General features: G+C 49.9%; 40 protein-coding genes and 1 pseudogene. 13 read left to right on the top strand and 28 right to left on the bottom strand.

Annotated features, from left to right (window positions below):
- On the top strand, positions 1 to 288 hold a 288-nt coding region (locus tag AB1756_00205; protein ID MEW5805773.1), incomplete at its 5' end, for a hypothetical protein.
- Between the two features lie 67 nt (positions 289 to 355).
- Here the strand turns inward: AB1756_00205 and AB1756_00200 are convergent.
- Positions 356 to 958, bottom strand: a complete 603-nt coding sequence (locus AB1756_00200; GenBank protein ID MEW5805772.1) for a hypothetical protein — start codon at positions 956 to 958, stop codon at positions 356 to 358.
- 498 nt (positions 959 to 1,456) lie between these two features.
- Between AB1756_00200 and AB1756_00195 the strand changes: the two genes are divergently transcribed.
- Both AB1756_00195 and nikR read left to right on the top strand, forming a co-directional pair.
- Entirely contained in the window at positions 1,457 to 2,869 is a 1,413-nt protein-coding gene (locus AB1756_00195) for a hypothetical protein (GenBank protein ID MEW5805771.1), read from the top strand.
- A 77-nt stretch (positions 2,870 to 2,946) separates the two neighbouring features.
- Entirely contained in the window at positions 2,947 to 3,366 is a 420-nt protein-coding gene (gene nikR, locus AB1756_00190; GenBank protein MEW5805770.1) for a nickel-responsive transcriptional regulator NikR, read from the top strand.
- 157 nt (positions 3,367 to 3,523) lie between these two features.
- On the opposite strand, the gene AB1756_00185 is transcribed toward nikR, so the two are convergent.
- On the bottom strand, positions 3,524 to 3,769 hold the full coding sequence (locus AB1756_00185) for a hypothetical protein (protein MEW5805769.1): 246 nt from the start codon (positions 3,767 to 3,769) through the stop codon (positions 3,524 to 3,526).
- A 246-nt stretch (positions 3,770 to 4,015) separates the two neighbouring features.
- The gene (locus AB1756_00180; protein ID MEW5805768.1) at positions 4,016 to 4,621 is read right to left on the bottom strand and encodes a DUF134 domain-containing protein; all 606 of its coding nucleotides are present in this window, start codon (positions 4,619 to 4,621) and stop codon (positions 4,016 to 4,018) included.
- A 101-nt stretch (positions 4,622 to 4,722) separates the two neighbouring features.
- On the opposite strand from AB1756_00180, the gene AB1756_00175 reads away from it, so the two are divergent.
- Positions 4,723 to 4,974, top strand: a complete 252-nt coding sequence (locus AB1756_00175; protein ID MEW5805767.1) for a ferritin — start codon at positions 4,723 to 4,725, stop codon at positions 4,972 to 4,974.
- Positions 4,975 to 4,986: 12 nt separating this feature from the next.
- Here the strand turns inward: AB1756_00175 and tsaA are convergent, their stop codons facing one another.
- On the bottom strand, positions 4,987 to 5,466 hold the full coding sequence (gene tsaA / locus AB1756_00170) for a tRNA (N6-threonylcarbamoyladenosine(37)-N6)-methyltransferase TrmO (protein MEW5805766.1): 480 nt from the start codon (positions 5,464 to 5,466) through the stop codon (positions 4,987 to 4,989).
- 793 nt (positions 5,467 to 6,259) lie between these two features.
- On the opposite strand from tsaA, the gene AB1756_00165 reads away from it, so the two are divergent.
- A complete protein-coding gene (locus AB1756_00165; GenBank protein ID MEW5805765.1) occupies positions 6,260 to 8,440 on the top strand; it encodes a hypothetical protein in 2,181 nt (726 codons plus the stop codon).
- Positions 8,441 to 8,503: 63 nt separating this feature from the next.
- On the opposite strand, the gene AB1756_00160 is transcribed toward AB1756_00165, so the two are convergent.
- On the bottom strand, positions 8,504 to 8,908 hold the full coding sequence (locus AB1756_00160; protein MEW5805764.1) for a hypothetical protein: 405 nt from the start codon (positions 8,906 to 8,908) through the stop codon (positions 8,504 to 8,506).
- Positions 8,909 to 9,591: 683 nt separating this feature from the next.
- Between AB1756_00160 and AB1756_00155 the strand changes: the two are divergent.
- Positions 9,592 to 9,696 (top strand): annotated as a pseudogene (locus AB1756_00155) (hypothetical protein).
- A 152-nt stretch (positions 9,697 to 9,848) separates the two neighbouring features.
- Here the strand turns inward: AB1756_00155 and AB1756_00150 are convergent.
- Genes AB1756_00150 through AB1756_00140 form a run of 3 tightly spaced genes read right to left on the bottom strand, consistent with a single transcriptional unit; the run spans position 9,849 to position 12,986 of the window.
- Positions 9,849 to 10,274, bottom strand: coding sequence for a septum formation initiator family protein (locus AB1756_00150; protein ID MEW5805763.1), 426 nt, complete (start codon positions 10,272 to 10,274; stop codon positions 9,849 to 9,851).
- Positions 10,271 to 11,554 (bottom strand): phosphopyruvate hydratase, encoded by a 1,284-nt coding sequence (gene eno / locus AB1756_00145; protein MEW5805762.1) that lies wholly within the window; start codon positions 11,552 to 11,554, stop codon positions 10,271 to 10,273. The genes AB1756_00150 and eno overlap by 4 nt, the downstream gene beginning before the upstream one ends.
- Positions 11,555 to 11,582: 28 nt before the next feature.
- Positions 11,583 to 12,986: a phosphoglucomutase/phosphomannomutase family protein gene (locus AB1756_00140; GenBank protein MEW5805761.1), complete on the bottom strand. Its 1,404-nt coding sequence runs from the start codon at positions 12,984 to 12,986 to the stop codon at positions 11,583 to 11,585.
- A gap of 263 nt (positions 12,987 to 13,249) precedes the next feature.
- On the opposite strand from AB1756_00140, the gene cutA reads away from it, so the two are divergent.
- Positions 13,250 to 13,621, top strand: a complete 372-nt coding sequence (gene cutA / locus AB1756_00135) for a divalent-cation tolerance protein CutA (protein ID MEW5805760.1) — start codon at positions 13,250 to 13,252, stop codon at positions 13,619 to 13,621.
- Positions 13,622 to 13,688: 67 nt separating this feature from the next.
- Here the strand turns inward: cutA and AB1756_00130 are convergent, their stop codons facing one another.
- The 8 genes from AB1756_00130 to polX form a co-directional block, all read right to left on the bottom strand.
- A complete protein-coding gene (locus AB1756_00130) occupies positions 13,689 to 14,828 on the bottom strand; it encodes a PLP-dependent aspartate aminotransferase family protein (protein ID MEW5805759.1) in 1,140 nt (379 codons plus the stop codon).
- Positions 14,829 to 14,921: 93 nt separating this feature from the next.
- Complete coding sequence (cysK, locus tag AB1756_00125) at positions 14,922 to 15,875, bottom strand: cysteine synthase A (GenBank protein MEW5805758.1); 954 nt, start codon at positions 15,873 to 15,875, stop codon at positions 14,922 to 14,924.
- A gap of 130 nt (positions 15,876 to 16,005) precedes the next feature.
- Positions 16,006 to 16,647: a hypothetical protein gene (locus tag AB1756_00120; GenBank protein ID MEW5805757.1), complete on the bottom strand. Its 642-nt coding sequence runs from the start codon at positions 16,645 to 16,647 to the stop codon at positions 16,006 to 16,008.
- A 290-nt stretch (positions 16,648 to 16,937) separates the two neighbouring features.
- A complete protein-coding gene (gene cobO / locus AB1756_00115) occupies positions 16,938 to 17,498 on the bottom strand; it encodes a cob(I)yrinic acid a,c-diamide adenosyltransferase (GenBank protein ID MEW5805756.1) in 561 nt (186 codons plus the stop codon).
- A 104-nt stretch (positions 17,499 to 17,602) separates the two neighbouring features.
- Positions 17,603 to 19,018 (bottom strand): dihydrolipoyl dehydrogenase, encoded by a 1,416-nt coding sequence (lpdA, locus tag AB1756_00110; GenBank protein MEW5805755.1) that lies wholly within the window; start codon positions 19,016 to 19,018, stop codon positions 17,603 to 17,605.
- 76 nt (positions 19,019 to 19,094) lie between these two features.
- Positions 19,095 to 19,553: a cyclic pyranopterin monophosphate synthase MoaC gene (gene moaC / locus AB1756_00105; GenBank protein ID MEW5805754.1), complete on the bottom strand. Its 459-nt coding sequence runs from the start codon at positions 19,551 to 19,553 to the stop codon at positions 19,095 to 19,097.
- 85 nt (positions 19,554 to 19,638) lie between these two features.
- On the bottom strand, positions 19,639 to 20,235 hold the full coding sequence (locus AB1756_00100) for a molybdenum cofactor guanylyltransferase (protein MEW5805753.1): 597 nt from the start codon (positions 20,233 to 20,235) through the stop codon (positions 19,639 to 19,641).
- Positions 20,236 to 20,244: 9 nt separating this feature from the next.
- Complete coding sequence (gene polX / locus AB1756_00095; protein MEW5805752.1) at positions 20,245 to 21,975, bottom strand: DNA polymerase/3'-5' exonuclease PolX; 1,731 nt, start codon at positions 21,973 to 21,975, stop codon at positions 20,245 to 20,247.
- A 249-nt stretch (positions 21,976 to 22,224) separates the two neighbouring features.
- Here polX and rho point away from each other — a divergent pair, with 249 nt between their 5' ends.
- The gene (rho, locus tag AB1756_00090; protein ID MEW5805751.1) at positions 22,225 to 23,634 is read left to right on the top strand and encodes a transcription termination factor Rho; all 1,410 of its coding nucleotides are present in this window, start codon (positions 22,225 to 22,227) and stop codon (positions 23,632 to 23,634) included.
- A 113-nt stretch (positions 23,635 to 23,747) separates the two neighbouring features.
- Here rho and AB1756_00085 read toward each other — a convergent pair whose 3' ends face one another.
- The 4 genes from AB1756_00085 to tdh all read right to left on the bottom strand — a co-directional run bounded on the left by AB1756_00085 (position 23,748) and on the right by tdh (position 30,047).
- On the bottom strand, positions 23,748 to 25,517 hold the full coding sequence (locus AB1756_00085) for an adenosylcobalamin-dependent ribonucleoside-diphosphate reductase (protein MEW5805750.1): 1,770 nt from the start codon (positions 25,515 to 25,517) through the stop codon (positions 23,748 to 23,750).
- Between the two features lie 14 nt (positions 25,518 to 25,531).
- Entirely contained in the window at positions 25,532 to 27,667 is a 2,136-nt protein-coding gene (recG, locus tag AB1756_00080; protein MEW5805749.1) for an ATP-dependent DNA helicase RecG, read from the bottom strand.
- Positions 27,668 to 27,729: 62 nt separating this feature from the next.
- Positions 27,730 to 28,920, bottom strand: a complete 1,191-nt coding sequence (kbl, locus tag AB1756_00075; protein ID MEW5805748.1) for a glycine C-acetyltransferase — start codon at positions 28,918 to 28,920, stop codon at positions 27,730 to 27,732.
- Between the two features lie 74 nt (positions 28,921 to 28,994).
- Positions 28,995 to 30,047 (bottom strand): L-threonine 3-dehydrogenase, encoded by a 1,053-nt coding sequence (tdh, locus tag AB1756_00070; protein ID MEW5805747.1) that lies wholly within the window; start codon positions 30,045 to 30,047, stop codon positions 28,995 to 28,997.
- 378 nt (positions 30,048 to 30,425) lie between these two features.
- Between tdh and AB1756_00065 the strand changes: the two genes are divergently transcribed.
- Positions 30,426 to 31,169 (top strand): hypothetical protein, encoded by a 744-nt coding sequence (locus AB1756_00065; GenBank protein MEW5805746.1) that lies wholly within the window; start codon positions 30,426 to 30,428, stop codon positions 31,167 to 31,169.
- Positions 31,170 to 31,215: 46 nt separating this feature from the next.
- On the opposite strand, the gene AB1756_00060 is transcribed toward AB1756_00065, so the two are convergent.
- Entirely contained in the window at positions 31,216 to 31,872 is a 657-nt protein-coding gene (locus AB1756_00060) for an alpha/beta fold hydrolase (protein ID MEW5805745.1), read from the bottom strand.
- 27 nt (positions 31,873 to 31,899) lie between these two features.
- Here AB1756_00060 and AB1756_00055 point away from each other — a divergent pair, with 27 nt between their 5' ends.
- A complete protein-coding gene (locus AB1756_00055; protein ID MEW5805744.1) occupies positions 31,900 to 32,163 on the top strand; it encodes an MMPL family transporter in 264 nt (87 codons plus the stop codon).
- The gene (locus tag AB1756_00050) at positions 32,160 to 33,305 is read left to right on the top strand and encodes a glycosyltransferase family 2 protein (protein MEW5805743.1); all 1,146 of its coding nucleotides are present in this window, start codon (positions 32,160 to 32,162) and stop codon (positions 33,303 to 33,305) included. The genes AB1756_00055 and AB1756_00050 overlap by 4 nt, the downstream gene beginning before the upstream one ends.
- 68 nt (positions 33,306 to 33,373) lie before the next feature.
- Here the strand turns inward: AB1756_00050 and AB1756_00045 are convergent, their stop codons facing one another.
- Positions 33,374 to 35,548, bottom strand: a complete 2,175-nt coding sequence (locus tag AB1756_00045; GenBank protein MEW5805742.1) for a S46 family peptidase — start codon at positions 35,546 to 35,548, stop codon at positions 33,374 to 33,376.
- A gap of 68 nt (positions 35,549 to 35,616) precedes the next feature.
- Entirely contained in the window at positions 35,617 to 36,531 is a 915-nt protein-coding gene (gene trxB, locus AB1756_00040; GenBank protein MEW5805741.1) for a thioredoxin-disulfide reductase, read from the bottom strand.
- A 204-nt stretch (positions 36,532 to 36,735) separates the two neighbouring features.
- Here trxB and AB1756_00035 point away from each other — a divergent pair, with 204 nt between their 5' ends.
- Entirely contained in the window at positions 36,736 to 37,470 is a 735-nt protein-coding gene (locus AB1756_00035; protein ID MEW5805740.1) for an NAD-dependent deacylase, read from the top strand.
- A gap of 87 nt (positions 37,471 to 37,557) precedes the next feature.
- Here the strand turns inward: AB1756_00035 and AB1756_00030 are convergent, their stop codons facing one another.
- The 5 genes from AB1756_00030 to greA all read right to left on the bottom strand — a co-directional run bounded on the left by AB1756_00030 (position 37,558) and on the right by greA (position 43,292).
- Complete coding sequence (locus AB1756_00030; protein MEW5805739.1) at positions 37,558 to 40,113, bottom strand: AMP-binding protein; 2,556 nt, start codon at positions 40,111 to 40,113, stop codon at positions 37,558 to 37,560.
- Positions 40,114 to 40,193: 80 nt separating this feature from the next.
- The gene (locus AB1756_00025) at positions 40,194 to 41,270 is read right to left on the bottom strand and encodes a DUF362 domain-containing protein (GenBank protein MEW5805738.1); all 1,077 of its coding nucleotides are present in this window, start codon (positions 41,268 to 41,270) and stop codon (positions 40,194 to 40,196) included.
- A 67-nt stretch (positions 41,271 to 41,337) separates the two neighbouring features.
- A complete protein-coding gene (locus AB1756_00020) occupies positions 41,338 to 42,276 on the bottom strand; it encodes a decaprenyl-phosphate phosphoribosyltransferase (protein ID MEW5805737.1) in 939 nt (312 codons plus the stop codon).
- Positions 42,225 to 42,821, bottom strand: coding sequence for a hypothetical protein (locus AB1756_00015; protein ID MEW5805736.1), 597 nt, complete (start codon positions 42,819 to 42,821; stop codon positions 42,225 to 42,227). The genes AB1756_00020 and AB1756_00015 overlap by 52 nt, the downstream gene beginning before the upstream one ends.
- Positions 42,822 to 43,292 (bottom strand): transcription elongation factor GreA, encoded by a 471-nt coding sequence (greA, locus tag AB1756_00010; protein MEW5805735.1) that lies wholly within the window; start codon positions 43,290 to 43,292, stop codon positions 42,822 to 42,824.
- Between the two features lie 193 nt (positions 43,293 to 43,485).
- Between greA and AB1756_00005 the strand changes: the two genes are divergently transcribed.
- Positions 43,486 to 43,623: a hypothetical protein gene (locus AB1756_00005; GenBank protein MEW5805734.1), complete on the top strand. Its 138-nt coding sequence runs from the start codon at positions 43,486 to 43,488 to the stop codon at positions 43,621 to 43,623.
- The last annotated feature ends 138 nt before the right edge of the window (positions 43,624 to 43,761 follow it).

Genomic DNA, 43,761 nt, shown 5'->3' with positions numbered 1-43,761 from the left:
CCCGCTTACTCCTCCTTTCATCCGTTCGGGCCTTCCCCGTGCCCCGTCGCACTGCTACTACGCCCTCTGCTGACTCCTGCGCAACGGTCAGGACGATTCATTCCGCATATCCGGTTCCTGTTCGTCGTCCCGCGTCTTCGGATTGGGCTTCCTCCAGACCCCGCCTCACGGCGACGCCCTTGCCCTTCTCCTTGCCTTCGGCTCCGCGAAAACCTGGCGCTGGGACTTGCACCCCGCAAATGGCATATCATGCCCGGCACACACGTTGCCACTAAGCTGCAGTGCTAAGCACTGTCAGCTTGAGCGGTGGGTTACGCTGATTAAGCCATTAATTAAACAAAGTTAAAATCAATCGCTAATTATTATTAGCCTTATTATCTACTTCTACATGCCAAACTGGATCAGCCAAATATCCTCTTTTATATCCTTCAAAAATGCCTTCGTCAGATACGAAATACATTGCAGGATAGAATCTTGCGTAAGCAAGATAATCAATGAGGGGCCACCCCACGAGAAAATGATTAGGAGCGTTCATAACAAGTCGATTAAATTCTTTAGTTCCTCCTGAACTGAAAAGCACCATAAGAAGATCGTAACCTTCAGGAGGCTTCCATCTTGTATTATGAAGATCTCGAAGCCACAAAACACAATAATGACAATCAGTTGTAGAAACCAGAATTGCAAGACGCTTGCCGCGAAATTCTTCTAAGGTAACGACATCATTCTGAGCATTAACTAAAGTTAGATTTGGAAATGTCTCACCCAAATTCTCATGTAGTTTCAGCTCTGCTACAGCTATTAGATCTTCTCCCTTTTCAATAGAGGCAATCTCAGGAGGAAAAGGTCCACGTACGAGTCTAGAATCATCAGGTCTAAATGCTATCATAACGCATGAGAAAATTGATATGCTGAGCCCTAGCGTAAGAATCAATATTGAAATGCTTCTAAATCTATGCACTAATCTGCTCCTGAATAAAAATTTATTCATAATGTTTTTGGATAGATCATTTACTACTCTATTCAGCCTAACGATAGCGCTCAGTGGCCGGCGCCTGGCGGGCTGCTTGCCCCGCAAGCAGCATGACAGGCAGTACGGTCTGCTGGAGCGCATGGTTAGTGCGCCGCTTTAGAAATGCGATGCAACACATAATTTGGCTTTTCAGAATCAAGATTAATGGCTCTATCTTTGAATAGATAAAGCTTAACCACATCCCCTGTGAACCTAAAAGCATATCGATCATCTCCTAAGGCGGCCTTCTGCCGCAACCAAAAAATCTTTTAAGCTATTTCCTCTTTAAAAAGTAAGCGTTCCTCCTGCATACTATCTCCTGTGTTCAACAGAAAAGGAGGAACACTCACATGAACGAATTTATCAAGAAACATTCTACCAAAATCTTTGTCTTCGTTTGACAGAATTCTTTTTAAAGGACACCTGCCGATCAGTTACGCCAAAGGCATGGAGAATTTCCTCGCCAGGCAAGGACTCCTCCTCCGAGACTTCAAAGGCTTCATCGCAAAACATTCAACCTGCTTGAAACACTACACCCAGGACATTGCTGCGAAAGCCAAACGTCCCTACCGGTATCTCACCAGAACAATCAGGAAAGAAGAACTCGCCAGGAAAATCGCCTGCGAGGACGGGATCACATCCGGCTTGATCTGCGTCTTCGCCATCCTCGAAGGCTGCCAGAGTTTCAAGCTCGTCTATGGGGAAGGTCGCCCAACAATAGTCAATGCTCCGCGAAAATGTCTCCGCCTCTACTTCTACTTCATCGATCCCGTTTTCGGATTCACGCACATCCGCCTTCAGACCTGGTTTCCCTTCACTCTTCAGGTATGTCTCAACGGTCACGACTGGCTGGCCAGACAAATGGATACGCGCGGCATCGCCTACCAGAATGTTGCGAACGCTTTCATCCAGATCGATGATCCCGGCCGCGCACAACGGCTGGCCGACCGTTTTCCCAACCTCCCATGGCCCCGCATCCTCTCCAGCTTTGCCCGCAAGGCTAATCCCCTGATGAAAACTCTGTTGAGCGGCATGGAGTACTACTGGGTTGTTGACCAGTCCGAGTACGCCACCGACGTCATGTTCACCAGCCGGAAGATGCTGCAACCTCTGTATGAAAATCTGCTGAAGCATGCCACCCTCTGCTTCAGTGCCGAGGATATCATGACCTTCCTCGGAAGAAAACTGCACAGCGGTTTCGCCGGCGAAATCATCAACACCTTCGCAAAGCGGTGGCCGGGCGCTCGTATCAAACACCGGATGAAGGAAAATTGGATCAAGATGTACGACAAGATCGGATGCGTCCTGCGAGTGGAAACAGTCATCAACCACCCGTATGAATTCATGGTCCGTCGCAGGGGCATATGGAAAGGAGAGTGTGTGGTCGGATGGTTCCCCATGCGAAAAGGCGTGGCTAATTTCTATCGCTACGCCGAGGTCTCCAGGGCTGCCAATGCCCGCTATCTCGATGCCCTCGCCGTGGTCGATGATCCAGCTATCGCTTACAGACAGTTGAACCTTCTCGTGGAACCCGTTCGGTGCAATGATCGCCCTTACCTGGGCTTCAATCCCGCATCTGATGCTGATATCCGCCTGTTCTCCGCCGTCATGCGTGGTGAGCACATGATCAGAGGCTGCCGGAACAAGAATATCCGGTTTCATCTGTTCTCTCCTGCCAGAGGCGTCTGTGAAAACAGACGACAGAGCGCCGCTGTCTCTCGTCTCTTCAAACGTCTTCATCTTCGAGGTCTCATTGCAAAATTCCCAGATCCCGCCGTTGGCGTGTCACCGCCAGCGGCCAGACAATCATGTCTATGGTGCTCAAGCTTCACCATGAATTCTACCCGCAAGCCTGCTTGAGGGCTGCTGCTTGAGCGCACTATCTTCTACGCGTTTTGCGAAGAAGATTCAACGGAAGAAACTATCGGGAGCGAATAATGAAAGATACGATTCGATTTGGCATTTCCATGAGCACTTATCTTCTCCATGATTTCGATCGCCTCATATCAAAAAGAGGATATAAATCAAGATCGGAAGCCATAAGAGATATAATCCGCGAACGCCTTGTCGATCAGGAATGGTTTGATCCGCATAAAGAAACGATAGGGACAATAACCTTAGTATACAGTCATGAAGTTCGGGAACTAGCAGCCGTTCTCACATCTCTGGAACACGACTATTATAAAAACATCCTCTCTTCGATGCATATCCATCTTGACCCTCACAATTGCCTGGAAGTTCTCATTGTCAGAGGGAAAAGCGGTATCATTAAAAAGATAGCCGATAGACTCACCAGCACTAAGGGAGTTAGACACGGTAAGTTAACCATGAGCACTATAGGAAAAAAATTGACTTGAATCCTTAATGTCCTTTATCATGGCAAATGTGACCCTCAATCAAATCTGTCCTATCAACCAATTTGCCTTCCAAGAATTTACTTCTTATTTTCAGCCTTTCCTTCTAATCGTTCCTCCAGCTCCCTGATGCGATTTTCTAATTCCATTTTTTCTTCCTTCAGCCATTGCACCTCTGCTTCGATATCCTCTTTCGCATAAGATTCTGGTGCTTGCCATCCCCATCGATGAACTTGTGATGCGTGAACGATTCTCCCACTCGGGTCTGCATAAAAAGCATCTGGTCCCCAACCACACCGACAAGGTCCAATGTAAGTATATCCGGAGGGAGCACCTGAAGTGGGCCAACCTGCCCACCAACCTCTTCCTCTTCCCCGTCCCCCTCCATACCATCCATAACGTCCATACATTGTTATTCACCCCCTTTCTTTTTCTTAATCAGATCATGGTGAAATGACCTTTCTCTGATGAGATTAACCTGGCATTTGGGACATACCTCCTCTCGGCATGGAATTCCTTGTGCATGCGGTTTCTTATAACCGCATTGTGGACAAACACAATGTCCAACAGGTCCCATACCTCTGATCCATTTTTCTTCTTTCATTTCTTTACCTCTCTTTCTTCCATGGCCAGTTTTAGCCTGGATGTTCAATTATCTTGAGCCTCCTGATCTTCGCCTGAAGCCCCCTCTTTGACCGCCGCCTCTGCGACCAGGCCTTCCTCCCCCACCTAAACCCCTTCTTCCGCCTGAGCCTCCTCTTCCTTCAGGAGCTCTTCCTGCCCCCTGGGCTCCTCTGCCTCCTAAACCCCCTCTGCCCCCAGCAAATCCACCTCGCCCTGTAAAACCTCTATCTTCTTCTGCCCGAAGAATGTTGATGCTGCTACAATGCGAACATTCCGTGGGTCTTGGCATTCCATGAGCCACTTCCCAGGTATGCCCGCAATCCGTACAGCGAAACCTCCTGGTAATCATGATGTAGTCACCTCCCTCTATGCTTAAAGCTTTTCCTTGAACCAAACATTCCGCAATCTTTCTATGAGCTTCTGTAAGAATCCTGCCGAATGTCTGGCGCGAGATTTTCATTTTCTTGGCTGCTTCCTCTTGATATAATCCTTCAAAATCAGCAAGCCTTATAGCCTCAAACTCATCCATGCTGAGGCTGACCTCATGCAAAAAGCGAAGAGGTATCCCTTGCGGCTTGAAAAAACTGGACCCCGGGTGGAAGCGAATCCAGCGACATAATTTTGGTCTTGGCATGGTTCTAATTCGATGTTAATATATTATGAGCATATGCTCATTATAATTTTAATTCTTAAAACCATTCTTGTCAAGATTTTCTCAATGTGAGGAGGTATAAAATGCCTTTCTTTGAACCTTTGGAAAAGATGAATCCCAAGCATGTTGATCTGGAGAGAGCCAGGAAATCGCTCCGCGAGGAGCTGGAAGCCATTGATTATTATCAGGAAAGGATCGATGCAACTGATGATGCCACTTTAAAAAAGATCCTGGCTCATAATATGAATGAGGAGAAAGAGCATGTCGCCATGCTCATGGAGTGGATCCGAAAAAATGATCTGGGGCAGGACAAAATGTTTAAAGAGCATGATTGAAGATTAAGAAGATTAAGAGGATTGATGGGAAGCTTTGCGGCCTTTTTTGCTTTTCATTTTTTGAATCTTCCCCGTTAGCCACCCCACCTTGATTTTCCCTTGGGGATTGAGTTGAGGCAAATATGGTTTGATATCCAGAAGTGGAGTATTGTCGAGAACATCTATGCCTCTGACATAGAGGATATTACCTTTTCTTTTGAGCAATTCCACTATACTTATGCCTATTTGATTGGGTCTTCCCGGATACCTGGTGGAGAACAATCCTCGCCTCACCGTATCCAGGAAAGGCGTGACTTTCAGAGAATATCCTTTCGATCGATGAAACCAATAGATCAAGATGATATGAGAAAAACCGTCCAGATCATCCAATCCTTTCTGGTATTTTTTAAAAACCTCCGCTCTTCCCGTTTCCCTGGATTGAGTCGTTTGTATCGGTGTTACTTTTTTAGATCTAAAAGAGGTTCTTATCTTTCCAATGGGAACGAGTTTCATAATATTGTTTTTCTCCTTTATTTAAAACATTCAACTTCTATCTTATTTTAAACTTCTGATAACTCAATTTCTATCGAAAGAGCAATATAGTCCTCTCACCTGCCTTACTAAACTGATCAGATTCTCTGCTGATGTCTCTCTCGATATGCAACTGCATATTTTCCCTTGCTTGTTTAGTATGGCCATGGTAAAGCTTGTACTATGAGCATCTAATCCTATAATGTTCATGTCGGGTCTCCTTAAGCTTATAGATTTTTGTAAACTGCAATTTCTATTTTAGCTTCTGGATGCCCGATTTTTACATTATCATCTTCACCTGAGCTTTGTGCCTCAGCGTCCCCCTCCTTCAAAAATCCAGCAGAGCATGGCGTTGGAGGTCATACCAGCAGATATCTTTTGACGGGTTGATTCTCCCTTGAGGAAAAGTCTGCCTTATTCTGGCCTCTTCTTCCCCGATTCCTTCTCTATCCATTACCGATTGAGCTTTTTCTTCCCTTTCATTCCCTATTGACAATCATTTTTCTACTAAAGTAATATCATGGGAGAAAATATTGAGAATCAAGCGTGCTTCATAGTAAGGATGGAAGAGAAAACGACGCCGGCTGGAAACGAATTTCCTAACCCTTGATACCACGTACGAGCCAGGAGGCTTGTGCTGCAAGTTCCACGGAGTCTGCCAGGGCGACACCCTGCAACTGAATTAAGGTTAGAGAGGGGCTCCGACAAGCAGAGAGCCTCTTTCCTCTTATTTTTTACACTCCTTCTTGCATAATATTGGATTGGCGTTAGTGGGATGGAAGCTGAAAAAAAGGTTAAGAGGAGAATTGCTGAAAAAGCCGCTGTTTTAGCCATGGCTACCGCAACAACGGTAATGCCGGCAGTAGCTCCCTTCATATCCGCCAAACCGTTAGCGGAAGAGCATGCGAAAGACGAGAAAAAAACTGCCAGCGCGCCACAAACGAAAGCCGCGAGAGGCGGCGGGGAGCTGACGCGCCTCCTATCTCAAACGCTGAACACCTCGACCGTCAACGACTCGAATGTCGACGCGGTTTCCAAGAAGGCAAGCGACGAGTTCAAGCAAGTGGAGATGGGGTTGCGCGCTGCCTCTGTGCCGCTCTTGACAACGTGGCTCGACTTGGCGGACTATCACAAGGGCAAGTGGGAGCAATTGCCTGAAGAAAAGAAGGGGGAGGCAAGGCAGAAGGCGGACGAAGTTTTCTACCATTACTCGGTGAGGTGGAATGGATTTGAAGAGGCGAAAAAAGAAGTGGCCGACGAGGGACAACGCGCTTTCCTCCTCCACCGCCTCTCAATACACAACGCTTACTTGGTCATGCGAGGGCTTGGGATGTCTTCAGGGCTTGCGGCGAACCAAGACTTTTGGAGCGCTTACAACAGGCTCGTGGGGCCGGCTAAAGAGTTCGGGCTTTTGAGCTGGCGTGACGCGCACGTGATTCCCGAGATGATGGCAGAGCAAGCGGAATCTGACAGGTTCGAGCGGGGAATAAGAAAGGGGGAGCAGGACGCGAGCGCTGCTGGAGCAAACCTTCAAGCGGTGAGGTGGGAGCTCGAGAGGGCGAAACAAAAAATGGGGGAAGGAGAAAGCGATGCTGCCATGCAGCTCGTGCGGGATGCCGTAAAGTCGCTGCAGATCGCGAGAAGCTTTGGGGCGCCCAGGCACAGTATTAGGGAAGTGCTTTCTGCGGCAGTTAGCGAGAAAACGGTGGCTGGCTTGCTTCACGCGGCAATTGAGGAGAGGATGGAAGCGGTTACTGGCTTGCTTGCAAAAGACGTTAGCGTGCCAGTAGTTAGATTTCAGGAGGAAGCGAGGCAGCCTATCCCCGGGGCCGTGAAAGAAGAAAAAGTGGTGGTGGAGGCGCCCAAGCCGAGAAAACTCAACCGCGATCTGTTCGTGCTGGAAGAGCTTGACGCGCTCGCAAAGCAAGCGAGCGGAGCCGACTCGCTTAAAGACCATGTGGGGGTGACAACCACTGCCGCAGCTGTTTTCCACGGATTGCTTCAAGAGATTCTCGGCGAGAAAGATTACGAGTGGATTCGCGAGCTCTACGTTTCGAAGCTGCCTACGAAACAGAAAAAGGATGCGCTAGGCAAGTTTGTCTTGCTCGGGAGCTCTGTTTTAACGAGCCCTGAAGTCCGCGAGGAGCTCGTGCGCTCGGGAAAGATAAGGGAGGTGGCAGGCCAGCTCGCCATCGTCGACTCCGCAGAGCTTTGGGCGGACATCGGAGACCTTTGGATGGAGAGGGCGGAAAAAGCTTGGAGGAAGGCATCCAATTCCCGTGGCATAAAAGAAAAGCTGATTGCCTTGAATGAGTCGATGCAGAGCCTCAGAAACGCTCAAGCGAGCTACGTGCAAGCCTCCTGGCGCTTCCTCGAGGAAGAAGTGCCTTCAGTAATCCACTTGAACATCGGCGCGTGCGCCCAGCAAATGCTTGCCATAAGGGAAGCGGTTTTGGGGGGCAACAATGTGTCAGACCCGAAAATGGTTGAGGTCGCGGAGGCAATGCTTTCGGACAAGGAAGCGCTCGCGATGGCTTCGGTTGTCGAAGAAGCCTACGGTAAAGTAGTGGAGCGCGGCCCGCACGGGACAGCGAAGCAAGGAGCCCCGCAAGAAGAATTCGATAAAAACTACGTTTACTATGCGACTGCGTTGGCGCGGCTCGCGAAGTTCAAGCAATCCATGGGAATGGAAGCGGAAGCTGGAAAGCTCTTGAAAGATCTAGACAAGATTCCGCCTGCGAACGGCCACCAGTATTATGCAAGAGGGGTGGTGAGGCAAATGGTTTTAAGCGATTTGGAGGGCGCGAGAAAAGACTTCGATGGGGTGCTCAATTTTACTGCGGCTTCAGATGACTTGAGGGCGCAGGAGACCAAGAGGCTGGCTTTAGAAAATTTGCGCGAGATAGACAAGCTACTTGCGCAAGAAACGGAGAGAGCGCTTAAAGAAGCACAATAATTGCCGGAAAGGCCGCGAGCCCTGCAAGCCCGAGCCTCATCGACTCGTTTTCAGGGTGCATTTTTACCTGAAAGGCCTTGAGTCCCTCCTCAGCTTCATTATCGAGCTCCGGAATCCCACTTGGCCGAGAAGCTGCCTGTAAGCGCGCTCCAACTCGATTCTGTCGAGCGCAGCCCGCAAGTCCGCTTCAATAAATACCGCTGGGTAGGCATAGGACTTGCTGAGCCTCGAGAGAGAGCAAACGGTGCTCGCGATGGAATCGCGCTTGTCTGGCGCGCCCATGAACTCGATTCGCAAGGGCCTGTCCTCAGAGACGGGCTTTGCATAAAAAGCAACTGCTTTCTTGCCCCACTCGCCCAAGTCCCGCAACACCGGGTGCTCCTTGCTGGAGTGCGCGTAAGAGAAAGTGCGCTCCATGGGTTCGAGGAGAAAATACAGGAAGGAGGTGTCGTGGGAGTGGGAGAGCACGCCTGCGCTCTCTGGAAACGCTTTCCCCTACTGTCCTTTATCACGCCGGCCAGAGAACATCGGTGCGATTCGGCTGCTTCGTATAGGCTCGTGTACTCGCCTATCACCCTCCCGTACAACTCATTCACTTCCGAATCCTTGGGGGGCTTGTCCGTTATTTGGGGCACGACAGAGCCATCCAAAAACAAGTATTCCGGCTCGAACTTCTCGATCGCCTCCCTCGCCACCCGCAGCTCTTGCCCCAGCCTGAAAAGCGACTTGTGACAGTTGAACTCGTATGACTCGAGCGAGCTCAACGCATCGAATTCGGGTCGCGGCGAGCTCTCAGGGTGGTATTTGTGGGATGAGATGCGCGAGCCCTTGTCAGTGTGTGATTTTCAATTTGGGAGGATCACCACTGCCATATTCTGGTTCTTTGCGGATCCTGGTATGTTCTGTGAAAGCCCAACTTTTTCATGTCCAGGATATACCGCCAGAGGCACCCAGAAAAGACTGTTCTCTATCGTGTGCTCTTTCATCACTTCGAGGAATTCCTTTCAGAATATCAAAGTCGGTTCGAACGAACCTAAAAGTTTCAAGCTTCGACGATGGCTTGATGGCTCGATTCTTCGCCAGGGAGGTCTTTTCTCTGCTCCTGAAAGAAGAACTCATCAGTATCCGGCCCCCTCCTCTCTTTAGAGAGATTGTCTCTGGATGAGAAAGAGGGTCAGGTCATCTACCAATATGGGAAGGGAAGCTTACAGGAAGAGCGGATGGATTACCTGGAGTTCATCGCCAGAGTGACCTCCCATATCCCGGAGAAACATCAGGTCATGATCCGCTACTTTGGAGCTTATGCCAATGCCCATCGAGGCAGGATGCGCAAGTTATCTGAAGAACGTCATCCTCTCAGGATCATAGAAAACGAATTTCCTAACCCTAAAATTGCAGGATACCAGTCTCAGGGAGAAGGCTCATTTCTCCTCTCCGAACCCGGGAAAGAGTTTTTCTCCTTCTCGAATTCTGGGAATAGAAAGACGACCTCTCCATCTTTCAGGAATCCAAGCCTTTCGCGCGCAAGCTTCTCCTTGCAATAATCGTCGTTCCTCAGCCTGTCTATCTCTTTAACTAGCCTGGCATTCTGCTCTTCCAATTGCCCGACCTCCTCGCAGAGCGAGGCGAATTCCGATTGGATCCTGAGAACGCTCAGGAACCCCCTGTCCCCGAAGACAGCCTTGACGAGCAGCGTCAGGACGAAGAGGACGCTAAGCACGGCCAGGATCCTCGTGGTGAGTTTCTTCCTCTTCTTCCGAGCCTTTTCTCTCCCCGAGACGGGCAAAGTCTCATTGCTGGTTGGAAAAGCAATTTTCAGTTTTATAGGTTTCATCCTTTCTTAAAGATCCTTAAGCCAGGATATATGGCATCTTTGCCGAGATCCTCCTCTATCCTGAGAAGCTGATTGTACTTCGCCGTACGATCCGTTCGTGACGGTGCTCCCGTCTTGATCTGGCCGGCATCCATCGCGACAGCCAGGTCCGCAATTGTCGTGTCCTCCGTCTCGCCAGATCGGTGAGAGACTATCGTAGTGAATCCCGCTTCCCGGGCCAGTCTCATTGTATCAAGAGTCTCGGTCAGTGTTCCCACCTGGTTCAGCTTGATGAGAATGGAGTTTGCGATACCTTCCTCTATCCCCTTCCTGAGGATCTTCTGATTGGTCACAAAGATGTCGTCGCCAACGAGCTGGATTATTTTCCCGAGCCTTTGCGTAAGAATCTTCCACCCGTTCCAGTCGTTTTCTGCCATTCCATCTTCCAGCGATACAACGGGATATCTCTTCACAAGATACTCATAGTAATCCACCAATTCCTCTGCCGACTTGGCCGACTTCACTTCGGCCTTCAGATTGTAATAGCCGTTTCTATAAAAACTCGAGGCCGCTGCATCCATGGCGAGAAAGAGCTGCTCTCCGGGTCTGTAGCCAGATTTCTCGATAGCCATTACGATCATCTGAAGGGCTTCTTCATTATTCTTGAGATTTGGCGCGAACCCTCCCTCATCGCCAACGGATGTGATGAGCCCTCTCTCCTTCAGGACCTTCTTCAACATTTGAAATACTTCGGCACCCATCCGAAGCGCCTGGCGGAAACTATTGGCTCCTGCCGGAACTATCATGAACTCCTGGATATCAATGTTGTTGTCAGCATGAACACCCCCGTTCAGGATATTCATCAGTGGGATGGGAAGCTCCTTCGCATCGGTTCCACCGATCTGCCTGTACAGAGGAACACCAAACGTCGCGGCAGCGGCCTTTGCAACGGCCAAGGAGACTCCAAGAATAGCATTGGCTCCCAGCCTGGATTTGTTCTCCGTACCATCCATCCCTAAGAGAGTTCTGTCAATGAAGGACTGATCGAATACATCCATACCCGAGAGAGCAGGTGAAATTACATCATTCACGTTAGCCACTGCCTTCAGGACACCTTTCCCTAGGAATCTTTTTTCATCGTCATCGCGCAGTTCCAGCGCTTCCATTTTACCCGTGGAGGCGCCAGAGGGAACAGCAGCCCTCCCGATAAAGCCATTCTCAGTGATGACATCCACCTCGATCGTCGGATAGCCGCGCGAGTCGAGGATCTCACGTGCAATGATCTTTTTGATGACGCTCATCTGATTCCTCACTACTTTCCGAAAAGTTCTAATCCTCCAGGATTAATCTCTTAGCTTCCGCCACAAGGTTTGAGAGTTGGCGTTCGGAATGCGCCTCCACATACAGCCGGACGATGGGCTCAGTTCCCGATTTCCGGAAGAGTATCCAGGAATCATCTTCCAGGAGAATCTTTACGCCATCCATTTCATCCAGTTCCCTAACTTTCTTTCCCGCGACACTTTCAGGAATGATCTTCAATCTATCATAGAGCCTCTCGATGATATCCCGCGTTACCGGGATATTCACTCTCTCATTGAAGTAGGAACCAACTTTTCTGAAGAGATCGTCCCGCTGAGCGATCAGACTCTTGTCTCTCTTTGCCACCATCTCCAGCACGAGGAGCACCGCCAGTATTCCATCTTTCTCCGGGACATGCCCCTGTATGCTCATCCCAGCGCTCTCCTCGCCGACGATGAACACTTTCTTTGCAGAGATTAGATCTCCCAGATATTTGAAACCGACAGGAGTAACATAGATCGGGATACCATTCTTCCTCGCCGCCTCCTTCATCAGATGTCCTGTGGCTACCGTCTGTCCAACGCCGCTGTTCCATCCCCTGCTCTCAATAAGGTAATCTGTGAGCAGCCCGAGAATTAGGTTGGGATTCACAAATCGGCCATCAGCATCGATGATGCCGAATCTATCCGCATCGCCATCGAGAGCAAGGCCTAGCGTCATTTTCTTATCCACGACGAGCTTTTTCAATTCCCACAGATTCTTGTCGGAAGGATCGGGAGCAGATCCGCCAAAGTTCACATCTCTGCGATCGTGAATCATCTCGTACCGGATATCACTCCTTTTCAGGATCTCATGGATGTACCTGATCCCCGTTCCATAGAAAGGATCGATGGCAACGCACATTCCGGATCGCGATATGGCTTTAAAATCGATCAGGGTTTCTAAGTGCGGGATGTAAGCATCCATCGGATCCAGGGTTTCAACATCCAGAACCGCCATTGGCATCTCCGGAATCTCTTCAGAGGAAAGAATATCTTCTACAATCTTCTCTATATGGCTCGTGATTTCTGTTGTAGCCGGCATCCCTCTTTCCGTTGTAAATTTGATCCCGTTCCACTCGGGAGGATTATGGCTCGCCGTGACGTTGAGCCCTCCTGCAAGCTGATTTTGAACGATGCTAAAGGAGATGACTGGGGTAGGTGTGAATCCTGAAAGAATGAGGGGATGGACTCCCTCCTCATTCAGGGCTGACGCTGCTGTTTCTGCAAATTTTTCTGAGAGGAATCTGGTATCGCAAGCAACGGCAACTCGTATGGTTTCCTTCTTGCTGTCTTTCAGGTATCTTGCGATGGCTCTTGAGACAGCGTTAACATTTCTGAATGTAAAATCATCGGCTATGATTCCTCGCCAGCCTGATGTGCCAAACTTTACCATGATCCCACTTAAAGTTTTACTTTAATATATCAAATTAACTTTCGAAAAATCAAGAAAAAATATCACAATCTCATCCCTGAAATTTTTAAACAAATTGTTAAAATTAAGGAATTTCATATTGGAATTTTCTTGACTGTATATTGTCGTAAAAATACAATTAAATGCTTTCATAGAAACCAATATGATATTTTCCAGCAAAATCTACAATATTCAGGTTCTTTCAATACTGAGAGAATCAACATTTAGAAACGGGAGAAGCCACAATGAGAAAAAGAAATAGAGCAATGGTCATACTCACAACTGTCGCCCGCGACAAACAGGCAGAAAGGATTGCATCTGCGTTAGTCACTAACAGGTTTGCCGCCTGCGTGAACATAATCCCGGCCGTCTTTTCCGTATATCGATGGAAAGGAAATATCTGCAAAGACAGAGAGAGATTGCTCATCGTTAAAACCTCACCGACTCTCTTCGAGAAGACGAGAAAGAAGATCAGAGAGATACACCCTTACGAGCTTCCGGAGATCATCGCTCTGCCTGTTGAAAAAGCTGACATAGATTATCTCCGGTGGATCGGAAATTCGCTGTTTCCGGATTCTGCTACAGATAAGAAGTCAAAGAAAAATTCCAGCAAATGAAAATGTCTTCACGAAAGATCGGCGCGGAAGTCAATCATTTCCTGATACGAGAGATATCGCGGAAGGATTAGATAGCTTTAAGGCTTCTCTTTAGATCGTCAATGATATCTTCGATATCTTCGATCCCCACTGAAATCCTGACAAGCCCCTCCGTTATCCCGAGTTTCTTCTGCTCTTCCTGAGGAATGGAAGCATGCGTCATGCTGGATGGATGCGAGATCAGAGTCTCAACTCCACCTAGGCTTTCGGCAAGGGAGCAAAGCCTGACCGAGTTCAGCAACCTCCTGGCATTCCTGTATGTTCCCACATCGAACGTGATCATCCCGCCGAATCCCATCATCTGTTTCTTCGCGAGAGCATGTTGCGGATGATCCTTGAGCCCAGGATAGAAGACTCTTCTCACCTTTCTATGGCGCGCCAGGAATTCAGCCACCTTCCTCCCGTTAAAATCATGTCTTTCCATCCTCACAGAGAGTGTCTTGATCCCCCTCAGGACCAGCCAGGATTCAAAGGGAGATAGAATCGCTCCTGCAGATTTCTGAACAAACTTGATCCTTTCTGCAAATTTCGGGTTGGAGGTAATGACGGATCCTCCGACGCTATCGGAGTGGCCATTCAGGTATTTTGTAGTTGAATGAACGACGATGTCTATTCCCATTTCGAGAGGCTTCTGGAAATAGGGCGTCATAAATGTATTATCCACTACGGAGATCAGCCCATGTTTCCTGCATACTCTGGCAACTGCCCTGATGTCGGTCGGGGTCATCATCGGATTGGTAGGAGTCTCGATAAAGATCATCCGTGTATTCTTCCTGATGGCCGACCTGATCGCGGCGAAACGGGAAGTATCAACCCAGGAGAACCCCAGGTTGTAATCCCTGAGAACGCGCTCGAAGAGGCGGAAGGTCCCTCCGTAAACGTTATGGGTAACGATCGCATGGTCTCCAGCTTTAAGCAGGCACATGATGGCATGGATGGCAGACATCCCCGAGGCAAAGGCAAATCCATGCTTCCCCCTTTCAAGTACAGCTAAGTTCTTCTCCAGGGCAAGGCGAGTCGGGTTAATCGTCCTCGCATAATCGTAGGGCCATTCTTTTCCCAGTCCCGGTTGAACGTAGGTGGACGTCAGATATACTGGCGTCATTATGGCGCCGGTGGACGGATCAGGCTCCTGGCCGGCATGAATACAATCAGTGTTGATTCCCATGATTCGCTCCATGCTTGCTTCGTCACTGCCTCCAGATGATCAGGCATCCTTGCATGATTGTCCCCCTCCGTTCGCAATGACACGAAAGTTACACTATTTCTCTAAATCGAAGATATCCTTGCTCATGTAACGCTCGCTCCCATCGGGGAGAACGGTGACTACAATCTTCCCCTTTCGGAGTTCTCCTGCTACCTTCAGTGCTGCCCAGACATTGGCGCCAGATGAGCTTCCCACAAGCAGACCTTCTTTCTGGGCAAGCTGGCGTACCATATCGAAAGCGTCTATATCAGTGACGGTAATGACATGATCGACGAGGTTCATGTCGAGAGTGCCCGGAATGAATTCGCTTCCGATTCCTTCTACACGATGGGGACCCGGTTTCCCGCCGCCAAATATGGAGCCTTCTGGTTCTACAAGATAGACTATGACATCTCTTACCCGTTCCTTCATGTATCGGCCAACGCCGGTCAATGTACCACCTGTTCCAGCACCGATTACGACAGCATCCACATTGCCCCCCATCTGCTCGAAGATCTCCCTTCCGGTCGTATGGTAGTGTATGCTTGGATTGGCCGGATTCTCGAACTGCTGCGGGACGTAAGAGTTCGGGATCTGCACAGCAAGTTCCTTCGCCTTACTGATGGCCCCTTCCATAGCCTCTTCTGTGGGTGTCAGGACAAGCTCGGCGCCTAGAGCCTGACAGAGGATTCTCTTCTCTTTGCTAAATTTTTCTGGCATGACGATTATGACCCTGTATCCTCTCAACACTCCGATGAGTGCAAGTCCTATCCCCGTATTTCCCGCCGTTGGCTCGATGATCGTCGAACCTTTGCTGAGCAGGCCTTTCTTCTCGGCATCCAGGATCAAGCCTAGAGCAGCCCTGTCCTTCACGCTCCCACCTGGATTCATGAATTCGATCTTGGCATAGACATCTCCTTCTCCCGGCCTCTTCAGGTTGTTCAGATGCAGTATCGGAGTGTTTCCGATCAGATCCAGTATCGACTCGTAAGGCTTTCCATGAACCACTGCATACTCCGCTAATCTCATTATTATGAAAAATGAGACGGAGATATTATTTCATGCCCCTGCTTTTGTCAACGAGTACTCCTGCTATAATGAAAAAGCCGGCATGGATGCCGGCTTCATGTTAACCACTGATACTATCCGCCTGTGGTTCCTATTTCTTTTTACCGTGCTTTTCTTTTTCCTTCTCGCGATGCTCCTTCGCCTTCTCCTTCTGATAGATGTGTCTGTGCTTGTATTCTTCTGCCAGGATGATCTTGAAATCCTTCCCAGCCTGTCTCAACTGTATAACATCACGCGGAGGCAGCCCGTAGTATTTGCATGCAACCTGCAGCGTGACCAGATCGTACAGCTCTCGATCTGAGAGAAGGATCCTGTATTTTGGATTCCTTCTATGTTTCTTCCAGTATCCATAGGCTTTGCCATAAGGGGGGCCGGGATCAAAGGGAAAGTCCATGAAATAGATCCTGACCGGGATGCCCAGCCTGAGAGATACGTCCCACCAGGAAAGCCCTTTCTTATGCATGTCGATGATGAGGTCGAGATTCCTACCTGAGTGGTGGGCAAGGAAGAGGACAATGGGCAGATCAATGTCCGGCACGGGCAACCTCTTTGCCAGCCTGACGACAAAATCAGGGTCCCGGTCGAAAAAGTTCGCGTTGATCCTGAGGAACAGGTCATCATTGCTGGCCGTTACACCAAGATTAAAATCGACATCCACTCCCGCTCCTGCCACCGGAGATAAGGAAAAGAGTATCATGGAAAAGAGAAAAGAAACGATCATTCTTCTTAACATGTTTACCTCCAAAGATGAACCATTTTCAAATATATATCCCTGAGGATTTTAGTCAAGATTCTTAGATGTCATGCAGGATCAATCAAGAATATTGATGGTTCCGAGGATGGAATCTGGCAAAACATGCTGCTAAACTCATTGGCCTCATGAAAATTGTGTCGGTTTCAGGATTCTCAAAAGGGGGTGGCAAGACATCCCCAATATGTCTGTTTCTGGGATATTTCGAGGGATGGGGAGTTTTAAAGGTCACGCCCATTCACAAGGGAGAATGCCGCGAAGGAAAGAACTGCTCAAAAATCTATCCCCCTCGCTGCTGAAATTTTCTTCTTGAATGGATGCTTGATCTCCTTCATCTCTGTGACCATGTCGGCAAGATTGATCAGAGCTTTTCTGGCATTCCTTCCGGTGAGAATCAGATGGAGAGATGACGGCTTTAACTCGATCAATCTTTTCACTTCAGAAAAAGGGATGAGACCTAGGTGAACGGCAACGTTGATTTCATCCAGGATCACGATGTCGTATCTAAGCGATTTGATGGCCTTTGAAGCGAGTTTTAAACCTTCCCGTGCTGCCTGTTTATGAATGTCTACAGAGAATCTATCCCCCAGGATCCTGTAAAACCCCTTTCCCGCATTGAGCATTTTGATCTCAGGGATCCGCTTGACAGCATCGTCTTCTCCAGAGGGAACCGTTCCTTTGATGAATTTGATCATGCAGGTCTTCATACGGTGGCCGCTTCCCCTCAGCGCGATTCCAAGCGCCGCACTCGTCTTCCCCTTTCCATCTCCTGTGAAAACAACGACCAGCCCTCTCTGCTTCCTGATTTTATTCTGCGTGATTGTTCTTACCATATCTCGATCGATTTCTTAATACTTGCACTATCCTTCATCATCCATTCATGTCAGGCCGGATTCCTGACCCGTTCACATCAATGACAGATAACCGGAGCATTCCGCTATCCGGGAGGGTTGTGGATGGCTATGCCATGGACGTCGTGCGCGGCTTCCATGACGGCTTCACTAAGCGTTGGATGAGTGTGAATGAGCGAGGCGACCTGCGATGCTGTCATCTTCCACCGGACAGCAAGAGCCGCTTCGTGGATGAGATCAGTAGCATGCGGACCGATGATATGAACGCCAATGACCCTGTCATCTTTTCCATCAGCGATGATCTTCACGAAACCTTCGATCTCTCCCATGGCATGCGCCTTCCCGAGCACCCTGAAGTTGAACCGTCCCGTCTTTGTTTCAATACCCCGCTTAAGCGCTTCTTCTTCAGTCAATCCCACTCTACCGATCTCGGGCGATGTGAAGATCCCCCAGGGGATGCTTTCATACTCAAGCGTGGAATTTTTACCGAGTGAGTTCTCAACTGCAGCAATCGCCTCTGCCGAGGCAACGTGCGCAAGCATCAGCTTTCCGATGATGTCGCCCGCCGCATAGATGCCGGGAACGCTTGTCTCAAATCCCTCGCCGACGACGACCGACCCATTATCCCTAATCTTAATATTGAGATTTTCAAGTCCGATCCCCTTCGAGTTGAACTCCCGCCCTATGGAGACGAGGATCTTCTCGGATACCATCCTGCTCCCGTCGGAAAATATTGCTGCAATTCTGCCATCTTTTTCTTTCTCTATCCCTTCAACTTTCGCCGCCGTTTTGAGAGCTATCTTTCTCTTCTTCATCTCCCGTTCCAGTACCTTTGAAATCTCAGAATCTTCATGAGGTAGGGCTCTCTCCATCATCTCGACGATTGTGATCCTGCAACCGAATTCGGAGAGAATGAAGGCGAATTCACATCCGATTGCTCCTGCGCCTATGATGAGGATGGAATCCGGAACCTGGCTCATACTGAAGAAATCGTCGCTCGAAAGAACCGCTTTGCCATCAAAGGGGAAAGCGGCAAAATCCATCGGCTTAGATCCAGTGGCGATCAGGATTCTCTCACTTTCGAAGATCTCCTCTGCAGGACCCACCGTCAATGAATCTTTTCTTCTAACTCTGATCTTTCGCTTTCCCACTATTGTTGCTTCCCCTTCGACAAGATTTATCCTGTTCTTCTCGAGAAGAGACCTGATTCCTCCTCTATTGATCTCAACGACCCTTCGTACGCGTTTCACCATGGCTTCGAAATTCAGTTTGACTTCGCCGCCGACATCGATCCCGAATTCCGAAGATCGCTTGATCTTTGAGAGGATCTCCGCTGATGCCACGAGTGTCTTTGTCGGGATGCACCCCACATTCATGCAGACCCCACCCAGCTCCCCTTTTTCGAATATTACGACCTTTGCTCCGAGTTGTGCAGCCCTTATGGCACCGACATACCCTGCCGGCCCGGCTCCGATGATCACTATGTCATACCTCTCGGCCATCCAACACCTGATTTATCTTGCTAATAGGTTGGGTATCCTGCCTGACATTTCCATGAGCCTCGGCAGAATGCCGCGACTAGTCGAGATGATAATCGCCACTCTTTCCACCCCTTTTCGAGACGAGCCTGATGTCTGAAATGACGATCGATTTATCAATCCCCTTACACATGTCGTAGATTGTCAGTGATGCAGATGCTACTACCATTAGAGCTTCCATCTCGACACCAGTTCTCTCCATTGCCTTGACTTCTGCCTCCACGGCAATTTCATTTTTCTCAGGGTCTGGATGGAATCTAACATCGATTCTATCGATGGAGAGAGGATGACATAGCGGAATTATCTCTGATGTTTTCTTGGCTCCCTGAATTCCTGCGATCTTTGCGACGGCCAGGACGTCTCCTTTTGGAAGTTGCCCCTGCATCAATAGCCTGAATACTTTTCGACCAAGCTGAACCCTCCCTCTTGCCATTGCAATCCTTTCTGTTAATCCTTTCCCACCAACGTCTACCATCCTTACCTCAGAACAAGTCTTCATAACTTTCCCACTGAATTGTCTGGTTGTCTCTTTATTTTTCAGCATCATTCATTTCACTGCAGTGACCTCTCAAGGAAAATTAAGATTACAGCAGTTCCATGAGCTTTGCAAGTTCTTCTGGCCTGTTCAGATTGAAGAGATTCCTCTCGATGTCTAATCCGGCAAGCTCTGATCCTTTTATGAAATGGGTCTTTGCCTTTCTACAAAGAGACTGTACTCTAAGATCGCCTCTTTGCAGATTGTCCTTGATCGAAGCCAGGCAGCGTCTTCTGTAAATGCTGCAGAGTGGATGGATCTTTCCGTCAACTTCAGGAATCAATATCTCGAAACCCTCGGATGATAAGGAATGCTCGAAGATCTCAATGACCCTTCTGACAAAGTCCGGTTCCAGCAGAGGGTAGTCGCACCCGGCTATGAAATTTCCATCAGTCCTGCTGTTGAGAAGCCCTGTGTATATCCCTGCGAGCGGTCCCTTGCCCTTATGGAGGTCTTCAAGAATGGGATGATTCAGGAAGCTGTAATCATCCGTTCTGTCTGTGATGATGAGTATCTCTGAAACAGAAGGAATAAGGGCATCTATAATGCGCTCCACGATCTTCCTGCCGCCAAGCTCCATGAGCCCCTTGTCGCGTCCCATTCTTCTGCTCTTGCCGCCGGCAAGAATGATTCCGGTGATCATCATTCCTCCCTGTTAGTGCTTAAGCCATTTCAAGAGGTCTTTAAGGTGCATGGTGTTGATGACATCAGATCTCGTAAGCCAGCCTCTTCGCGCCATCGCAATCCCATACTTCATCCAGATGAAGTGGTCTTCACTATGCGCGTCGGTTCCGATGGCAACCTTGACCCCCATATCTCTCGCCATCCTGCAGTGAATATGGTTAAGGTCCAGCCGCAGATAATAACCGTTGATCTCGAGTGCCTTTCCATGCTCTGCTGCCGCCTTCATGACCTTTTCCATGTTGACCCTGTACGCTTCCCTTTCTCCTATGAGCCTTCCAGTGGGATGAGCTATGATGTCAACATGAGGATTTGCCATGGCTGAAATGATCCTCCCCGTTATTTCATCCTCAGACTGTGTAAAGCCAGTGTGGATCGCCGCAATAACTATATCCAGTCTTTTCAGAAGGTCATCCGGATAATCCAGCTTTCCAGGACTTTTTCGAGTCGATCCTCTCGAGAGTATGTCAACTTCAGCCCCCTTAAGGATCCTCAATGCTTTCAATTTTTTATTGATCCTGTCGATCTCCTCCATCTGTCTGTAGAGATCATCAACGCTCAAACCTCCGGCCACCCTCAGGGATCTGGAATGATCGGCAATGACGACGTATTCATACTTCATTTTTCCAGCAATGGAGGCGATCACTTCCAGAGAGAGTGTGCCATCGCTCCATTCCGTATGTACATGTAGATCTCCCCTGATATCTTCACGTTTTACTAGCTCAGGCAGTCTGTCCTTGATCGCCGCTTCTATCTCGCCTGCATCCTCGCGTAACTCAGGGGGTATCCACTTCATTCCCAGCTTTTCATAGACTTCTCTCTCCGTCTTTCCAGCAACTTTATCATCATTTCTGAATATCCCGTACTCGCTGAGTTTGTACCCTTTCTCTTTGGCGATTTCCCTGAGTTTGATGTTGTGGTTCTTGGAACCGGTAAAATACTGGAGCGCGGAGCCGAACGACTCTTCGTCGACGACTCTCAGGTCAACTTGTTTTCCCTCCTCCACTCTGATGCTACCCTTTGTCTCGCCTGCTGCCAGGACTTCCCTCACCTGCGGAAGGTGAACAAATGCATTGATGATCTCCTTCCCGTTCTTCCCTGCCGCCAGAATGTCGATATCGCCGACCGTCTCGCAGCTGCGCCTGAGAGAACCTGCAGGTTCGATGGCACTGATATTCCTGTTTTTCCTGAGGGTGGTGATGATTGCCTCGGCGATAGGTGATGCGATGCCGAGCGGCATCCTCTCCATCCCGCCAATGTGAAGAGCGATCCCTTTCAGGATATTGGATGCTTTCTTCTCGCCGAATCCTTTCAATCCTGCGACTCTTCCGTCCTCGATCGCCTTCTTCAATTCACCTATGTTTCTAACTTTGAGCTCACTGTGGATCAGCGCGAGCGATTTCGGTCCCAGCGATGGAATGGCCAGCATCGCGATGAGCTCATCAGGAATCCCGGCTTTCACCTCTTCATACTTTTTCATCCTCCCCGTGTCGATGTATTCCTTGATCTTCTTCGCGATTCCCTCACCAACTCCAGGAATCTCTTTGAGCTTTCCCTCTTCATTGATCTTCTCGATATCCTGACTCAGATCGGCGATGATCCTTGCCACCTTCCTGTAAGCGCGGATCTTGAAAGGGTTCTCGCTCTTGAACTCAAGGATGTCGGCGATCCTGTCGAAGATGGCCGCGACGTCCTTGTTCTTCATAAGTTACCTCCGGCATTGCCATCCTTCCAACGGCAGTTCTGCTTCTCCTATAATGTTAAGCCCATTCCACCCGGAAGGGAACTATTTTTATTGGCAGCTTCCCTTTTTATGGAGAAGTGCTATAATGTAAAAGGTTTTAAGCGTTTGATCTCCAGATGAAAACTCCTTGAATTCATGCTTTGTTGCAATATATTATTCAAGCAAACCAGCGATTATTATTCACTGTAAACTTCGCAATCAGGAGGACCAATGTCTAACACTGAAACTAAATCGAAGCGTGGCAGGCCAAAGGAAAAGGAAGTAGAGGCAGGAGAAGAAGAGCAGGTTGAAAAAGCAACTGACGAAGAACGACAGCCTGAGGAAAAAAAGCCTATCGTGATAGTATCCGAACAACAGCCTGCTTACGATCTGCATTCTCTTTCTCAGATGAGCTCCAGCGCTCTGGCTGCAATGGCACGAAAGCTCAAAGTTCCTGGCGTTGCCGGGATGAAGAAACAGGACCTGATCTTTCAGATTTTAAAAGCGGAAGCGGAACAGAAAGGGTATGTCTTCGCCGAAGGAGTCCTGGAGACACTCCAGGACGGATTCGGGTTCCTCAGGGCCCCGGAGTATAACTATCTTCCTGGCCCCGACGACATCTACGTCTCCCACTCGCAGATCAAGAAGTTTGGTCTTCTGACGGGGGATACAATATCGGGCCAGGTCAGACCTCCAAAAAACGGGGAAAACTACTTCGCCCTCATCAAGATCGTTGCCGTCAATTTTGAAGATCCGGAGAAGGTTAAGGACAGGATATTGTTCGATAATCTGACTCCTCTCTATCCACAGGAAAAGATCAGGCTGGAAACGTTCCCGGAGAACCTCTCCGGAAGGGTAATGGATCTTCTCACGCCGATTGGTAAAGGACAGAGAGGACTGATCGTATCTCCTCCGAGGACCGGGAAGACTATGCTGCTGCAGTCTATCGCAAATTCCATCACGGCGAATCATCCTGAGATTTATCTCATCGTCCTGCTCATCGATGAACGGCCCGAGGAGGTCACGGACATGCAGCGTTCCGTTGACGGAGAGGTCATCAGCTCAACCTTCGACGAGCCTGCGTCGCGCCATGTCCAGGTCGCCGAGATGGTCATCGACAAAGCAAAGAGACTGGTCGAATACAAGAAGGACGTCGTCATCCTGCTCGATTCCATCACCAGACTTGCAAGGGCTTACAACGCCGTCGTTCCATCGAGCGGGAAGGTTCTTTCTGGCGGCGTCGATGCCAATGCCCTGCAGAGGCCCAAGAGGTTCTTCGGCGCTGCGCGCTACGTTGAAGAGGGGGGGAGCCTTACGATCATCGCCACGGCTCTCATCGACACGGGAAGCCGGATGGACGAGGTCATATTCGAAGAGTTCAAGGGGACGGGAAACATGGAGCTCCATCTTGACAGGAAGCTCGTCGATCGAAGAATCTTCCCTGCCATCGACATCGATCGATCTGGAACCAGGAAGGAAGAGCTCCTCCTCGAATCGGACGCACTGAACAAAGTCTGGGTGTTGAGGAAGATTCTTTCACAGATGTCCTCAACCGAATCGATGGAACTGATCCTCGACAAACTCTCCAAGACGAAGGGCAATGCCGAATTCCTCCAGATGATGCAAAAGCCCTCCTTTTAATTCTCTCCAATGCATTGGATAGCCGCAGCATCCTGCCTGGATCGTCGGGTGGTCGAGGCCATGTGCTACCATCTGCTCGCAGCCGAAGAGCTTCGCTGAGTTGATGAATATAGTTAATCGATGAGGCAGGTATCGGGATCACAGCGGAGAAGATGCTCGATGCTGAACTTCTCAGGAATCCCCAGGTTCAGGACCTGACTCTGCTTGCTCCCATACCGGTAAATTGTGACTCCCTTAAGATCCAGCTTGTTGGCAATGAGGTAGACTTGCTTGACGTGGTCGATGAGGGCCGAGTGCTTCATGTTGACCGTCTTCGCAACGCCGCTGTCCACGTGCTTCTGGAAGACAGCCTGCATCTTAAGGTGTCTCATGGGTGGGATATCGAGAGCTGTAACGAAGAGCTTCTTCAGATCATCGGGAACACCCTTTATCCCTCTCACGCTTCCCTTCCGTGCTATCTCCTCCATCAGGAATTCGGAATAGATCTTCCTCGACTTCAGCGCCTCCACGAACAGCGGGTTCACTTCAAGGAACTCCTTTCCGCCGAGCACATGTTTCCGGATATGCGCAACTGCAAAGAGCGGCTCAATCCCTGAAGAAGTTGCGGCGATCAGACTGATCGTTCCAGTCGGGGCTATGGAGAGCCTGCAAGCATTCCTAACCTTGACTTTTTTTGCCTTGAATATGCTGTGCGGATAGTTTGGGAATGGTTTCCGTTTTTCCGCCAGACTCACCGAAGCTTCCAGTGCCCTCTTCCTCATGAAACTTATGATCTTCTCAGCGATCTTGAGAGCCTCCGTGGAATCATAGGGGATGCCAAGCTGGATGAGAAGGTCAGCAAATCCCATGATGCCAAGACCGATCTTCCTGTTGCCTAGTGTTGCTTGCGATATCTCCTCGAGAGGGAATCTGTTGACATCGATTACGTCGTCAAGGAAACGGACTCCTTTTTCAACTATCTTCCCGAACCTTTCGAAATCGAATATGCGTTCCTTCTTCTTAACCTTCAGCATCCTGGAAAGATTAATGGAGGCAAGATTACACGATTCATAGGAAAGAAGCGGGACCTCGCCACAGGGATTGGTCGCTTCGATCATTCCGAGAGCCGGGGTTGGGTTGTCCCTATTCACTCGATCCAGGAAGATTATCCCGGGGTCTCCCGTCTCCCAGGCTGCCCTGCAGAGCAGATCGAAAAGATAGCGGGCATCGATCCTTCTATCTTCTTTGCCAGTCCTGGGATTTACGAGAGGGATCTCCACGCCTTTCCTGTAAGCTTCGATGAAAGAATCGGAAACGGCAACGGAAATATTGAAGTTCGAGAAGGTACCCGGTTCCATCTTGCAGAGGATGAAATCCACGATGTCGGGATGGTTTATCCTCAACACCCCCATATTGGCACCACGTCTCCTGCCCCCCTGCTTGATGCTCTCTGTGGCGCTGTCGAAGACGCGCATGAACGAGACTGGTCCAGATGCAAAACCTCCTGTCGTGGAGACTATGTCATCAGAGGGTCTGAGCTCCGAGAAAGAAAATCCTGTTCCTCCGCCCGTTTGCTGGACGAGTGCCATGTTCCGAATGGCTTGAAAGATCCCTTCGAGGGAATCGGGCACTGGAAGGACGAAACAGGCGGAGAGCTGTCCAATGGGATTTCCAGCATTCATCAATGTAGGAGAATTGGGAAGGAACTCGAGTGACTCCATCATCCTGAAAAATTCCTCCTCCCATTTCGCGGGCTCGGCGTCGGTATAGTTCTTTTCAGCCTGAGCTACGACGTGGGCCACGCGCCTGATCATCGCTTCCGGCGTTTCCTTGATCGTGCCATCGAAACTTTTCAGGAGATACCGCTCTCGAAGGATCTTCATCGCATTCGCCGTCAACTCCATGCCCTTGCCCTCCCTCAGCCAACGGTGATGAGGCCGAGCTTCGCACCCCATCTCTTGTTAAGATGATACATAATCTTTCTGTAATTCTCATCCTCTTTTTCACTGGCTCTCTCAATATAAGAAAAGGCCTCTTCCCTCGCCGCCTTCATGTATAACTGGTCCCGAACGATGTTTCCAACCCTCAGGTCAGGAATTCCCGATTGCTTAGTTCCCATGAATTCTCCGGGGCCCCTGATCTCGAGATCTTTCTCCGCGATGTAGAATCCATCCACTGAGCTTTCCATCACCTCGAGCCTCTTCATCGCCTCTTCGGATACCGTTCCCCCGACAAGAAGTATGCAGTATGAATTTCCTCCTCCTCTTCCAACTCTCCCTCTCAACTGGTGGAGCTGCGAAAGCCCGTATCTTTCAGCATGCTCGATGATCATGATTGTCGCGTTCTTGATGTCGATCCCCACCTCGATGACGGTTGTCGAAACGAGGATGTTTGTCGCTCCTCCGGCAAAATCAGACATTACTTTTTCCTTCTCCTCCGGCTTGAGCCTTCCGTGCATCAACCCCACCGTGAATTCCCTGAAGGTCGTCCTGCTCAGTTGCTCCCACATCTTTTTGGCCGCTCTTAGATCCAGCTTTTCAGATTCATCGATGATTGGATAGACGATGTAGGCCTGCCGTCCTTTTCTGACCTCGCTCCTCACGAAATCGTAGATCTTCTCTCTCGCTCTCTCGTCTCTCACAAACGTTTTGATGGGTGTTCGGCCCGGCGGAAGCTGGTCAATTATCGATATGTCCAGGTCGCCATAGACCGTCAGTGCGAGTGACCTAGGGATGGGAGTCGCGGTCATTATTAACGTGTCTGGTCTCAGCCCTTTCTCAATCAGGTTGCTTCTCTGAAGGACTCCGAAACGATGCTGTTCATCGATGATGGCAAGCCCCAGTTTCTTGAATTGAACGCCTTCCTGGATCAGGGCGTGAGTCCCGATGATGATCTGGCTTCTCCCCGATGCAACGTCGGATAAAATCTTGCTTCTTTCCCTGCCCTTGATAGAACTCGTCAGGAGCTCCACTCTGAGGCCTGTTTTCTCCGTCAACCTCTTGACATTGAAATAATGCTGTTCTGACAGGATCTCAGTTGGAGCCATCAGCGCAGCCTGATAACCGTTCTCAACGGCTACTATCATGCCGAGAAGTGCCACGATTGTCTTCCCGCAGCCGACGTCCCCCTGAAGGAGTCGATTCATCGGATGGCTCGATTTTAGATCCTCGCCGATCTCCTTGAGCGCACGCCTCTGGGCTTCGGTCAGCCTGAACGGGATGATGGATGCAAGCTTTCTCCTCAGCTCGTCTGTGACGGAGTACTTGATTCCCCTTACCTCCTGATGGACTGCTTTCCGCCTCATGGCAAGTCCCAGCTGCAAGAAGAAGAATTCCTCGAAGATCAACCTCCTGTGAAATGACGTCTTCGACATGTTCAGATCATCGAGCGGCACGTCCCCGGGCGGGAAATGGACTCCCCTGAGAGAATCGTACCGGGGGAGGAGAGAATATCTATCGATGATAGAGAGGGGGAGGATTTCAGGGATCTGCCACCTGATTTTTCCAAGGATCTCATAGATAACGTTGCGGATCTTCTTCGTGGACATTTTCCCTATTCGCTGGTAGATTGGGACGATCCGTCCGGAATGGATTGTCTCCTTATCCGATTCCGTTATGAACTCGAACTCGGGGTTCTCTATCTGGAGAGTCCGGGCGCCATACCTGCTGATATTCGTCTTCCCATAGAAAATGGCCGTTCTCCCCTCTTTTATGATATTTCTAAGGTAGGGTTGATTGAACCAGATGACTTTGATCGATGCGGTCCCATCATCGATGAGAGCCTCAAAGATGGTAAGTCTCCCCCTATATATCCTCTTGAATGTTGTGCTGAGTATCCTGCCAAGGATGGGGACCTTCATTCCCGGCTTGAGGTCGATGAGCCTCACAAAACTCCTTCGGTCCTCATAGCGAAACGGGAGGTAATAGAGGAGCTCTTCAACGGTCGAGTATCCGGCTTTCTTAAATTCCTCCGCTGTCTTTGATCCCACTCCCTTGACGTGCTGGAGGGACGTCGCGGGGCTGAGCTCCACTTTCAGCTTCTGGGATGGAATCATATCACCGCTGATTATAAAGCATCGGCCGTCGCACATTCACTATTTTTGTGATCTGATTTAAGCTAGGTGATGACTTTGTACTTGCGGCCAATTTTGGTGAAAGCGGCAATTGCCTTGTCGAGATGCTCCTGCGTGTGGACTGCCGAGATCTGCACCCTGATTCTTGCCTGCCCTTTCGGAACGACCGGATAAGAGAAGCCAATCACATAGATCCCCTCGTCGAGCATGTCTCTAGCAAAATCAACAGCCAGCTTTGCATCGCCGAGCATAATCGGAACGATAGGATGATCACCTGGCAGAATGTTGAACCCGGCTTCCATCATCTTCTGCCGGAAGTATTTCGTACTTCTCTCCAGCCTGTCCCTTAGCTCCGTAGTTTCCTTCAGCATCTTGAAAGCTTCGATGGCAGTGAAGACGATGGGCGGCGCAAGGGTATTGGAGAAGAGGTATGGCCTGGAACGGTTCCTCAGCAGGTCGATGATCTCAGCCTTGCCAGCAGTGAATCCGCCCGAAGCCCCTCCCATGGCTTTCCCGAGCGTGCTCGTGATGATATCTACCCGTTCCATCACGTTGCGATATTCGTGCGTGCCTCTTCCCGTCTTCCCGATGAAACCGGTGCAGTGGCTATCATCGATCATAACGAGGGCATCGTAGTTCTCGGCGATGTTGCAGATGATATCGATCTTTGCGATATCACCATCCATGCTGAATGCTCCATCGGTGCATATGATCTTGAATCGGGCATCCTTCGCCTCTTTCAGCTTTGCCTCCAGATCATTCATATCGTTGTGCGCAAAGATGTACCTCTTCGCCTTGGAGAGCCTGATCCCATCGATGATGCTTGCATGGTTCAGGGCATCGGTGATGATGGCATCTTCCTCCTTCATCAGCGTCTCGAAAAGCCCGCCATTCGCATCAAAGCAGGAAGAGTACAGGATGGCATCATCCATCTTCAGGAAGGAGGCTACCTGTTGCTCAAGCTCTTTATGGATGTCCTGTGTTCCACAGATGAACCTCACAGAGGACATCCCGTAGCCGTATTTCTCGAGGCCTCGCCTCGCTGCTTCCATGATCCTGGGATGAGCGGCAAGACCAAGGTAGTTGTTGGCGCAGAAGTTGATGACCTCTTTGCCCCCTCTGACCTTGATGTCAGCCCCCTGGGGAGTTATGATGATCCTCTCTTCCTTGTAGAGTCCGGCGTTCCTGATATCCACCAGTTCCCTCTGAAGAAAATCTCTTATCTTTCCATACATATATCTCCTCCCAATGTTTCTTGTCTTAATGCCTTCTTATCGGAACCAATGATCTCATATACCAGCAATGCCGATTAAGCTTCTGGCAGCAGGACTACTTTGCTTGCAAGTCTGTCGGCCGCTTTCATCGTTTCCATCGCCTTGATGAAATCCTTCAACGGGAACTTATGCGTGATGACCGGTGTCGGATCGACCATCTTGTTGTTCAGAAGGTTCGCCACCTGATACCAGGTCTCCCACATCTTCCTGCCGTTTATTCCAATGATCTTCGATCCTTTGAAGACAACACCGGCAGCCAGGTCGAGCTTCGGGATGCTCGGCGGGATGCCGAAGGCAGTATAGGTCCCGGCTTTCTTGACCAACTTGAAGCCCCAATCGATCGCCTGCTGGTTCCCAACCATGTCGAGGATGACATCAACGCCGACGCCGTTCGTGTCGTCCATAATGAACTTGACCGGGTCGGTATCCGTGACCTTGATGAGAACATCTGCGCCCATTTTCTTTATGATGTTCAGGCGGACATCGTACTTCCCTATCGCGTAGATCTTGCAGGCTCCCACCGCCTTGGCAACACCGTTTGTAAAGGCAGCGATGGGGCCATCGCCGATGATGGCGATGATCTTTCCACCTACCTGGCTCTCCATGACGGTGTATGTGGCATTACCGAATGGTTCCTGAATGGTCGCTATCTCCCAGGGAAGGCTTTTGTCATTGATCCAGAGGACAGAAGAAGGAATCGCGATGTATTCCGCAAAGGCACCGTTCGTATCAACCCCAAGGATCTTCAAGTCCTTGCAGATGTGCTGGTTCCCTGTGCGGCACTGGAAGCAGATACCGCATGGGATGTGGGTTTCAGCGGAAACATGATCACCCACTTTGACCCCCTTCACCAGGCTTCCAACCTCGACGACCTCTCCACCACACTCATGACCGAAGATCATCGGCGGCTTTATTCTTCCCTGCGACCACTCATCCCAGGCATAGATGTGAGCATCAGTGCCACAGATCGAAGTCGCTTTAACCTTGACCAGAACTTCATCCGGTTTGATCTTTGGAACATCAGCATCGGCGACGCTCGCTCCCGGAGCCCGTTCCTTTTTCCAAACAGCCATCATCTTCTCAGCCATACAAAACCTCCCGATTGATCGTGATTTGCGAAATTTTTCTCAAATCTTCCATAAAAAATCGATGACATTGAAAAATTGATGTCATTGCGAGCGTTGCGAAGCAATCTCACGCATCTAATATGGAAAAAAATTAGTTGGGGAATCGCTTCCCGACCTAAAATGAAAAAAAACGATACATTATTTCATATTCATTGTCAATACATTAAAACACTATGTCTATCTGAAAATACAGCCGGGGTACGATCATTGAACGCCTTTTCGAAAGCCTATAGAATTTTGATAAATAAAATTGCGGTCTTCGGGAAGCCAATGACTATTTTTAGTTGTGGCATATGCTTTGCTTCTTTCCAAGCAATTAAAACGCTTCAGGAGGCGCACATGAATAAAACAACTATATCGATCTTCATCCTTCCTCTTTTATTTCTATTTTCACTACCATTTTCCTCCATTGTTTTCGCCCGTGAAGACGTTCCCCAGGAACGAGGCTCCATTAGCTTCAAATTAGGCCTCTTCAGACCAGATGGAGACAGCCATTTCTGGAAAGAGACCGAAGAGATCTTTACCTTCAACTCGCAGGATCTTAAAGATCTCAATGTTGGAGTCGACTTCACCACATCCATTAACAGAATCCTCGAATTCTCCATCGGCGTTGATTACTTCCACTCCTCTGCCACTTCAGAGTACAGGGATTACATTGGAGACGATGGATTCCCGATTGTGCACGACACCGTACTTGAGATCATACCCGTTCAAGCCACCTTCAAGGTACTTCCCGGAGGAAGATACACGGAGGGAAGGAGACGCCTCTTTCTGAACAAGATCATTCCGTACATCGGTGGAGGACTCGGCCTGTATCTGTGGGAATATCGGGAGACGGGAGAATTCATCGATTTCGGTGATGAGACGCTGCCCATCTACTATGACTCCTTCTTTTCGGATGGCGTGGCTGTTGGAGCCCATGCGCTGGCTGGATTGGAGATCGCCTTCGACTCCAACTGGTCCATCCTGATGGAAGCAAAATACAACAGCGTGGACGACGATCTCAACAACGACTTTGTCGATTATGGGACGATTGATCTCAGCGGCTGGAACTTTACATTCGGTACATCAGTCCGCTTCTGACACCCTTTCAGAAACTTCTTTAAGAACAGAGGCTCTTGATGTAGTATCATTGACGCGTATGATGATAGAGCCAGCGGAGGGTGGCATCCCAGGCAGTCGTAGCCTGCTGCGGATCCTTGAAATTGAAGACATGCCCGGCTCCCGGAATGACAGTAAGCTCAGTATCAATTCCCGCTTCACGCAGCCTCTCATACAGCCGCCTGGATTCATCTACGGGCGCGGACCTGTCGAGCTCACCGTGGATGAGAAGGACGGAAGCCTTGATCTTGTTGAGATGATGCAGCGGGGAAGCATTTTTCAACTTCACCCTGAACTCCTCTTCCGTCCTTGCCCCCGATTCCTTCCTGAAATACCAGCGAATGATCCGGAAGACCGCTCTTTGCATCGGATTGGTTCTTCTATAATCGTACAACCAGTGTTCGAAATCAGTCACGGGGTAGTAGGCAACGACCGTTTTAACCTTCTCGGGCACGGCAGCTGCGATCAACAAACTGAAGACACCCCCCTGTGAGAAGCCAAGTGTCGCGATCCGCTCCCTGTCCACCAGCGGCTCCCTCTCGACGATCTCCAGCGCCGCAGTAACGTCTTTCTCACAGTGCCAGGCAAAAAGGCTTCGCTTGTAATCCCCCTTGATCTTTCTCATATAATCCGCAGCAACGGCAAGATATCCTTCTTCCGCCAGATCCCAGATAACGCCACGCATCTCGCTTGCCCTCTTGCCGGCTTCGGGGTGGATTATGGCATTTACGTCATGCAGGCCTACTGGCGCGAGGATCGAAGAGACCTCGGGAATGCTCTTCACCTTATGGGAAAGAATGTGATGATGTGCGCCGCGACGACACTCGCGGGATGCGGGAGCCTAGTTACCGCGAAATCCCATGGCATCGCATCCATTGGGCTTGTCCTGAGCCTGGGAGCCATCACCTGCACGGCCACCGCCCTCCTCGTTCTACCGGCCATCATCCACATTCTGAAGGACAGACTGAATGAATGAACGATCATCTTCTCCACGCCTGCCTGAATGCGGTGAAAACCATAGAGATCGGGAAGGAGGAAAACTTGAGTTCCAGGATCTGCGTCATTATTCCAGCTTTCAACGCGGCGAAAACGATAAGGAATGTCATCGATGGCGCACGGAAGCATGTCACAAGAGTCATAGTTGCGGATGATGGCTCCGCCGATGAAACGGCGGTGATCGCTCGGGAAGCCGGCGCGGAGGTCGTCACGATCCCTGCAAACTATGGGAAGGGACATGCCCTGAAACTCCTCTTCCGGAGAGCGATCAAGGAAGGATTCGACGCCGCCATCAGCATGGATGCTGATGGGCAGCATGACCCGGATGAGATCCCGCTCTTCATCAAAGCCTTTGAACATAACCTTGAGGAGATCATCATCGGCTCTCGCATGCACGATCGCGAGAATATCCCCCAAGCGCGCCTGGATGCAATGAGGATCGCACGGTTCTACGTATCACTGGCGGCCAACCAACCTATCGAGGACACGCAGTGCGGATACAGACTCTATCCCCTCTCTCTCATCAAGAAGATAGAACTCACAAGCGAGAGGTATATCACAGAAACAGAACTGCTGATCAAAGCGGGCGATATGGGAAAGATCATCCGGTGCGTCAGGGTCAGGGCCTTGTACGGAGAGAACGGGAGCCATTTCCGGCCGGTCATGGATATCGTCTCCATCTCGGCCTGGGTCATTTCCTATCTAATCGTGAAGTGGTTCAAAGAGGGGATCACCTCCGGGAAGCCGTTCACCTATTCAAAGAATAATCTGCGCGATAGAATCGGGAAGCACAAAGGGCTTGACAGGCTCTTCGTCGTCCTGACGGTGCTCATCGGGCTTCCTACAATGCTCTTCTTCCTGGCAGAATATATCCTTCTCTCCCCTTTCCTGGATAACTTTTCCATCATCAGGCGAAGTGGCAATTTCTACAGGATCACACTCGCCACTTTCACCCTCTTCGTCTTCCATTTTTTCTCTCTCTTTGAAAGACTCTTGCTGCCGCGCACCTTCCACTTCAATTTTCTTGATGAGATCGTGGAACACTTCTTCGGAGCACCTGCGCTTCACCCTCCCCATACTCCTCTCCTGAAGGGAGGGGAAGAAAAAGACGCCTCATCTTAAGCAAACATTCACCTCTGGATCAGGAGGGGGCTATCGTAAGCCAGCCATCATCGCCAGTTCAAGAGGGGTCATCGAATGATGGTGAGTTCGTTGAGGATGTTGAGCGCCTTGTCCAACTTATCGAGGCAGAATAGGACGTAGCGGATATCCACGTGGATGCTTCTTGTCAGCTCCGGGTCGAAGTGGTAATCGCTGTACATCGACTCATAAATTCCGTCAAAGAGGATCCCGACCAGCTCTCCACGCCCATTCAGGACCGGGCTTCCAGAGTTCCCTCCCGTGCTGTCGTTGCTCGTAAGGAAATCGACAGGGACGTCATTGATATTCTTATCCACCCAGGAGCCGAAGTCTTTTGCTTTATAAACATCAATCAGCTTTTCCGGACAATCGAAAGGATCCACTCCGGTGTTCTTTTCGATGACACCTGTCAGTGATGTGATGTACCGGTATGAAACGGCATCCTTTGGAGAATAACCCTTCACCTGGCCGAAGTTGAAACGAATCGTCCCATTGGCGTCCGGATAGAGAGGCTGCTTTATCCAGGCTTCCACCCCCTCCAGGTAGAGGGGCATCAGCTTCGAAACGGCTCCGGAAAAGGCTTTTTCCTTCTTGCGTTGGATCTCCCTCTCTTTTTCCATCTCATCGGCAAATTCTATGAATGGATCGTGGAGCTTCAGCAGCTCTTCCCTTTTCATGTGGAGCATTTTGACCCTCTCTTCTGCCGAGCCGAGCATCGTCCCAGCATAGATTCTGTCCAGAAATTTAGCGATCGCCTGCTCCTGCGAGAGTTCCGGGTTCTGGTTGAGCATTCTTTCTACCGCTACGATCTTCTGATCCGGCGGAAGGGCAAGCGCCTTCTTCAGAAAATACTCAAGAACTTTCCTGTCGGCTTCAGGAACGAGGCTCTTCTGGGCTACATTCAACCAGAGCTCTGAATCTGGAAGGTCTCGTTCCTGGTAACCGGGCTCTCTATCCATATCCTTTTTCTCCCGCTCGATGCTCCACTTGTTGATGGAGAGGGCGTTACCGAGGAGACCTCTCCCCATCCAGCCCATGACAGAACTCTTTTGCCTGTTCTTGAGATATTCCCTGTACAAAGTCTCTAGCTGGGGAAGCACCTGGCCATATTTCATTTCCATTTCAGGATGGTTCTTCAGAAACTCGAGAAAATCCATCTCCTCTGCTCTCTTCTTCTCGAGAAGACCTGTCTTGACCAGCCCTTCGAGCATCCCCTGATTGTTCTTGAGTGTGTTGTAGAGACCCTTGATGTAGCCGGAAAGCTTGACAGCGGCTTCTTCATCCTTCTGCGCGAACTCCTCCAGGATCCGGATCAAATCGCCAGCCATCTGTATCTGGAACGGGTACCGGTGCGTCTGATCGTTCTCAACGGCGAAAGAGGTCTGGTGCCGCGCCGTGCGCCCCGGGAATCCCATGATCATCGTGAAATCCCCTTCGCTGATCCCCCTTGCAGAGATCTTCAGGTATGATTTCGGCTTGTAGGGAACGTTGCTTTTTGAATGATCGGCTGGCTTTCCATCCGGTCCAACATAAGCCCTCAGGAATGAGAAATCGCCGGTGTGTCGGGGCCACATCCAGTTATCGATCTCTCCGCCGTATTCGCCGATTGCGCGAGCCGGGATATAAACCACGCGGATATCCCTGATCTTCAGGAAGGTGAAGAGGTAGTACTTCATTCCGTAGTTCATCGAGGAGACATCGCATTCCAGACCTCCCCCTTTTTCTTCCGCTTTCTTGATGATCTCTTTAGTTTTCTTCTCAATGGCCATGTAGCGGTCATAGTCGCTCATCCCCTCTCTGATCTCCGAGAGGATCTGTCCGGTGACATCCTCGATGGATTGGAGGACAAAGACCTGATATCCGGGAGCCGGAATTTCCTCCTCTAGAGTTTTTGCCAGGTAACCCATCTCGATGTAGTTCTGCTCGGGAGTGCTGATTCTCTGGACGGCTCCAAAGGCGACATGGTGATTGGTGAGGATTAATCCGTTGGGCGATACGAAGGAGGCGGTCGCTCCCGGGCTGACCACGGCATGGGCGAGGCTTGTCCCCTGCGGGTTGTAAATCTCTTCCTGCGAGAGCTTCAGCCCCATCTTCTTCATTTTCTCCATCATGTTCGGGTCGATCTGATCGAGAAGGTACATCCCCTCATCCGCCTTGATCTTGATGATGAGAAGGAGCAGCATGGTTAACAAGGTCAAAGAAATGGACACCTTTCTGTAGTTCATGTTCTTCCTCTCTTAACTCATTAAGTCCGAAAATTTAGCCCGCCACTGCTTTTTGCTACACAACAGCATCAATAGTTGGCGATGTAGTGTTCGGCGAAGTGTTCTGCTGTTGCCCCTTCACCCACTGCGGCGGCTATCTGACGGACGGGCTTGGATATGACATCTCCGACGGCAAAGACTCCAGGAAGGGAGGTCTTCATCTCCCTGTTCACAATGAGGAATCCATTTTCATCCTTTTCAATCTCATCCTCGAAGAGGTCACTGTTCGGGAGGAATCCCACGTAGATGAATACACCGCGACACTCTCTGTTGAACTCCTCGCCCGTCTTGACGCTTTTGAGCCTGATTCCTTTGACCGTTCGCCCGCCGTAGATCTCGATGGGAATTGTGCTCCAGAGCACCTCCGTCCTGGGATTATCGATAAATCTCTTCTGGAGAACCTTGCTCGCCCTCAGTTCATCCCGCCTGTGGACGAGATAGACCTTCGAGGCAAACCTTGTCAGATAATCCCCCTCCTGAACGGCGGAGTCTCCTCCGCCTATAACAACCAGCTCCTGTCCTTTGAAAAATGCTCCATCGCAGGTCGCGCAATAGGAAACTCCCTTCCCTGCAAACTCCTTCTCCCCTTTTAGACCCAGCTTCTTAGGCAGCCCACCAGTTGCAACTATGACCGCCTTCGCCCTGTATTCCTCGCCATCCGTGATAATGACCTTTTCTTTACCATCCAATCTGATCTTCTGAACATCGGCCGTCTCGATCTGGAGACCCTGCTTCCTGGCCTGCGCCTCCATCTTCTGCGACAGCTCCATACCGAGAATTGATTCGAATCCAGGGTAATTCTCTATCTCGTCCGTGTTGAGCATCTGCCCTCCCGGAAGCCCCTTTTCGAGAAGAACACAGTTGACCATTCCCCTCGCTGCATATATACCTGCCGCCAGCCCGCCCGGTCCACCTCCCACGATGACAAGATCATATCTCTTCATCTCTTCCTCTCCATCTTGCTTATTCCGAAGTCCTTAAGTACTTTAGATTTTTTATTCTACCATGTTTGAAGAAAATGCTGGCAATTTATCCAGTTTTGAATGATGATATAGAAGACTCGCAAAGAAGTCTGCCTCATCCGCCGCGGAAGAAGCAAGGGATGCTGAGAGCAGTTGACACATGATGATCACTACGAAGGGAGAGTGATGAAAGCCACAGAAAGAGCTGCCGAGATCATCTCGAGAAGTTCGGCAACACTGGCACTCACTGGCGCCGGCATATCTGCCGAAAGCGGGATTCCTCCTTTCCGCGGACAGGGCGGACTCTGGGACAGATACAACCCGGAGGAGTATGCTACGATCGATGCCTTCCTTAATAATCCTGGAAAGGTCTGGAATATGCTCAAAGAGGTTGGAGAGATCATTTTGAAATCTAAGCCTAACGATGCCCACAGAGCTCTTGCCGAGCTGGAAGAGATGGGGAAGTTGAGAGGGATAGTCACTCAGAATATCGATGGGCTTCACCAGGCAGCAGGAAACAAGACCGTAATAGAGTTCCACGGGACTCATAAGCAGATAATCTGCATGAGCTGCTGTAAGAGAATCAAACTAGAACAGTTGATAATTCAAGACCTGCCTCCGCTCTGTTCGTGCGGTGGCATTCTCAAGCCCGAAGTCGTTCTCTTCGGCGAACCGATCCCTTATGATGCTCTACGTACGGCGTTTCAGGAAGCATCGACTTGCAAGGCTCTCCTCGTCATAGGGACATCTGCCGTCGTGGCTCCTGCCTCTCAGATCCCCCTGATCGCCAAGCAGAACGCAGCAACCATCATAGAGATCAATACGGAAAGCACGATCCTGACCACCGGCATCAGCGATATCTTCCTTGAAGGTTCCGCCTCGCAAATCCTTCCACAGATCGTCAACCTCCTTAAACAGTAACACCCATGGACAACCGTATGTTCAACAGATCAGGCATCATGTCAGACATCGAAAGAAGGATACCTTGGTCATCATCCATGGTTTCGATTAGAGCGATTTGACTGCAATCTCGAGTCGAGCGGCGATGGATTCATAGGTCATGAGGTCGAAGGTCATCGGTTTTCCTATCCGGATGATGACTTTATCCCTCCTCGGCCAGTTCTTATCGATCGGCATGACATTCTGGATCCCATCGATTCTGACTGGCAGCACTGGAATCTTCATGCTGCTGATCAGTATCCCGATGCCGGGCTTGAACTTTTCAATTCTACCGGTGAGAGTCCTTCCCCCTTCCGGGAAGATGAGAGGGCAGAAACCCTTTCCGACCATCTCTCCCGCATATTCCATGCTGCTGCGAAAATCGCTTTCTGTCGGGAAGGGAAAGGCGTTATAGAAAGCGGTGGCGATGAAATAGGCAAGGCCGACCAGAAATCTCCTGTGAAACGGGACTCCCTCTGGAAATAGATATTCATTGAAGATCTCCTGCATCATCACGGGCGTCAGCCTGATCCTCAGTTTGAAGGGAAGCGTAGCAAGAATGGCAGGGGCGTCCATGTGACTGATGTGGTTTGAGACCATGATGAAAGGAGCCTTCAATCCCTTTAGATTCTCTCTTCCGACAACTGTTATCGAGCAGTAGTATCTCGTAATCGGCAGGAAAAAGATCTGCTGGACTATAACCCTGAGCCACCTCACGGGAAGCGATGTCTGCCAACGGGGAAGTTTCACTTCGCTGCGGCCTGGCTTTGATTCGCTGATAAGCCTTTTTAACTCTTCGACAGTCTCGCATTTTGCGAACTCCTTCTCATCGATGCTGACCTGATACTTATCCTCAAGAGCACAGAGGAGCTCGACCCTGTCTATCGAGCCAAGGCCGACATCAGTGGATAGCTTCATCCCCTCGGCAAATTCCATCCCTTTCCTCCCCGAAATTTCACGGATCAGGTCCTTAAAAGCATCCGTTTTAAGTTCTGCAGCAGCGACAACTGTTTCCGTATCTCGCCATTTTTGCTCGCTCATAGAAGCTCTGATGCGCTCTGCCACTTTTCTTCTCTTTACCTTGAATGTGGATGTTCTAGGAAAATCGTTCTGAGCCCAGATGGAAAATGACTTTATCTTCTGATGAGGATTCAACAATTCATTGGCGCCCCGGACGATAGATGAGGCATCATAGCCCTCGCCTTTCAGGAGAAGCACAGCATGGACTTCTTCTCTTCCATTCTTCTCAACGCCTATTACTGCACTATCTTTGACCCCTTCCATCCTGTTCAGAAACGCTTCAACGTCATCGGGATAGACGTTTATCCCTTCAGCCGTGACGATCACATCCTTCTTCCTTCCCCTGAAATAGATGTATCCTTCATCGTCCATCTCGCCGAGGTCTCCAGTCCTGAACCAGCCTTCATCAGAGACGGCTCTTTCAACGCCTTTTTCCGTCAAGTAGCCTTCGCTCACATTTGAGCCTTTGACGAGGATTTCTCCATCCTTATCCAGCCTTATCTGCTGGTCACCAATAGCCCTTCCGATGGAGCCTCTCCCTCCGGTCAGAGGATTGTTGATACTGATGATAGGGGCCGTCTCCGTGAGACCGTAACCTTGGACTACTGCAATCCCGAGCGTCGCCCAGAACTCCTCCAGATCCCTGTTCAAGGCTGCTCCTCCCACGACGATGCAGTGGAATCGCCAGCCGAAACCTCCCTGGACTTTGCGGAAGAACCAGATTCTGCCTGGTAGCCTCTTCTTCCCGGCAGCTTCATATAAAGCCTGAAAGCTTTCCCCTCTTTTCTTTTCAAAATCTTTTATAACAAGATCCCGCAGAGAATCGAGGATCCTCGGCACGGCTATCAGGATCCAGATCTTTTCTTCCTTGATGACCTTTCTTATGTAGTTCGGATTCAGCGAATCGATCAGGACTACGCACCTTCCAAGAATGATGGGAAGGAAAATGGCGAGGGCCTGACCAAACATATGGCTCAGCGGGAGCAACGAAAGGAATCTGAAGGAGAACAGAGGTAAAATCCAGCTTGCGTACTTCTTCGCAAAGTGCTCTATCGGATCAAGGTTGGATACGATGTTGCGGTGGCTTATAAGGACTCCTTTCGGCTCCGCTGTCGTTCCCGATGTGAAGACTATTTCGACGATGTCCTGCGGCGACAGGTCAACGGGTGAGAAAACAGAAGAATCTATCTGCTGGATCTCGTTTCTCAGGCCGCCAAAATGAATGGTGAGGAGGTTTGTCGCGCCGCCTGTTGCAATATTCTTCCCACCAGAATGGACAGCCCCCTTCGCCTGAACGATTTTCAGAATCTTTCTTGCGAACTCTTCCGTCGAAGCATCGTCCAGTGGAACGGCGATGACTCCGCGGAAGATGCAGCCGAGGAAGGCAACTATCCATTCCGGGCAGTTTGTCCCCCAGAGTATGAACTTGTCTCCTTTTCCAATACCATGTCTATCTAGCCAGAGAGCGAATCGCTTCGATTCGTCCAGGAGCTCTCCAAACGTCCATTTAAATTTCCTGTATTGGGTCCTGTGGATATAAGCGGTCTTCGGCGAATTTTTCGAGAGATCTTCGATGAGGGATACAAGTGTCCGTCGCTCGGTCATTCCAGGATCACCAGAGCTATTTTAACACCTTCTCAGCGTAATTATTATTGCTGATGAAGTGGCAATATTTTAAGGCTTTATCAATATTTGGAAAAGAGCCGACCCCACTCCGTGTCTTTGAACTTACGGATGCGGCTCTTTCCGATCGTGGGATACCAGAGGAAGTCGTGGTAAATGTTGGACGCCATGGGAGCCCAGAAGACAAGAGGGGAATGGAGGGCAATTTTTTCCAGGAATCTCAGAGAGCCCAGACGGAGCATCTGGTCACCCCAGATGACGAAACTCCTCCTCACCTGGAATCCGAAATCGATGCTGGTGATGTCTTCGCCTACGACTTCGATCATGGCAGGATTGCCGGTGCCGAACCCTTCCTCATGACAGATCCTGATGTAGCCGATCTTCATCGGGTCGAAGCCCATCATCTTCGCCGCCACGGCGTCTATGGCAACGGAATCGGTGCTTGCCAGGATGAATCCCTTGGTGACAGGAAACATCGTCCTGGGACCGGCTCCATCACCGCATACCGTTCCATCCATGACGGCGAAAATGGAAGGATGGATCTCCATCTGCATCACCATGAGGTCGGCAAGGACTTCGTGTATGTACTTGTGTCCGTAATGCCGGAACTCTTTCAGGAGTCCGCCAAAGGCGTTCTTAATCGCTCCCGTCATTACGGAATGGCCGTGAGTCTTCACCGTCGGAAGATGAATTACGTTCTTTCCTATCATGAGCTCGGGTATCTCGATCCCTTCAGGGAAGAGCTGGTTCAACCGGAAGAGCCTTGTCTTGAACTTATAGACTATCCACTTGACCTCGGTGAGTGGCGTGAATTTGATTCCATATCTTTCGAGGACGGGAAGCCACCTGTTATCTCTTGCCCCTTTCCAGGGGTTCGTCACTACAGTCTTATTTTCGACGGGGATGAGACCCTGTTTGCTGAAGCCATCCTCGAGAAGCGTTTTGAGGACACCATCGAGCTGCCAGGGCTGCGAGGAGCAGGCAGGAAAATATTTTGTCCATGATAGATTCAGCTTTATGATCGTAGGTATTGACCTGTCGACATGAGAGAGGTAGTCTGTCATCCGCATCACCCTTGAATAATCTTCCAGGACCTTCTGCGGCGTCGTCCTGATTACCGCTACCTTAGACTTGCTCATGATCCATCACTCAATGAGGCGTTACGATGCCTGACATAATATGCGTATATATGCATGAATTTTCACATCATATGAGATACAGGATGATAACGACGACGATGCCCCAGAGGAGGATGTTCAGCAAGAGAGGTTTGTCCTCCAGGACGAGTCTCGTCGGATTGTCTCCTACCCCCTTGTGAAGGACGAGATACAGATACCTGAAGATCCCGTATAGCACGAAAGGTATGGTGAAATTCAGATGCGTCGTTCCGAGCTTTTCCATGACTTCGGGCGACATCGTGTAGAAGGAGTAAGCGATGAGGGTCGAAGCGGTCACGACGGCGATCATCTGATCGATGAAGGTCTGTGAATATTCAACCAGTATCTCGCGGTGTGAGGCTGCCTCCTCTTTGTAGATGGATAATTCCTGCCTCCTCTTGCAGAATCCGAGGAACAGGGCGATAAGAATGGTGCAGAGAATCAGCCAGCTTGAGATCTGCACGTCGATGATGACGGCTCCAGCAATCGCCCTGAGGAGGAAGCCGAAAGCAATAGACATGACGTCGATGATGACGATCTTCTTCAGTATGACAGAGTAAAGCAGATTCAAGACCCAGTATATGAGAGCGACGGTGCCGAACTTGATAGAGAGCAGGAAGGAGATCAGCAGCGATAGAGATGCAACCAATAAGCTCCAGAAAATAGCAGCCCGGATGGAGAGGGCTCCTGAGGCTATCGGTCTTCTTGCCTTTGCAGGATGCAGACGGTCTTTTTCGATGTCGAAGATATCATTGATAATGTACACCGTTCCAGAGAGAGCGCAAAACAGGAGAAACCCCCATGTGGTTATCAGAAGATTGTCGACATTGAAGAGGTTCTGTGAAAAAACGAGGGCGGCAAAGACAAAAGAGTTCTTCACCCACTGTTTTGGCCTCATCGAAATGATGATGTTTCTGTGGAACTTTATCATAAGATTCAGAAGAATCCTATTGCCGCTGTAATCGATTTCTGAGGAATCATGATGCATCTATCATTGACGCTCAAGCCTATCCTACCGGCCCCGAGCAAGTCAAGTATCTTCTCCTGATCAGTTAAAGCCCAGTCACTATAGCCACAGGAAAATCTCCTTTTAGCACTGGAGCCTGCTTCCCTGCTTATCAATTTCTCCACGGTTTCCGCAAGCTCCTCAACGGCAACGGAACCGATGGCATCCGCGATCAATCCTCTCGTCGGCTCCCCTTCATAAATCAGCCTGGCGGCCTCCTCCTCGACCTTGCTCCCGATCGTCACAGCCATAAGGAAAACCCCCCTCGATCCACCGAGCCACGCTGCAAGTTTCTTACTTATGATCGTGAATCCACCAACCATCCGAATGATCCCCGATCCATCATTTATGATGGCAAACTTCTCATAGATCCCCTTTGGCTCGATGAGCCGCCGGGCATTCTCAATTTCTGAATCGATGAGACTGTCAAGATGCTGGCTGTTGACCTCCTGGGGATACTTCAAACCAAGCCGCTTCAAGACGGATCGTCGCTCTACATCTACCGTGAGATTATTGATGATCGGCATCTACTCTTCGTTATCGTGAATGGTTTGAAATTCGAGTATCTCGAACCTCCTCTTTCCGGAAGGGGTCACGACCTGCACCTCATCCCCGTCCCTCTTGCCGAGAAGACTTTTCGCAATCGGGGAGCCGATCGATATCATCCCCTTACCTGGATCGCTCTCATCGTTCATGACGATCTCATAAGAGATCTCCTCCTCGGAATCCAGATCGAGAATAAGGACCTTCGAGCCCAGCGAGATGCAATCTTTCGGAATCTTATCAAGTGAGATCATCGAGAGGTTTGAGAGCTTCTTTCTGATCTGGGCGATCCGCACCTTTACGTAACCCTGCCTTTCCAGAGCCGACTGATACTCAGCATTCTCTCTCAAATCTCCCATTGCTCTTGCCTTTTTTATCTCTCTTGGAAGTTCCTTTCGCAACTCTTCCGTGAGAGCCTCAAGCTCTTTTTCGAGCCTCTTCTTCAAATCTGCCATAAATCCTTTCCCCTTCCTTTACCTTACTTTCCCTTAGTCCTCCCTGATTCTATGAATGATAGCATGCAACAATAGCTCTATCAACAAGTTACACAAAAGGAGATATATTTATGAAAAGCAAGCTTTTGCTTTTCCAAGACAGACCCACTACTCAGCCGAGGCTGGGCCTGTGGTTTGAGATAGAAGGATCCGATTGCAGCGATTCCTCACGGTACTCGTGCTTCTTATGGCCGGAAGCATTCCACTCGCGAAAGCCGATGACCCTCACCCTGCACGGTGGAATACTGCAGCCAATAGCAACTGGAGAATCTATGCGAGCGCAACCGGATGACATTCAAAAAGATCTCCCGCATCCCCGAGAAGCGCACTTCGCTTCGAACTCTCCCCTGTGGAGTTCCGGCGCCTTCGAGCAGAGCTTCCAGAACGGGTGGGGGAGGTAGGGCCGATCATTGAGACCCGCGAAGCCTTC

This window comes from Acidobacteriota bacterium, from assembly GCA_040752675.1.
Classification (GTDB): Bacteria; Acidobacteriota; Polarisedimenticolia; order JBFMGF01; family JBFMGF01; genus JBFMGF01.
This window is presented reverse-complemented; position numbering and strand designations above follow the sequence as displayed.

What these genes read in the sequence shown, in the direction of transcription:
- AB1756_00195 (MEW5805771.1), top strand. Translation starts at nt 1,457, where the DNA reads ATGGAGAATTTCCTCGCCAGGCAAGGACTCCTCCTCCGAGACTTCAAA.
- nikR (MEW5805770.1), top strand. Translation starts at nt 2,947, where the DNA reads ATGAAAGATACGATTCGATTTGGCATTTCCATGAGCACTTATCTTCTC.
- AB1756_00185 (MEW5805769.1), bottom strand. Translation starts at nt 3,769, where the DNA reads ATGGACGTTATGGATGGTATGGAGGGGGACGGGGAAGAGGAAGAGGTT.
- AB1756_00180 (MEW5805768.1), bottom strand. Translation starts at nt 4,621, where the DNA reads ATGCCAAGACCAAAATTATGTCGCTGGATTCGCTTCCACCCGGGGTCC.
- AB1756_00175 (MEW5805767.1), top strand. Translation starts at nt 4,723, where the DNA reads ATGCCTTTCTTTGAACCTTTGGAAAAGATGAATCCCAAGCATGTTGAT.
- tsaA (MEW5805766.1), bottom strand. Translation starts at nt 5,466, where the DNA reads ATGAAACTCGTTCCCATTGGAAAGATAAGAACCTCTTTTAGATCTAAA.
- AB1756_00165 (MEW5805765.1), top strand. Translation starts at nt 6,260, where the DNA reads ATGGAAGCTGAAAAAAAGGTTAAGAGGAGAATTGCTGAAAAAGCCGCT.
- AB1756_00150 (MEW5805763.1), bottom strand. Translation starts at nt 10,274, where the DNA reads ATGAAACCTATAAAACTGAAAATTGCTTTTCCAACCAGCAATGAGACT.
- eno (MEW5805762.1), bottom strand. Translation starts at nt 11,554, where the DNA reads ATGAGCGTCATCAAAAAGATCATTGCACGTGAGATCCTCGACTCGCGC.
- AB1756_00140 (MEW5805761.1), bottom strand. Translation starts at nt 12,986, where the DNA reads ATGGTAAAGTTTGGCACATCAGGCTGGCGAGGAATCATAGCCGATGAT.
- cutA (MEW5805760.1), top strand. Translation starts at nt 13,250, where the DNA reads ATGAGAAAAAGAAATAGAGCAATGGTCATACTCACAACTGTCGCCCGC.
- AB1756_00130 (MEW5805759.1), bottom strand. Translation starts at nt 14,828, where the DNA reads ATGGGAATCAACACTGATTGTATTCATGCCGGCCAGGAGCCTGATCCG.
- cysK (MEW5805758.1), bottom strand. Translation starts at nt 15,875, where the DNA reads ATGAGATTAGCGGAGTATGCAGTGGTTCATGGAAAGCCTTACGAGTCG.
- AB1756_00120 (MEW5805757.1), bottom strand. Translation starts at nt 16,647, where the DNA reads ATGTTAAGAAGAATGATCGTTTCTTTTCTCTTTTCCATGATACTCTTT.
- cobO (MEW5805756.1), bottom strand. Translation starts at nt 17,498, where the DNA reads ATGGTAAGAACAATCACGCAGAATAAAATCAGGAAGCAGAGAGGGCTG.
- lpdA (MEW5805755.1), bottom strand. Translation starts at nt 19,018, where the DNA reads ATGGCCGAGAGGTATGACATAGTGATCATCGGAGCCGGGCCGGCAGGG.
- moaC (MEW5805754.1), bottom strand. Translation starts at nt 19,553, where the DNA reads ATGAAGACTTGTTCTGAGGTAAGGATGGTAGACGTTGGTGGGAAAGGA.
- AB1756_00100 (MEW5805753.1), bottom strand. Translation starts at nt 20,235, where the DNA reads ATGATGATCACCGGAATCATTCTTGCCGGCGGCAAGAGCAGAAGAATG.
- polX (MEW5805752.1), bottom strand. Translation starts at nt 21,975, where the DNA reads ATGAAGAACAAGGACGTCGCGGCCATCTTCGACAGGATCGCCGACATC.
- rho (MEW5805751.1), top strand. Translation starts at nt 22,225, where the DNA reads ATGTCTAACACTGAAACTAAATCGAAGCGTGGCAGGCCAAAGGAAAAG.
- AB1756_00085 (MEW5805750.1), bottom strand. Translation starts at nt 25,517, where the DNA reads ATGGAGTTGACGGCGAATGCGATGAAGATCCTTCGAGAGCGGTATCTC.
- recG (MEW5805749.1), bottom strand. Translation starts at nt 27,667, where the DNA reads ATGATTCCATCCCAGAAGCTGAAAGTGGAGCTCAGCCCCGCGACGTCC.
- kbl (MEW5805748.1), bottom strand. Translation starts at nt 28,920, where the DNA reads ATGTATGGAAAGATAAGAGATTTTCTTCAGAGGGAACTGGTGGATATC.
- tdh (MEW5805747.1), bottom strand. Translation starts at nt 30,047, where the DNA reads ATGGCTGAGAAGATGATGGCTGTTTGGAAAAAGGAACGGGCTCCGGGA.
- AB1756_00065 (MEW5805746.1), top strand. Translation starts at nt 30,426, where the DNA reads ATGAATAAAACAACTATATCGATCTTCATCCTTCCTCTTTTATTTCTA.
- AB1756_00060 (MEW5805745.1), bottom strand. Translation starts at nt 31,872, where the DNA reads ATGCGTGGCGTTATCTGGGATCTGGCGGAAGAAGGATATCTTGCCGTT.
- AB1756_00050 (MEW5805743.1), top strand. Translation starts at nt 32,160, where the DNA reads ATGAACGATCATCTTCTCCACGCCTGCCTGAATGCGGTGAAAACCATA.
- AB1756_00045 (MEW5805742.1), bottom strand. Translation starts at nt 35,548, where the DNA reads ATGAACTACAGAAAGGTGTCCATTTCTTTGACCTTGTTAACCATGCTG.
- trxB (MEW5805741.1), bottom strand. Translation starts at nt 36,531, where the DNA reads ATGAAGAGATATGATCTTGTCATCGTGGGAGGTGGACCGGGCGGGCTG.
- AB1756_00035 (MEW5805740.1), top strand. Translation starts at nt 36,736, where the DNA reads ATGAAAGCCACAGAAAGAGCTGCCGAGATCATCTCGAGAAGTTCGGCA.
- AB1756_00030 (MEW5805739.1), bottom strand. Translation starts at nt 40,113, where the DNA reads ATGACCGAGCGACGGACACTTGTATCCCTCATCGAAGATCTCTCGAAA.
- AB1756_00025 (MEW5805738.1), bottom strand. Translation starts at nt 41,270, where the DNA reads ATGAGCAAGTCTAAGGTAGCGGTAATCAGGACGACGCCGCAGAAGGTC.
- AB1756_00020 (MEW5805737.1), bottom strand. Translation starts at nt 42,276, where the DNA reads ATGCATCATGATTCCTCAGAAATCGATTACAGCGGCAATAGGATTCTT.
- AB1756_00015 (MEW5805736.1), bottom strand. Translation starts at nt 42,821, where the DNA reads ATGCCGATCATCAATAATCTCACGGTAGATGTAGAGCGACGATCCGTC.
- greA (MEW5805735.1), bottom strand. Translation starts at nt 43,292, where the DNA reads ATGGCAGATTTGAAGAAGAGGCTCGAAAAAGAGCTTGAGGCTCTCACG.